Origin of the sequence: Georgenia sp. H159, from assembly GCF_035607575.1 — a bacterium.
Classification (GTDB): Bacteria; Actinomycetota; Actinomycetes; order Actinomycetales; family Actinomycetaceae; genus Oceanitalea.
On record NZ_JAYDZY010000002.1, the window covers coordinates 1 to 57,671 of the forward strand.

Here is a 57,671-nt window from a genome sequence, read left to right on the forward strand (position 1 = left end):
GTGCTGGGACGTATGAGTTCCAGGCCCAGGCCGATGACGGCGTGCGGGTCTACGTCGATGACGAGCTGGTGATCGACAAGTGGTCCAAGAGCTCATGGAGCACTGTCTACAACGGTCAGATCGATCTCACCGAGGGTGAGCACACGATCGTGGTGGAGTACTTCGAGGCCACCGGCGCTGCCCGCGTCAGCTTCGACTACTTCGAGGTCACCCCGGGTGAGCCGCAGGCATGTGCTCCGGGTGAGTGGGCTGCGGAGTACTTCGATGGGCGTGAGCTGGCGGGTGATGTGGTCTCCCGTGAGTGCCTGAGTGCGGTCGACAAGAACTGGTACAACACCGGTGGTCCGGCTGGGCTGGGCTACAGCAACTTCTCGGCTCGCTTCACCACGACGGTCAACGAGGGTGCTGGGACGTATGAGTTCCAGGCCCAGGCCGATGACGGCGTGCGGGTCTACGTCGATGACGAGCTGGTGATCGACAAGTGGTCCAAGAGCTCATGGAGCACTGTCTACAACGGTCAGATCGATCTCACCGAGGGTGAGCACACGATCGTGGTGGAGTACTTCGAGGCCACCGGCGCCGCACGAGTTCTCGTTGGCTACGAGCGTGTCGGTGACCCTGACGTCACCGCCCCGGAGGCGCCGACCGTTCTCACCGCGACGGCCACGGACACTGTCCAGCTGTCGTGGCAGGAAAGCGTCTCGATCGACACGGTCGGTTACCGCGTGTACCGGTCACTTGACGCGGACGTCGCCACTGACGGTGTGCCCTACTCGGGTGACACCCTCCTCGGTGACACCTCGTTCTTCGACCCGAACGTCGACCCGGGCCAGACGTACTACTACGTCGTCACCGCCGTCGACGCCGCGGGCAACGAGTCCGCTGCCTCCAACGAGGTCGAGGTCGGCATCGAGCAGATCCTGCCGGCCACCAACGTCGCCGCCTCCGCTGGCGCGGAGACCATCGGCGTCACCTGGACCGCCAGCGCCACCGAGTCGGTCGTCGGCTACTACGTCTACCGCGGTACCGCGGCGGGCGTGACCACTGACGGGGGTCCGATCTCCGGGGCCAACCCGGTCATGGGGACCAGCTTCGTCGACGACACCGCCGAGGTGGGGGTGACCTACTACTACGCGGTCACTGCCGTCGACGGCCTGGGTCGTCTGTCCGAGCTCTCGAACGAGGCGGTCGCCCAGATCTCTGAGGCGCCCGACACTGAGGCCCCCGCGGCCCCGGTCGAGCTGACCGCAGAGGCGGGCGACGGCGTCGTCAGCCTCGCGTGGTCGGCGAGCGAGTCCGAGGACACCGTCGGCTACAACGTCCGGCGCGACCTCGAGGTGGGCGGCGCAGCGGACGGGGAGCTGATCACCAGCACGCCGGTCAGCGCCCTCACGTTCGACGACACTGCGGTGACGAACGGGACGACGTACTTCTACGTCGTCACCGCCGTCGACGCGGCCGGCAACGAGTCCGCGACCTCTCCTGAGGCCTACGCCGTCCCGCGGCCGGTCAACGACGTCGACGTCAGCGTCGACTTCACGGCCGCCACCGCACCCGTCGCCTCCGGCTACCTCCGGGACTACGGGCAGGCGTACGGCGCCCGTACCGGCGCAGACCAGGGCTCCGGCCTCATCTACGGGTGGACGACGGCGGACGGCAACCCCGTCAGCCTCGTCGGCAACGCCCGTGACCGCGAGCGCGCCGGCATCGACGAGCGGCTCGACTCGATCATCCACATGCAGTACGGAGACGTCGAGGGCACCAACGGCGTCGACACCGAGGGCACCTGGGAGCTCGCCGTCCCCGACGGCCTCTACGAGGTCACCGTCGCGGTCGGCGACGAGCCGGGTGGCACTAACGGCTACGACTCCCTCCACGTGCTCAACGTCGAGGCCGCCGTCGGTATCGAGGCCTTCCAGGCCACGACGGCCGAGGAGTACCACGTCGCCACGACCACTGTCGGCGTCTGGGACGGTCGCCTGACCATCAGCCCCCAGGGCGGGACGAACACCAAGCTCGCCTACGTCGAGGTCGTCGGCCAGCCGATGGCCCCGCACGTGGACACCGTCCTCCCGGACAACCGGGAGACGGACCACGGCCTCGCTGCCGGTGTCTCCTCGACCATCCGCATCCCCTACGCGGGTGTCGGCGTCGACCCGACCACCCTCCAGGGCAACGTCCACCTCTACGAGCTGCCCGCGGGCACGCCCGTCGAGGTGACCGTCGGGACCTCCGGCGGCAACGACGTCATCTCCCTGGACCCGGTCGGTGGGCTCGAGGCGAACACCAGCTACCGGTTCGTCGTCACGAGCGGCGTCAAGGACAACTTCGGCGCCTCCTTCGTCCCCTTCACCTCGGTGTTCACCACCGGGGCCGGCGAGGTCGTCGGCGGCGGGGACGAGTTCACCCCGCTGACGAACATCGCCTTCGAGAAGGTGGAGCTCCCGATCGGGGCGAACAAGTACTGGTCGTCCTTCACCTTCGGGCCGGACGGCAAGCTCTACGGCACCACCATCGGCCAGGGCCTGTGGCGGTACACCGTGAACGAGGACGGCACGCTGTCCAACGCGGAGAGCCTCGGCCAGTTCGGGTACGCCATGATCGGCATCGTCTTCGACCGCGACTCGACGGCGGACGACCTCCGCCTGTGGGTCACGAAGACCAGCGCGAACGTGAGCAACGAGTCGAACAAGTGGATCAGCGGGATCAGCTACCTCAGCGGTCCGAACCTCGAGAACGAGGTGGAGATCTTCGACAACCTGCCCCGCTCGCAGTCCGACCACCTGACGAACTCCCTCGCCTACGGGCCCGACGGACGGCTCTACGTCCTGCAGGGCTCCAACCAGGCGGCCGGTGACCTCGACAACGCGTGGGGTCAGCGCGGCGAGACGCTCCTGACGGCGGCGACCCTGGTCTGGGACCAGGACGACCCGCAGATCCAGGCAGCCATGAACGGCGCGGGTCCGATCGACGTCAAGACGGCCGAGGGCGGTACCTACGACCCCTTCGACCCGAACGCGCCGCTGAAGATCTTCGCCAGCGGCATCCGCAACGCCTACGACCTCGTCTGGCACTCCAACGGCCACCTGTACGTGCCGACCAACGGCACGGCGGGCGGGGCGAACAGCCCCGGCGTCACGGTCAACGGCGACGGGACGTTCACCCGCGAGGCTGCGGCCGGCATCCCCGGCTTCTCCTCGGTGGACGGGCTCGACTACACCGCCGCCTGCCTCGACCGGCGCATCGACGGTGAGCCGTACACCGGCGGATCCGTGCCGCCGATCGCCAACCACCCGACTCAGCGCGACCACCTGTACCGGGTGGAGGAGGGCGGCTACTACGGCCACCCGAACCCCGAGCGGTGCGAGTGGGTGCTGCACGAGGGCAACGACCCGGCCAACCCGCCCACGGCGGCCGGCCAGGGTGGCTCGAAGTACGCCTCCGGTCAGCTTCCCGACCCGAACTACCGGGGCGTGGAGTGGGACCTCGGGTTCAACAAGTCCCCGAACGGTGCGCTCGAGTACAAGTCGGAGACCTTCGGCGGCCAGCTCAAGGGCCGGCTCGTCGTCACCCGGTTCTCCAACAACAACGACCTGCTGTTCCTCCAGGTCGACTCCACGACGGGTGAGGTGCTCGGCGAGCAGACCTCGACGGGTCTCACCGGCGTGCCGAACTCGACCATGACGGGCGTCGACGGGTTCAACGACCCGCTCGAGGTCGTCGAGGACCCGAGCACGGGCAACCTGTACGTCAACCAGTACAACCGCGGCGGGTCGGACCAGAAGCTGTTCCTGCTGCGCGTGCCGGCGGACCAGCAGGCCCCGAGCCTCACGGCCTCGGCCGACGAGCTCGTCTTCTCCAGCGTCATCAACACCACCTCGGCGGGCAAGTCGCTGACGGTGACGAACGAGTCCACGGACTCGGTCACGCTCGCTCGCACCGTCGTCGGTGCCAACCCGGGCGAGTTCACCGTCACCGGTGGCGCCACGACCCTCGCCGCCGGGGCGAGCACCACCTTCGCGGTGGCGTTCAAGCCGGGCTCGACCGTCGGGCAGCGCGAGGCGGTGCTCCGGGTCACCACCGGTGACCAGGTGATCGACGTCGGGCTGTACGGCCTGGCGATGGCGGGCATCGAGGGCAGCAAGGAGCCCACGTTCCAGGACGTGGTGGGCACCCTCGGGTACGACATCAACGTCGGCTGGACCAACCTCGCCGGCGGCATGGACCCCGCCGCCAAGGGCGACGAGGTGCTCGAGCCGCTGTTCGTCAAGGCGGGCTCCGGCTCGGTGACGATGCAGCCGGTCGCGCACTACGCACCGAAGGAGCACCTGCCCTTCGGGTGGTACACGGGTGACGGCTCGGAAGCCGAGCGCAGCGTCATCGCGCAGATCGACACCTCCGGGTACCAGTCGCTGCTGCCGCCCATCACGGCGGGTGGCACGACCACGTTCAACCCGGGGAGCGCCGAGTTCGGCTTCTTCTACCACTCCGGGGTGTTCGACCGGTACGGCTTCACGGAGGACCGGCTCAACTCGCCCGCCTCCGCGGCCCACCGGGCCCGGATCTACCCGGCGAGCGACCGCGACGGCACGCCCATCCGCAACGCCTACATCGTGGCGTTCGAGGACGCGAGCAACGGTGACTACCAGGACTACGTGTTCCTCGTCACCGGTGTCCGCCCCGCGGGGGACGAGCCGCCGCCGCCAGACCCCACCGGTGACCCGGTGCGGATCAACTTCTCCAACCAGGCTGCCGCACTTCCCACGGGTTACCTGCGGGACTTCGGCCAGCCGTTCGGAGCGCGGACCCGCGCCGACCAGGGCACGGGACTGACCTTCGGGTGGAAGAACCAGGTCAACGGTGAGGTCATCGACCTCTCGACCGGCGGGACGAGCGGACCCGGCAACGGCCGGGACCGCAACACCTCGCAGTCGGACCAGCGGCTCGACACGCTCATGCACATGCAGTCGCAGGACGTGACGGACAACGGGAACACCTTCAACGGCGTCTCGGCGCGTGCCTTCTGGGAGCTCGCGCTCCCGACCGGGACGTACCGCGTGACCGTGGCCGCCGGTGACCCGACGGTCAACTCCGACCCCGAGCAGCACGTCATCAACCTCGAGGGCGAGCAGGTGATCGCCCCCTTCACCCCGAGCGGTGCGGTGGGCACGAACACCCGGCACACGACCGCCACGGCGGACGTCGTCGTCGACGACGGATTCCTCACCGTCGACGCCCTCGGCGGGACCAACACGAAGATCAACTACATCGACGTGACCCCGCTCGAGGTCGACGAGGGCCCGGACGACCCGAGCGACGGCGCAGCCGTCAAGGTCAACTTCCAGACGGCGGCCGCGCCGACGCCCTCGGGCTGGTTCGCGGACACCGGTGCGGCCTTCGACGCCGAGGACGGCTACGGCTGGATCGTCGACGGCGCACCCGCCGACCGGAGCGCCGCCATGCGGTACCGCACGACTCCGACGTCGGGCATCACCTTCGTCAACGACCCGCTGCTCCAGACCTTCACGATCCTGGACAACACGCAGGTCACCTCGTTGACGAACGGCACCTGGGAGTACGAGCTGCCCAACGGCACCTACGAGGTCGCTGCGGCCGTGGGTGACTCCGGGTACGTCGACTCCACCCACACGGTCCTCGCCGAGGGGCAGCCGGTGATCAACGGGTTCGTGCCGACCAACACGAACCCCCACCAGACGGGTGTGCGGACGGTGGAGGTCACCGACGGTCGGCTGACCATCACCAGCGGCGGGACCAACACCAAGCTCGCCTGGGTGACCATCGACGGCGAGGGGCTCGGCGGGGAGGAGCCCGTACCCACGGAGAGCGTGCAGGTGGCGTTCGCCCCGGAGGCGGCTCCGACCACGGCGGGCTGGATCACCGAGACCGGCGGCGCCTACTCGGCGGTGCGCGGGCACGGCTGGCTCGATGCGTCCACCGGCAACCCGGTGAGCCGCATGGAGGCGACCAGGTACCGCTCCGCCCCCAGCGGGGGGATCGCGTACCCCACGGACGACATCCGCAAGTCCTTCGCGTTCCTGGACAACGCCACCCAGCCCACCTACACCAACGGGATCTGGGAGTACGCGCTGGGCAACGGCACGTACGGCGTCGAGGTCTCCGTCGGGGACGCCAACTACCTCGACTCGGTGCACGGCGTGACGGTCGAGGGCGTCCCGGTCATCAGCGGCTTCGACCCGACCGCTGCCACCCCGTTCACCACCGGAAGCGGCACGGTGACGGTGACCGACGGCAAGCTCACCATGACGAACTCGGGTGAGAACACCAAGGTCAACTGGATCCGGATCACCGGCGAGGCGCTCCTCGAGCCCACCGTCGGCGTCACCGCCAACGGGTTCGCGATCGACGACTCCTACGCCGGCGGTCCGGCCGAGATCGTGGTCTCGGCCGACGCCCCCGGGGACGCGACGATCGCGTCGCTGACGTACACGCTCAACGGTGGTGCGCCGACCAGCTACACCGGGCCGTTCACGCTCGGCGTCGGTCAGCACGTCCTGGCGATCACGGCGACCGACAGCGAGGACCGCACCACGGTCCGCGAGGTCACGCTGGACATCTTCGACGTCGGCGGCGTCATGGACGTCCGCAACGAGCAGGTCACCCGGCTCGGCGGGGAGCCCATCCCCGGCATGTCCGAGGACTGGGTCACCCTGCACCGCATCAACAGCGGCGTCACGACCCACGAGGTCATCGACACCGCCACCCTCACGGTGACCAACGACGGTGCGGAGGACCTGCGGGTGGCCGACGTGTCGCTCTCCGGCCCGAACGCCGCCGACTTCACGGTCACCGGCGCGCCGGAGACACCGTTCGTCGTCGAGCCGGGCGCCTCCGTCCCGCTGGAGGTCACGTTCACGGCGATCGCCGGGGGCAAGGGCATCCGGGCCGCTCAGCTGGACCTCACCTCGAGCGACCCGACGTCACCCGTCACCACCATCCAGGTGCGCGGTGGGTACATGACCGCACCCGAGGGAGGCAACGAGCTCTCGCTCAACCAGCTGTCGGCGCTCTTCGGCTGGACGACCAACATCGGTAACCTGCAGAACGGCGACGAGATGCGGACGTCCGCGCTCAACGGGGACGAGGTGCGCTCCCTGCTGTGGAAGCGGGCCGACACCTCCAAGCCCGTCGTCGTGCGTCAGATCGGCGCCTTCCACGGCTGCTGTGGGCAGCAGGAGACGATCAACATCTCCGGCACCTCCGCCACGCACAGCGCGCCGTACGGACAGTCGATCCTGCCGCTGAACAACCAGGGCAACCCGACGCAGCTGTCCACCAGCCCGACGGGTGAGTTCGGCATCGTGATCAGCGGTCAGACGACCAACAACCCGAACTACATGGCCGCCAAGACCTGGCCGGTCATCGACCAGGACGGCGAGCACGTGCCCGGGTCGTGGATCGTCGGCCACGACTACATCTCCTCGCCGAACCAGTGCGGCATCGGAGCGACGAACTGCGACTACCAGGACAACGTCTACCTCGTCACCAACGTCTTCCCCGTGACGCCCCACTCCGGGACGGCACCCGCCGCGCCGGCGGGGCTCAGCGCGGAGGTCGTCGACGAGACGGTCGAGCTGTCCTGGACCGCGACCACGGAGGACGACGTCATCGGCTACCACGTCGAGCGCGCCACCTCCGCGTCCGGCCCGTGGAGCCGGGTGACCAACACCAGCCCGGTGACCGGGACGTCGTTCACGGACACGAACCTGCCGTCCGCGGAGACCGCGTACTACCGGGTCCTCGCGGTCGACTTCTCGGGCACGGTGTCCGCGGCCTCGGCCGCGGTGGAGGCCCAGCTCCCCGAGCTCAGCGAGGCGCCGGTCCGGATCAACGCCGGCGGTGGAGCGGTGAGCACCGGTGGGCACCAGTGGCTCGCCGACTCGATGTTCGCCGGCGGCAAGATGTACTCGAACAGCTCGGTGACCTCGATCGCCGGGACCACCGACGACGTCCTCTACCTCACTGAGCGCAGTGCGGAGACGAACCTCGGGACGTTCGGGTACAACGTCGGCGTCAACGGCGGCGAGTACCTCGTGCGGCTGCACTTCGCCGAGATCTACCACGGCGCGACCGGTGGTGGGGCCGGCGGGACCGGGAAGCGCGTGTTCAGCGTGAACCTCGAGGGCGGACCGGTCGAGGTCGCCAACCTCGACCTGAACGCCGTGGTGGCGCCGATGACGGCCCACGTCGTGGAGGTGCCCGTCACGGTCACCGACGGGAACCTCGACATCGACTTCTCGGCCACGGTGAACCAGCCGAAGGTCAGCGCGATCGAGGTCATCCCGGCGGGCTGACCGCCACCTTCCCGCGGCGTGCTCGCCGAGCGAGCACGCCGCGGGACTCAGACCCCCGGCCCGTTCGAATCTACCGCCCGAGATTCGAACGGGTCGGGGCCTTTTCCTGTGTTCCCGCCGACGCGACTGTGCGTCGGCTGCTTAGTCATGTGTGGCGAACGTCACAGCCCCTATCTCGCATCCTTCTAAAGTCGCAGCCGATGGGTAGTCACAAGTAGGAGAAACGTCTGCAGGCCGCCGGCCTGCGGACCCTCCGACTCGGGCACCGCGGCGATCTCGGGCCCGCAGCCACTTGGGGGCGATGTGGGCACTCACGAGCACTCCCTTCCGCCTCCGCGGAAGAAGCTGCAGGCCGCGCTGCTCGCGGCTCTCGCAGTGGTGGTCCTCGCCGGGGCCGGCGTCGTGAGCTCCAGCGCCCCGGCCGCACAGTCGCCCGGTGAGACGTTCAACCCCTTCGTGGCCAACCGCGGGTTCACCGTCGTGGCGCGTGGCAACGCCGTCCTCGGCAACGGCGAGCTCGCGGGGTCCGTCGCCGCCTTCGGCTCGCTGGCCTCGACCGTCCACAACTACCCCGTCCGGCACTACGCGGCCGGGCTGCGGGACTACGTGGTGCCCCTCATCGACGGGGAGCCCGTTCGCATCCTCGCGACGACGTTCACCGGCGTCGGCAACATCGACCTCACCAACGCCAACGCCACACCGGACTCGCCGGAGTCCCGCGCCATCGCCAAGTTCGTCGATACGCAGGGCCTGCGCGCCGTCCTCGCCGAGCCCGGTGCGTACACCCGCGTGGTCAACCCGGCGTCGACCGCCGACTACGAGGGCAACCTGGACGCGAAGGCCCTCCCGTACACGCAGGACGTCATCCAGCGCCGGGTGCAGGCGGACCTCGGCAGCGTCGGCGCGTACTTCGACGTGGACGCGCAACTGACGCAGGCAGACCAGTGCCTGTCGGCGATGTACGGCGCCCAGCCGGCCGTGGTGAACAACGTCGGCCTCACCGACACCGGCTCCGAGCTGGTCGTCACCAGCTTCGACGACACCCGCCCGAACGTGCTGTCCTACGCCGCCATCGCGGGCAGGACGATCAAGCGGGAGGGTGCAGCGGTCGGCTACGTCCCGAGCGCGCAGGCGCCCCTGGTCATCACCGTGCCCGCCGGCACCACGCGCATCGGGCGCATCAACATCGAGGGCTGGTCGGCCAACGCCGGCGAACAGCAGTCCTACGCCCGGCACATCCTGCTCGACCTCTCCGCCGTCACCGGCACCGTGACGATGGACGAGCTCGAGCTCGGGGCCATCTGGGCACCGCGCGCGAACCTGTCGTACAGCTCCGGTGTCACCGCGAACGGCCAGTGGTTCGCCAACAACGTCACCACCGCCGGCGGCGGCGCGATCAACCACCACAGCTTCCTCGGCGAGCTGCCCTGCCCCCGCACCGGCGACCTCTCGCTGACGAAGATCGTGTCCGGGGACGGCGCCGCGCTCGTCGGCGACGCGACGTTCACCTTCGACGTGACCATCGACGGCCAGAGCCACGCGGTGAGCCTGGCCGACGGCGAGTCCCGGCTGTTCGCCGACCTGCCGGCGGGCACCAGGGTCTCGGTCGCGGAGCGGCCGGTGACCGTGCCGGAGGGCGCCGTCTTCGCCGGGGTCGACTACCGGGCCGACGGCACCCTCATCGACCCTGTGGCCCTCACGATCGTGGCCGACACGCACCTCGCTGTCGTGGCCACCAACACCTTCGGCCTCGAGGCGGACACGCTCCTCACCCTGGTCAAGGACGTCGCACCGGGGAACCCGGCCGACTGGACGCTCACCGCCACGGCCGGTGACGGCCACCCCGTCGTCACCGGCGCGGGCACCGCCACCGGTCCGGTGACGGCAGGCGTGACGTACGCCCTCACCGAGAGCGGCGGCCCGGCCGAGTACGTCCAGGACGGCGCGTGGCGGTGCACCTACCCCCGGGACGACGGGACCCTCGCCGCTGTCGACGCAAGCACGGGCGCCGTCGTCGTCCCCCGTGCCACGCACGTCACCTGCACGGTCACCAACGTCGCCGCCACCCTCACCGTGCTCAAGGTCGTCACCGGGGAGTCCGGCCTCGGGCCGGCCGACTGGGCGCTGACCGCCACCCCGGGCGCGGGAGTCGACGGTCTCGGCGCGACCACCGTGGCGGGCGCGACGACCCCCACGAGCGGCAACACCTTCCCCCTCCGCCCCGAGCACCAGTACGCGCTCACCGAGCAGCCCGTCGGCACGCACCTCAGCCCCTCGCTGCAGGTGGCCGTCGAGCGCTACGTCGGACCCGCGCCGCACGCGCCGGACCACACGACCCGGTCCCACTGGGAGCCGGTGGACCCGTCGGCCATCACGGTGGACCGCGGCATGCACGAGGTCTACCGGTTCGTCACCTTCGTCCCGACCCCGCTCGCGCTCCCGGCGCTCGGCGGCATCGGCACGTCCTCACTCGTCATGACCGGAGGCGCTGTCACGGCCGCCGGTCTCACCGTCGGCGTCGTCCTCCACCGGCGCCGCACCCGGGGCCTCACGTGACCACGCCCCGCCCCACACACGCGCCGAGTGCTCATGACGAGCCGCTCGGACCCACCCCGCTGGCCGGGAGAACAGGAGCTCGACCCATGACCATCCTCCGCACGAGACTGGGGGCGGCGCTCGCCGTCGCCGCCCTCGCCGTCGTCGGGCTTCCCGGCACGGGCGCGGCGGCCGCCGTCGCGCCGTCCACCGCGAACATCGACCCGACCGCGAGCGGGTCGCTCACCATCACCAGCCTCGCCCGCACCGGCGACGACGCCGTCACACCGGCCCCCGTCGAGGGCGTCACCTTCACCGTCCAGCAGGTCACGTCCTACAACGGCGAGCCGGTCGACCTCACCACGCCAGAGGGCTGGCAGACCATCGACGGCATCACCGTCGACGACGTCCCGAACGCCGTCCTCGCGGCCGGTACCGCACGGACGACGGCCGCGGACGGGACGGCCACGTTCGGCCCGCTGCCGCTCGGCCTGTACTACGTCACCGAGACGGGCAGCCCCGCTCACGTCGCGGCCCGTACCGTGCCGTTCCTCGTGACGCTCCCGCACCCGGACACGACAGCCGGCACCTGGACCTACGACGTGTCCGTCTCCCCGAAGAGCTCGGTCGCCTCGGCGGGCAAGCAGGTGGACGACGACGGCGCCCTCGCCCTGGGCAGCACCGTCACGTGGACGCTCAGCGGCTCGGTCCCGCCGCCGCCGGACGGCGGGACGCTCGAGCAGTACGTCGTCACCGACCGGTTGGACGAGCGCCTCAGCTACCTGGGGGACACGGTCACCGTCACGACGACGCCGAGCGCCGCGCTGGGGGCGGGGGACTACGCGGTGACCTACGCCGACCGCCTGCTGACCGTCGAGCTCACCCCGGCCGGCCTGAGCAAGCTCGCAGGCATTGGCTCCGTCACGTCCGAGCTCGCCGTCACCTTCGACACCGAGGTCCTCGCCATCGGCGACGGCACCATCGAGAACCAGGCCGCGTTCACCATCGGGCAGGCCACCTTCAGCCCGCAGGCGGTGACCCAGTGGGGCGCCGTCGAGATCTACAAGCACGTCGAGGGCGACACGGGCGCGCCGCTGTCCGGCGCCGTCTTCGAGGCCTACGCGACCGCGAGCGACGCGGCGGCACGCACGAACGCGCTTGAGATCTGGGTCGGTGACAAGGACGTCTCCCAGTTCATCACCGGTGAGGACGGCCTGGTGCTCCTGCCCGGCTTCTCGGCCGGGGAGACCGTCTACCTGGCCGAGGTGCAGGCACCCGCGGGCTACACGGCGTCCGACGAGGTCTACCAGGTGGTCGTCACGGCCGGCTCGGTCCCGCAGCGCGTCTCGGTGGCCAACAGCCAGCGGACCGGCGTGGACCTGCCCGTCCTGGGTGCCCAGGGCATGGCGCTGGCCGGGCTTGTCGGCCTGGGCCTCATCGGCGGGGGCGTGGGGCTGGGCGTCGCGAGCAGGCGCCGCAGGTCCGTCGGCTAGGTCCCGGCGCCTCTGGAGTCCCGCGGTGACGACGCTGAGCAGGAGGATGCGCCTGGCCATCGCCCTGCTCGTGTGGGGCGGCGTGATGGTCATGCTCTACGCACCGACGGCGATGTGGCTGGAGCAGGCGGAACAGAGCCGGGCCAACGACGCGCTCGCGAACACGACGCGCGCGACGAGCCCCGCGGAGCGCTCCCGCATGGCCGAGCGGGCACGGGAGTACAACGAGGCGCTGCTCTACGGCATCGGCGTGGACTCCTTCGACTACGGGTCGACGCTCACGGTGGGCCGGACCGACATCATGGCCCGGCTGCGGATCCCCTCGATCGGCCTGGACCAGCCGGTCCGCCACGGGATGAGCGAGGAGGTGCTCAGCCGGGCGCTCGGGCACGTCGAGGGGACCAGCCTGCCGGTCGGCGGGCCGAGCACCAACGCCGTCATCGGCGGGCACCGGGGACTGCCCACCGCGACCGCGTTCACCTACCTCAACCAGGTGCAGGTGGGCGACGAGGTGGTCGTCGAGGTCGCGGGCGAGGTGCTCACCTACGCGGCCGTCAGCTACGAGGTCCTGCCGCCCGGGGACGCCGAGCACCAGCCGGTCCAGCTGGGCCGCGACCTCCTGACGATGATCACCTGCACGCCGCTGGGCATGAACACCGAGCGCATCGTCGTCGTCGCGGAGCGGGTGGAGACGCCGGCCGACGCGGTCGCGGGAGCCCCGTCCGACCTGCCCCGGTTCCCGTGGTGGGCCGTCGCGGCCGGCACGGTGACGCTCGGCGGCGTCGTGTTCGTCGCCCGGCCGACGAGAGGTGCACCCGCGGACGGCTCAGCGCCGTGCCAGCGGGATCTCGGCGTCGATCCGGGAGAGCTTGTGAGGGTTGCGGACGTAGTAGATCCCGGCGATCTGCCCGTCGAGGACCTGGGCGACGAAGATGCCGTCCAGCTCACCGTCCAGGGTGACGAGGAGGGCGGGGTGCCCGTTGACCGCGGTGTGCTGCGCGGCGAGGGTGCCGCCGGCCTTGCGCATGCCGCCGACGAACAGGCGGGCGACCTTGTCGGCGCCTCGGACGGGGTTGGGGACGGCCTGCTTGATCCCGCCGCCGTCGGCGAGGACGACGACGTCGGGGGCCAGCACGTCCATCAGCGTCTGGACGTCACCGGTCTCGACCGAGACCTTGAAGGCCTCCAGCGCGGTCCGCGTCTCCGCGGGTGAGGCGGGCCGGCGGGGGCGGCGGGCCCGGACGTGGCCGCGGGCGCGGTGGGCGATCTGCCGGACCGCCTCGGGGGACTTCTCCACGGCGTCGGCGATCTCGTCGTAGGGGAAGCCGAAGGACTCGTGCAGGACGAACACGGCCCGCTCGGTGGGGGAGAGCGCCTCGAGGACGACCATGAGGGCCATCGAGACGCTCTCGGCGAGCAGCACGTCCTCGGCGACGTCGGGCGAGGTGAGCAGCGGCTCGGGCAGCCACTGCCCGACGTAGTCCTCCTTGCGCCGCTGCAGCGTGCGCACCCGGTTCAGTGCCTGCCGGGTGGCGATCCGCACCAGGTAGGCGCGCCGGTCACGGACCTCGGTGAGGTCCACGTCGACCCACCGCAGCCAGGTCTCCTGCAGCACGTCCTCGGCGTCGGTGGCGGAGCCGAGGATCTCGTAGGCCACGGTGAAGAGCAGGTTGCGGTGAGCGACGAAGGCGTCGGTCGCCTCGACGACGGACTCGTCTGTCATGGTCGGCCTCCTCGACGTGCCGCTCAGTCTGCCCGCGCCTCGTCGAGGACGACAGGGGCCGCGGACCGGAGACGTCGCGCGCGGCGCGGGTCCTGCACCGCCGTGAGCGTGGCGATCAGCGCCGGGTGGCGGGCGACCAGGCTCAGCGAGGCGCGGTTGCCCGCGGTGACGGACTCCTTGAACCACGCGCCGGCACGGCCGCCCACGTGGAGGGCGATCGCGGTGTCGTCACGCCGGGCGACCTGCAGCACGCCCGCGCTACGCCCGATGCTGAGGCACTGGCCGGGCACCGACACCGCGACGGGCTTGGGCGCGTGCCCCGCGACGCGGCGCAGCACCGTGGCGGCCGCGTGCGCACCGAGGGGCAGCGCGGCCGCGCAGCACATCCGGTAGGGCACTCCCGAGGGGACCGCCGAGTCCCCGGCGGCGACGATGCGATCGTCGTCGACGCTGGTGAGGGTCTCGTCGGTGAGCAGCCGCCCGACGGCGTCGGTGCTCAGCCCGCTGCGGCTCGCGAGGTCCGGGACGCCGAACCCGGCGGTCCACACAGTGACGTCGCTGGGCAGCTCGCGACCGTCGGCGAGCTGCACGGCGTGGGGCCGCACGGCGGAGACCGGAGCGTTGTCCAGCACGGTGACCCCGAGGCGGTCCAGCTGCCTGGCGACCTCCCGCCGGGCCGACGGGTGCAGGTAGGGGCCGAGCTCCTCGGCGGTGACGAGCGTGACGGAGCGGCCGAACTCGGCGAGCTCCGACGCCACCTCGATGCCGGTGGCGCCGCCACCGACGACCGTGACCGGCGCGGCCGGGCCGGCGGCCTCCAGGGCGTGCTGCAGGGCTTCCGCCTGCTCCAGGGTGCTCAGCGGGTGGGCGTGCTCGCTCGCGCCCGGCACGGTCGGTGCCGCGCCGTGGCTCCCGACGGCGTAGACCACGTAGTCGTACCCGACCGTGCCGCCTGCAGCGAGCTCGAGAGTGCGGGACGCGGCGTCGATCCGCGTCACCGAGTCGACGGTGAGCCGGACGGTGGGGGCGAGGATCTCGGTGAAGTCGACGACCGCCTCGTGCGTGCCGACCGTCCGCTGGTGCAGCCGGATGCGCTCGACGAACGAGCTCCGCGGGTTGACGAGGGTGATCCTCAGGTCCGGGTTGGTCGTGAGCCGGTTCGCGGCGATGACGCCGGCGTACCCGCCGCCGACGACCACCACGTCTGTCACGTCTGCCATGGTCTTCCACTCCTTCGGTGTCCGGTCGTGTCACTGGGGTTGTGGTCACAAGACACCGCTGGGGCGGAGAACGTGACAGGGGAGTGGCGCAGGTGAGTTGACTCACGGGGGCGGGAGACTGTTAACTGTTAACAGTCAACGAAGCCGGACATGCGTAAGGAAGCGCGTTGCTGATCGAGCCCATCAAGCAGGACTCCCTGGGGATGCAGGTTGCCGCCGAGCTGCGGCGGCTCATCGCCACGCGCCGGATCGCGCCGGACACGGTCGTCGGCGAGGAGTCGCTCGCGGCGCAGTTCGGGCTGAGCCGAGGCCCGATCCGTGAGGCGATCCGCATCCTCGCTGCGGAAGGACTCATCGAGAGCAGCGGTCGCCGGTCCGTCATCCGGGGGCTCGCGGCGGACGACATCGACGAGCTCTTCTCGTTGCGCTACGTGCTGGAGTCGGCCGCGGTGGAGTGGGCGATGGAACGCGACCCCGACCACCTCGTCCGGCTGCTCGACGACTCGCTCCGCGAGATGGAGCGCGCAGTCGAGAGCGGGAGCGCGGAGGCCTTCGCGGACGCGGACCTCCACTTCCACTCCAGCCTGTACGTCGTCGCGGGGCATCGCAGGCTCCAGGGCATCTGGGACCAGTACCGGCCCGGCATCCACCTGGTGCTGCTCGCCTCACGATCCACGTACAGCGACCTCCGCCCGTCGATCGAAAGTCACTACCGCCTGCGCGACCTCATCTCGAGCGGGGGGCTCGAGGCCGTGCGCGCGGACCTGGCGGAGCACCTGGACAACGCCCGCGGGCGTGTCCGGGAGTTCTACGAGACGGACCTCGAGTCCGAATCTCGCACTCAGTAGCACACCCCCAACCCGCAAGGAGCGGAAACTATGAAGTTTCGCAACCGTCCTGCTGCACTCCTCGTCGCGGGATTCGCCGTGACCGCGCTGGTCGCGTGCTCGTCCGACGACGGCGACGCCGCCGCCGCCAGCTACCCGGACGGCGATCTGCGGATCATCGTCCCCTACGACGCCGGAGGCGCCTCCGACCTGTCCGCGCGCACCCTCGCCAGTGAGATGGAGGAGTCCCTCGGCGTCTCGATCATCGTCGAGAACCGCTCCGGCGGTGCGGGTTCCGTCGGTCTCGCCGCACTGGCTGAGGCCGAGCCGGACGGCTACACCCTCGGCTACATGCCGGTGGAGGTCGTCATGCTCGGCCAGCAGGGCTACGACACCGACCACACGGACTACGACTACCTCGGTCAGATCGTCTCCGTGCCGGCGACCATCGCCGTCCCGGCGGACAGCCCCTACGAGACGCTGCAGGACCTCGTCGACGCTGCGACGGAGAACCCGGACACCATCACCGTGTCCAACTCCGGTGCCGGGTCCATCTGGCACGCAGCCACCACGCTGCTGAACGAGGAGACCGGCGCACAGTTCCGCCCCGTGCCCTTCGACGGCGGCGCGCCCGCGGTCAGCGCCGCCATCGGTGGCCAGGTCGACGCCGTCGTCGCCGGTGTCTCCGAGACCTCTCAGGCACACGCCGACGGACAGCTGCGCGTCCTTGCCATCCTCGCCGAAGAGCCCGCCGACGCGCTGCCCGAGGTGGAGACGGCGACCGACCAGGGCATCGACGTCGCCATCGGCGGCTGGGGGATGCTCGGAGCGCCGGCCGGACTCCCGGACGAGGTCGTCGAGGTGCTCGGCGACGCCGTCGAGGAGGCCGTCGCCTCCGATGCCTACACCGAGGTCATCGAGAGCGCCGGCAACATCCCGCAGTGGCGCAACCCCGCCGACGCGACGGAGTTCGTCAACGCCGAGGCCGACATCTTCGCGACGCTCCTCGCCGAGTGACGTGACCGGTGCGGGGGCGGCGCCGCCGCCCCCGCACCACCCCCTTCGACCACCCACACCTGAGGAAGACCACCGTGCCCGAGAACGCCACCCCCGCCAGCCGACCCGAGCTCGTCACCGCGGTCCCGACCCCCTTCACCGCCGACGGCGCGCTGGACCTCGCCGGGACTCGCGTGCTCTTCGAGCGGCTGGCCGAGGAGCCCATCGACGGTGCCTTCGTCGCCGGCACCACGGGCGAGTTCACCACCCTGGACGACGGGGAGCGGATGGCGGTCATCGAGGCCGGCATCGCCGCCTTCGGCCCCGAGCGCGCCTACGTCCACGTCGGTGCCGCGTACCCGCGCCAGGCCGTGCAACTGACGACCGACGCCGTGGCGGCCGGGGCCCGGAAGGTCGCCGCCATCACCCCGTACTACTTCCCCGCTCCCGTCGAGGCGACGGTCGACTACTTCCGCCAGGTGGTGGAGGCGGCCGGCGATGCGGAGGTGTACGCCTACCTCTTCACCGCACGCACGACGACGGAGTTCCCCTGGGACAAGCTCCCGCTGCTGGCCGACGTCGGCGTCACGGGAGTGAAGATCAGCGGCGAGACCGACGAGTCGGTCGCCAGGTACCTCTCGTACGCGCCGCAGGACTTCGTCGTCCTGTCCGGCAACGACATCGCCTTCGCCGACTTCATCGACGACGGCGGGGCGGGCATCATCTCCGGAGTCTCCTCCGTGTTCCCCCAGCCCTTCGTCCGGCTGCGCGACGCGATCGCCGCCGGCGACGGCGAGACCGTGCAGAGCGCGCGCGAGGACATCGTGCGAGCCGTGCAGCTGGTCCGCGCCGGCAGCATCGCCCACCTCAAGGCCGGACTCGAGCTCCGTGGCCTGCCCGCCGGGCCGGTGCGCGCGAGCGTCGAGGACATCCCGGAGGCCGACCGCACGGCCATCGCTCGAGAGCTGGAACGATGGGCCAGCTAGACGCGACCCAGCAGGCGCCGGTCCCACCGGCCAGCTCCTCGCGCGCCTTCGAGGCGGTCGTCGCCGCGATCGCCGTGGTGGCGAGCGTCGTCGTCCTCCTGCTGTCACGCGGGATCGAGTCGAGGGTCGACTCCGGCGGGCTGTCCCCGGACTGGTGGCCCCTGGTGCTCGGCGGGACGGGCCTCGCCCTGTCGCTCGCCCTCCTCGTCGTCGCCCTCGTCCGGCCGACCCGCGAGCGGGACGGCGTGGACGCCGCGACGCGTGAGGGGTGGATCCGGGCAGGCCTCGCGATCATCCTCTCGGTCATCTTCATCGAGGTCTGGGCGGCCATCGGCTTCGTCATCCCGGCGGTGGTCTACCTCGCGGTCCTCGCGCTGCTCTTCGGCGTGCGGAGCGTCAAGCTCCTCGTGCTGTTCCCCCTCGGCGTCACGGCGCTGATCTACGTGATGTTCGACCTACTGTTGCGAGTGCCGCTGTGACCACCATCCTCGAAGGGCTCAGCGCCTTCACCGACATCGCCTTCTGGGGCTTCATGCTGCTCGGCATGGTCCTCGGCCTGCTCGTCGGGTTCTTCCCCGGCGTCACCATGACGATGGCCGTGGCGCTCGCGAGCGGCTTCACCCTCACGCTCCCCGCTGAGCAGGGCCTGGCCGTGCTGCTGACCATCTACGTCGCCGGACAGTTCGGGGACCGGATCCCGGCGATCCTCATCAACACCCCGGGCACCCCGGCCTCCATCGCGACGACGCTCGACGGCTACCCCATGGCCAAGAACGGGCAGGCGGGCCTCGCGCTCGTCGTGTCGGGCATCGGCACGGCCGTCGGCATCCTCGCGAGCATGGTGCTGTTCGTGCTCATCGCCCAGCCGATCGCCTCCTTCGCGCTGCGCTTCGGCCCGGCCGAGATGTTCGCCCTCGTGCTGTTCGGCCTCACGGTGATGATCAGCATCGCCTCCAAGTCGCTGCTCAAGGGCCTGCTGGCAGGAGTGCTGGGGCTGCTGCTCGCCGTCGTCGGCCGCGACCCCATCACCGGTGACCAGCGCTTCACCTTCGGGATCAACGAGCTCACCTCCGGCGTCGAGTTCATCGCCGTCATCATCGGCCTCTTCGGCATCGCCGAGGTCCTGGACCAGATCCTCACCCACCGCAAGAGCACCGTCCGGCCGATCTCGAGCCTCGGGCGCTGGTGGCCCACCAAGGGGGAGCTGCGCGAAGCGGGCCGGGGCGGGGCGATCGGTGGCGCCATCGGGCTGGGCGTGGGGATCGTGCCGGCCGCCGGCGGGGACATCGCCGGCCTCATCGGCTGGGACCGGGCGCGGTCGGCATCCAAGACCCCGGAGAAGTTCGGCACCGGCTACGTCGGCGGCGTGGCGGCGTCGGACACGGCGTCGAGCGCCACCCTCGGAGGTTCGCTGACGACGACCATGGCGCTGGGCATCCCCGGCGACTCGGTCATGGCCGTGATGATCGGGTCGATGATCGTCTGGGGCATCCAGCCGGGCCCGTCGCTCTTCACCGACCGTCCCGACATGGTGGTGCTCATCGCCGCCATCATGGTCGTGGCCACGCTCATCACGACCGCGGTCAGCCTCGTCCGCACCCGCGGGATGGTGCGCCTGCTCGACATGAAGCCCGAGTACCTCTGGGCCATCATCCTCATCTTCTGCATGGTGGGGACCTACGCGACGAGCAACAACGTGTTCACCGTGGTGACGATGATGGTGTCCGGAGTCGTGGGCCTGGGCCTCAAGCGCGCGGGCATCCCCGCCGGTCCGGTGGTCCTCGGGCTGCTGCTCGGGCCGCTGGCGGAGGCGAACCTGCGCCGCGCCCTGGTCATCGGCGGGTCCGGTGAGCTGGTGTCGAGCTGGATCTCCATCGTCCTGCTGGCCCTGACCGCACTCGTCCTCGGCGGCACGTTCCTGCGCCGGTTCCGCACGCCGAAGGCCGCGGTGGCGGCGACGTCACGAGACGAGGTTTCCCCGAACTGATGCACGCGAGACACGACAGAGCGAGACACGACAAAGGAGTGGTAGAGCCGTGAAGAAGATCATCAACGACCCGGCCGACTTCGTCGACGAGGTCGTCGACGGGCTGCTGTTGGCACATCCCGACGAGCTGCGTGCCGCTTCGGCGGACCGGCGCGCCCTCGTCCGCACCGACGCCGGCACCGGGGGGAAGGTCGGCATCGTCACCGGTGGCGGGTCGGGCCACATGCCGTTCTTCCTCGGGTACGTCGGGCGTGGCCTCGCCTCGGGCGTGGCCGTCGGGAACGTCTTCTCCTCGCCCTCGGCGGAGCAGATCCACGCCGCGACGGTGGCCAGCGACGACGGCGCGGGCGTGCTGTACCTCTACGGCAACTACGGGGGAGACGTCTACAACTTCGACGTCGCCGCCGACCTCGCCGCCGCCGACGGCATCCGCACGACGACGGTCCTCGGCACCGACGACATCCTCTCCGCACCGACCGAGCGCGCCGAGACCCGCCGCGGCGTCGCCGGCCTGATCTTCGCCTACAAGACCGCGGGAGCCGCCGCCGACCGCGGGGACGACCTCGCCACGGTCACCGAGATCGCCCAGCGGACGGTCGACCGCACCCGGACGATGGGCGTGGGCCTGTCGCCCACGATCCTCCCCGCGGCGGGTGAGCCGACCTTCACCCTCGCCGAGGGGGAGATGGAGATCGGGATCGGCATCCACGGGGAGCCCGGCTCCCACCGCGGGCCGCTGGAGACCGCCGACGAGATCACCGACCGGTTCATCGCGGAGCTCACCAAGGAGCTGGACCTCACCGAGGGCAGCAGGGTGGCCCTCCTCGTCAACGGCCTGGGCTCCACGCCGCTCGAGGAGCTCTACCTCATCTACCGCCGGACCCACCAGCTGCTCGCCGAGCGGGGCGTGACCATCCACCGCCGGTACATCGGCGAGTACGCGACGAGCCTGGAGATGGCCGGCGCCTCGCTGTCCGTCCTCGTCCTCGACGACGAGCTCACCGAGCTCATCGACGCCCCGGCCCGCTCGCCCTTCTTCACCCAGGGCGCCGTCGAGCCGCTCACCGAGATCCCCGCCAAGCAGGCACCCGTCGTGCGGTCCGCTGCGACCGAGACGGGCGAGGTACGCACCGTCGCCGAGCCCGGCCGGCTGCGCGAGATCGTCCTGGCAGTGACCGACCGCCTGCCCGCGCACGCCGACGAGCTGCGTGAGCTGGACGCCGCCCTCGGCGACGGCGACCTCGGGATCACCGTGAGCTCCGGGGCTCGCGCGGTCCGTGAGGCGGTCTCCACCCTGCCGCAGGACGCCCACCCGAGCGAGGTGCTCAAGTCCGCGGGGGTGGCCTTCGCGAGCGCGAACCCCTCGACCTACGCCGCCCTCGTCGGCGGTGGCCTGGTCGCCGCCGCGACGTCGGTGGCCGACGCCGAGCGGTTCACGGCGGACGAGCTGGCCACAGCGCTGGCCGCCTTCCAGCAGCGCATCATGGAGCGGGGCGGGGCCCAGGTCGGTGACAAGACTGTCGTCGACGTCATCGCGCCGGTCGCCGACCTGGTGAGCGAGCGTCGCGCCGAGCCCGCCGGTGACCTCGCGAGCGCCGCCGTCCAGACGGCCGACACCGCCGTCGCCGACGGCGCCGGGAAGCTCTCCCAGCGGGGTCGAGCGAGCTGGGTCGGGGAGCGCAGCGCCGGCCACAACGACCCCGGCTCGGTCGCCTTCCTCCGGCTCCTCGAGGAGATCGCCAAGGAGTTCTGACCACCTCCACGTCCACCCTGTCGCCGGGGTCCGCCTCGGCGACCGATCATCACCACCACACCGAAACGGGAGAAGCAATGACCGCTACCACCTCCAAGCGCCGCCTCACCGCCCTTGTCGCGACGGCCGCCCTTGCGCCCCTCGCGCTCGCCGCGTGCGGGTCCCTCGACGAGGACACCGGCGCGGACACCGCCACCGACGCCGCGACCGGCGGCGGCGAGGCCGGTGGCGACCACACCATCGTCACCGTCCCCAAGCTCACCGGCATCTCCTGGTTCACCCGCCTGGGCGAGGGCACCGACCGGTACGCCGAGGAGACCGGCGTGGACGCCTACATGCAGGGATCGGGGCAGGCCGACGCCAACGCTCAGGTCCGCGTCATCGAGGACCTCCTCGCCTCCGACGTCGACGCCCTCGCCGTCGTGCCCTTCCAGCCCGACGCCGTCGAGCAGGTCCTGGGCCGCGCGATGGACGAGGACGTCGTCGTCATCACCCACGAGGCACCCGAGATCGAGAACGCCGACTGGGACCTCGAGGCCTTCCGCAACGAGGACTACGGCGTCAACCTCATGGAGCAGCTCGCCACCCGCATGGACGGCGAGGGCCAGTACGCCGTCATGGTCGGCTCCCTGAGCTCCGCCACCCACATGGCGTGGGTCAACGCGGCGGTGGAGTACCAGGAGGAGAACTACCCCGACATGGAGATGGTCGGGGACTTCGTCGAGACCTCCGACGACTCCCAGATCGCCTACGAGCGCATGCAGGAGCTGCTCTCCGCCTACCCGGACCTCAAGGGGGTCCAGGGCTCCGCGTCCACCGATGTCGTCGGCGTGGGTCAGGCCGTCGAGGAGGCCGGGCTGGAGGACGAGATCGCCGTCGTCGGTACCAGCACCCCGAACGACGCCCGGGCCGGACTCGAGACCGGGGCGATCGACCTCATCACCTTCTGGGACCCCGCCGACGCCGCCTACGCGATGAACGTGCTGGCCAAGGCCATCCTCGATGGTGAGGAGGTCACCGACGGCATGAGCCTCGAGGCCCCCGGCTACGAGACCATCTCGATCGACGGCAAGGTCATCTACGGTGACGAGGCGTGGATCGAGGTCGACCTCGAGAACGCCGATGACTATGACTTCTGACGGACCGATCACCGGGGCGCCGCTTCGCGAGCGCGGCGCCCCGCCCGCCGTCGCCGTCCGCGACGTCCGCAAGGAGTACGGGAAGGTCGTCGCGCTCGACGGCGTCGAGCTCACCATCCGCAAGGGCACCGTGCACGCCCTCGTCGGCGAGAACGGCTCCGGCAAGTCGACGCTGACGAAGATCATCGCCGGCGTCGAGCAGCCGACCTCCGGGACGGTGTCGATCGACGGCGAGTCGCTGCCCACGATCGACCCCCGCGTCTCCATCGCGCACGGCGTCCGCGTGATCTACCAGGACCTCGCACTGTTCCCGAACATGACCGTGGCGGAGAACCTCTCCTTCTCCGGCGGCGACCCCCAGCTGCGGCTCATCCGTCGCCGCGAGGTCCGCGAGCACGCCGAGAAGGCGCTCGCCGGGCTCGGGCTCGACATCGACCCCAACACCCGGCTCGGTGACCTCTCCACGGCCGAGCGCCAGCTCGTCGCGATCGCCCGGACGGTCTCCTCCGACGGCCGGATCGTCCTCATGGACGAGCCGACCGCGGCGCTCACCCAGGACGAGATCGACAGCCTGCTGGAGACCATCCGGTCGCTCAGCGCGCAGGGGCTCACCTTCCTGTTCATCTCGCACAAGCTGCGTGAGGTGGTGTCGATCGCCGACGACGTCACGGTGATCCGCGACGGCCAGATCGTCGCCACCGGGCCGTCGGAGGACTACGACCAGGCGCGGATCACCGAGCTGATGACCGGGGGAGTGGTGGAGAACCTCCGCCGCGCCAAGCCACCGGCGAGCACCGACGAGCCCGTCGTCCAGGTCCGCGACCTCACCCTGAAGGCCAGCTTCCGCAACATCGACCTCGACCTCTACGCCGGACGGGTCGTGGGACTGGCCGGGCTGGTCGGGTCCGGGCGCATCGAGATCGGGCTGGCGGTCGCCGGACTGGTCACCCCGGAGAAGGGGGAGATCCGGTACCGGGGGGAGGTCGCGACGAACCTGCGCGACAACCCCCGCCTGCAGTACGTGCCGGACGACCGGCTCACCGAGGGCCTCTTCCTCGACTGGTCGATCGCCGACAACATCGCGGCCAACGACCTCGACGAGGTGCTCGGCACGGCCGGGACGGTCTCGACGGACAAGATCGTCGAGCTCGGGACCACGTGGCGGGACTCGCTGCGCATCAAGGCCCCCGACGTCCGCAACCCGGCGTCCTCCCTCTCCGGCGGGAACCAGCAGCGCGTCCTGCTCGCCCGGGCCCTGGCGCCCAGACCGGACGTCATCGTGCTGAACAACCCGACCGTCGGCGTGGACATCGGCTCGCGTGCCGAGATCCACGACGTCGTGCGGGACATCGCGGGTGAGGGGACCGCCGTGCTCGTCATCTCCGACGAGCCCGCCGAGCTGCTGAGCGTCTGCGACGAGATCGTCTTCGTCCACGACGGGCAGGTCACCGCCCGGCACGGCGCGGAGGAGCTCGACGAAGAGGCCCTGGTCGACATCATCAGTAGAGGAGGCGAGTCGTGATCCAACGGCTCCGTAGTAGCCGCGAGGCACTGCTCGCGGCTGTCGTCGTCGCGGTGGCAGTGGTGTTCGGGCTCATGGCGCCGGAGTTCTTCTCCCTGGCGCACATGTTCGGCATCGCCCGCAGCGCCGTGGTCATCGGGCTCATGGCGCTGGGCCTGCTCGTCGTGCTCATTACCGGGGGGATCGACATCTCGGTGTCGGCGACCGCCGTCGCCTCGATGTACATCAGCACGGTGGTCCTGCTCGAGCTGGACTACCAGGGCCCGTTCGTCGTGGCGGCCGTGCTCGCCTGCCTCCTCGGGGCGCTGTTCGGCATGGTCAACGCGGTGCTCGTGTCCAAGCTCAAGCTGCCCTCGCTCATCGTCACCCTCGGCACGCTGACGCTGTTCCGCGGGGGCCTGCTGGCCTTCGTGGGCACCGAGCGCGTCCGCGTGCTGCCGGCGCAGATGAGCGAGTTCTCGCAGAGCCAGCTCGTCACCGTGACCTCCGCGGGGCGCCAGGCGTCGCTGCACGTGGCCGTGCTCATCCTCGTGGTCCTCGCCGTGGCGCTGGCCTGGGCGCTGCGGTCGACGGGCTGGGGCCGCAACCTCTACGCCATCGGTGACAACGAGGAGGCAGCCACCCGGCTCGGTGTACCGGCGAGCCGGGTGCGCTTCAGCGCCTTCGTGCTGGCCGGGACCCTCGCCGGTCTCGCGGGCATCCTCAGCGGCTCACTCAACCGGGCGGCCGACCCGTTCACGCTCGTCGGCTTGGAGATGGAGGTGCTGGCCGCCGTCGTCCTCGGTGGTGCGGCGGTTACCGGTGGCCGGGGCTCGGTCCTGGGCACCATGCTCGGCGTCCTGCTCATCACCATGGTGGGCGCCAGCCTCGTGCTGGTCGGGATCCCCTCCGCCTGGAGGCAGGCCTTCGTCGGCCTGTTCCTGCTCCTCGGCGTCGGGATACCGGCGATTCGAGCGAGACGAACTGAACGCGCGCGCGGAGTGGTGGTGTCGGCCTGATGGATGCACGTCTCGGAAGCAGGGCGCACATCATCGCCCTCATCGGCCTCGTCGTCGGTCTGTTCATCGTCATGACGATGCTGGCCCCCAACACCTTCCCGACCGGCCGCAACATCGCCTCGATGGCCAACCAGATGGCCCCCATCGGGCTGCTCGCGCTGTGTATCGCGCTCACCTTCCTCGTCGGTGGGATCGACCTGTCGATCGTCGCCGTCGCCAACGCGGCGGCCATCGCGGCCGCGGCCACCATGGGGGCCCTCGAGCCGAACCTCGGGGCGGGCGGCGCCACGGTGGTCGGTGTGGTCGCGGCGCTCGCCGTCGGCCTCGTCGCCGGCCTCGTCAACGGGTCGCTCGTGGCCTACCTGCGGGTGCACCCGATCCCGATCACGCTGGGCACCCTCGCCCTGTTCACCGGGGTCGCGACCGGGATCACCGGCGGGAGCACGGTCTACGGCACGGAGAGCCTGAACTTCCTCGGGTCCGGCACGCTTGCCGGCATCCCCGTGTCGTTCCTCCTGTTCGCCCTGGTCGTCGCAGCCCTGGCGTTCATCACGTTGCGGACGCGGTTCGGGTTCCGGCTCTACTCGGTCGGCGCCTCGGAGAAGGTCAGCCGTTTCGCGCGGATCGACGTCGAGCGGGTGCAGATCACCACCTACGTCCTCAGCGGGCTGCTCGCCGCCACCGCCGGGCTGGTGATGTTCGCGAGCACCAACGCGGCGAACGTGTCCTTCGGTTCCTCCTACCTCATCCAGGCGATCCTCGTGGCGGTCCTCACCGGCATCGACACCAACGGTGGGCGCGGGCGGATCGTCCTCGTCCTGCTCTCGGTGGCCGCCATGCAGCAGGTCCAGACCGGCATCAACATGGCGCTGGGCCGCTGGGGCGGGGCGAACTTCGCCGCCGAGTTCGGGTGGGGCGTGCTGCTCATCGTCGTGCTCGGCCTGAGCCAGCGGCTCGGGGACGGCAGCCGGAGCAGCGGCTGGCGGTTCTGGCGGAAGGACACCCCGCAAGCAGAGGCGGAGCCCTCCGGCGTCGAACCGGAGCGGTCCACGACCGGGTAGCTGCGCGAGGTCGCGCCGGCCGGATGGGACCGCGGGCGGGCGCGACCGAGGCACGCACGCCGTCCCGGGTTTCATCGAGAACAACGGACGCCGACGCAGCCGGACGGCTGCGTGGCCGGAGGAAGGAAACGACGATGGCAGATGTGGCATTCATCGGTCTCGGGACCATGGGCAGCGGGATGGTGCGCAACCTCCTGAGAGCGGGCCATGCGGTCCGGGTCCACAACCGGGATGCGACCAAGGCGGAGCCGCTCGTGGCGGAGGGGGCCTCCGCGGCGTCATCGATCGCTGATGCGGTCGACGGTGCCGAGTTCGTCATGTACTGCCTCAGCGACGACGACGCCGTGACGGCCGTCGCGCTCGGACCGGGTGGGGTCGCGGAGTCCGTCGCCCCGGGAACGACCGTCCTCGACCTGTCGACGATCAGCCCGGAGCTCGGTCTGCGGGAGCGCGAGGCGTACGAGGCCCGAGGCATCGACTTCCTCGACGCGCCCGTGTTCGGGACACGCGGCGAAGCCGCTCACGGTGGGCTGTGGATCGTCGTCGGTGGGGACGAGGCGGTCTACGAGCGTGCCCTGACCGTCCTCGAGCCGATCGCGGAGACGACCCACTACATGGGCCCGGGCGGTTCCGGGCACCGCATGAAGCTCGTGGGCAACCTCCTGGTCGGGTCGCAGATCCGGGCGATCGGTGACGCGCTGGTCCTCGCCGCCAAGAGTGGACTGGACCCCGCGAAGGTCCTGGAGGTCGCCGCCGTCACCGACTTCCGCACGCCCATCTATGCCGGCGTGGGCGCCCGCAGCCTGGCCGGGGACCATGCTCCCGACTTCGCGCTCAAGCTCCTCCTCAAGGATCTCGGTCTGATCAAGGCCCAGGCCGACGCCACCGGCGTGCAGCCGGCCGGTCTGGACACGACCACGGCCCTCGTCCGCGAAGGTGTCGACCGCGGGTACGGGGACCTGAACGCGTCCGCTCTGGTGCAGGTCATCGCCGAGCGCGCCGGGGTGCAGCTGGCTCCCTGATTCCTGCGCGGGCGGGGTAGTGCGCGCCCGAGACGTCAGTCTGACTCACGAGATGAGTCAGACTGACGTCTCGCGAGACCACTCCCTCCTGCTCCGACGGCCCGACGCAGGGGCGTCCGGGACGCGTCAGACTGCACACCTCACCTCAGCATGGGACGCGGCGCGAGGAGCGTCTCCAGGACCTGGGCGACGCCGTCCTCCTGGACGGGCGGAGCGAGGTACTGCGCCGCGGCCAGCGCCTCGCCGTGCCCGCCGTGCATGGCGAAGCTGTGGCCCGCCCAGCGCAGCATCTCCACGTCGTTGGGCATGTCCCCGAAGGCGACGGCGTCGGCCCGGTCGATGTTCCGGGCGCGCGCGTACGCCGCGAGCGTCGAGGCCTTGGTGACACCGTGCGGGCCGAGCTCGAGGAGCGGTCGCCCGACGCCGGAGCGGGTCACGCTCACGACGTGCCCGGCCTCCCCCCGCCCTGTCTCCAGCATCTCGTCGGGGTCGGACGCCGGGCTGAGCACCATGATCTTGATGATGTCCTCGCCGTCAACGAGCTCCTCGGTCGACCGGACCAACGTCACCGGTGGTCCTGTCGGTGTGAGGCCTTCGCGGGGGGCGCTCGTCCGTGCCCGTTCGAAGCCGGGGCCGATGCGCAGGTCCCCGGGGGTCTCCACCGCGAACGCGGCGTCCGGCAGCGCCGCGGTGAACCGGTCGATGGCCTCCGACACGCGCTCCGGCGATATCGCGCTGATCTCGATCGGCTCCAGGCTCTGGGCGTCGACGACGATCGCGCCGTTGGCGGCGATGACGGGGCCGGTCAGTCCGGTCGCCTCGACGACGGGTGGGAGCCAGCGCGGTGGCCGCCCGGTGACCATCACCACGTCCACGCCGCGCTCGGTGTACTGCTGCAGCGCCGCGCGGGTGCGGGCGCTCACGGTGCCCCCGTGGGGCAGGATCGTGCCGTCGATGTCGGTGGCGACCAGACGGGGCACGAACTCAGGCCAGGGCTTCACGAAACTCCTTGCTCAACAAGAGTGGATGCTGCCTCCACGCTACGCGGCCCGGTCGAGGCCGTGCCGCGAGGTGACGGGGACAGCCGGGGAGGCGACCCCGACCGGCCGCCCGACAATGACGCTTGACCTTGACGCAAGGTCAACCCCTCACCCTGATGCCCAGCACCTTCCGCGACAGGCGCGGAGGCCACTGCACCAGGGAAGGGAGATCCACCATGACCGCCGAACAGACCCTCGGCACAGCGATCCGGGTGAGGGGGATCGAGAAGTCGTTCGGGGACGTGCACGTGCTGCGCGGCGTCGACTTCGACGTCGAGCGGGGCAGCGTGTTCGCGCTGCTCGGCTCGAACGGAGCCGGCAAGACCACGCTCGTGCGCATCCTGTCGACACTGCTCATCGCCGACGCGGGCACCGCGACGGTGCACGGGTACGACGTCGTCTCCGCGCCCGGGGACGTGCGTGAGTCGATCAGCCTGACCGGCCAGTTCACGGCCGTCGACGACGTGCTCACCGGCCGGGAGAACCTCGTGCTCGTCGCCAGGTTGCGGCACCTGCCGGCACCGGAGGCGATCGCCGACGACCTGCTCGCCCGGTTCTCGCTGACCGACGCCGGCGGCCGCAGGGCGGGGACGTACTCCGGTGGCATGCGCCGCCGGCTCGACATCGCCATGAGCCTCATCGGCGACCCGCCGGTGATCTTCCTCGACGAGCCGACCACCGGGCTGGACCCCCAGTCGCGGATCGAGGTGTGGCAGACGGTGAGGCAGCTCGCCCGAGGCGGCACAACCGTTCTGCTGACCACGCAGTACCTCGACGAGGCCGAGCAGCTCGCCGACCAGATCGCGATCCTCCACCGGGGCACGATCATCGTCGACGGCACCCTCGCCGAGCTCAAGCAGCTCCTCCCACCCGCCGAGGTCGAGTACGTCGAGAAGCAGCCCTCGCTGGAGGACGTCTTCCTCTCACTCGTCGGCAACGACGACGCAGCCCACAGCAACGACCGCGCCGACCGGCCGGTTTCAGGAAGGGAAGCACGATGACCGCGCACGTTCTCACCGACACCGCCACTCTGACCAACCGCTCGCTGCGCCACATCGTGCGCAGCCCCGACACGATCATCACCACCGCCGTCACGCCGATCGCACTGCTGCTCCTGTTCGTCTACGTGCTGGGCGGGGCGATCAACACCGGCTCCGGCGTCTCCTACGTCACCTACCTGCTGCCCGGCATCCTGCTCATCACGGTCGCCTCGGGCGTCGCGTACACCGCCTACCGGTTGTTCCTCGACCTGCAGGGCGGGATCTTCGAGCGCTTCCAGTCCATGCCGATCGCGAGGTCGAGCGTGCTGTGGGCGCACGTGCTCACCTCGCTCGTCGCGAACCTCATCTCCGTCGGCGTCGTCACGGGCGTCGCGTTCCTCATGGGGTTCCGCAGCGGTGCATCCTTAGCGGCGTGGCTCGCGGTGGTCGGCATCATCACGCTGTTCACACTCGCCCTGACCTGGATCGCGGTGGTCGTCGGCCTGTCGGCCCGGTCCGTCGACGGTGCGAGCGCCTTCAGCTACCCGCTGATCTTCCTGCCCTTCATCAGCTCGGCGTTCGTGCCCACCGAGACGATGCCCGGCGCCGTCGCGTGGTTCGCCGAGAACCAGCCCGTCACCGCCGTCGTCGACACCGTCCGCGGGCTGCTCGCCCAGGAACCCGTCGGTACCGACATCGTCGTCGCGCTCGCGTGGCTCGTCGGGATCGTCGTCGTCGCCCACGTCGGCGCGATCGCGGTCTACCGCCGCAGGACCTCCTGAGGCAGGCTGAGGTCATGCTCACCATCGGTCAGCTCGCCGCGCACGCGGGGGTGACGGTGCGGGCCGTGCGCCACTACCACCGGATCGGGCTGCTGCCGGAGCCCGACCGTGACCGCTCGGGCTACCGGACGTACAACGCCGACGCCGTCGTGCGACTGATCCGGATCCACGTCCTCGCGGGCGCCGGCGTGCCGCTGGCCCGGGTGCAGGAGCTCCTCGAGGCGAGCCCCGAGGAGTTCGCCGCCGCAGTTCAGGAGATCGACAAGAAGCTGCGCGCAGAGGTCCGGCGGCTGCAGGCCACGCGTGAGCGGCTGGCCCGGCTCTCCGCCGGCGAGCACCTGGCCCTGCCGGACAGCGTGCTGGGCTATCTCGACCGGCTGCGCGGCCTCGGTGTCGAGGAGCGGTACCTCGACCTGGAGCGCGACGCCTGGATCATCATCGCGGCCCAGGCACCCGACGACGTCGACCAGATCATCGCCAAGAAGCACGAGGAGCTCGACGACCCCGAGATGGTCCGGCTCTACGGGCTGGTGAGCCAGGCGATCGACTGGGACCCCGACGACCCGCGGATCGTCGAGGTCGTCGACATCTTCGAACGGCTCTTCATCCGCGCCGTGGAAGCGGGCGAGCTGGACAACGACCCCTTCGACGACCCGCTCGCCGAGCTGCTCGACGCGACCACGGCCAACTCCTCACCGGTCGCCAGGCGGATCATCGCGCTCCTCGAGGAGCGCGGATGGAAGGGCTGGACGCGCATCGAGCGGGTGCCCGCCGAGCGGCTCGGGAGGTAGCGGTCCGCCGCCCTATGCCGCGCGTCGCCTGACGACGGCCTCGCGCATCTGCTCGAGCGCCCGGCGCAGGATGGGCCTCGGCATGGCGAAGATGAGGCGGGCGAAGCCCTCGCCCGCCTCACCGCAGTGGGTGCCGTCGGTGAGCGCGACCCCGGCCTCGCGGCGGAAGAACTGCGCCGGCCCGCCGGGGAGGTCGAGCTCGCGGCAGTCGAGCCAGGCGATGTAGGTGCCTTCGACGGGGCTGAGCCCGAGGGCCGGGATGTCGGCGACCATCTCGGTGAGCAGGTCCCGGTTGCCGCGCAGGTAGTCGACGACGTCCCCGAGCCAGTCCTGGCTCTCGTCGTAGGCGGCGACGGCGGCCCGGCCGCCCAGGAGGCCGACCGTGTCCCCGGCGTCGGCCGCGTACGGGGCGAAGGCTGCGACGTCGTCGTCGTTGGACAGGACCATCTGCCCGCACTTGAGGCCGGGGATGTTCCAGCCCTTGGAGGCGGCGACCGCGGTGATCGTGTGGCCGGCGGTGCGGGCGTCGAGGGCGGCGTAGGGGAGGTGGGGGACGTCGTCGAGGACGAGCGGGGCGTGGATCTCGTCGGCGAAGACCCGGCCGCCGTGCCGGTCCACGACGTCGGCGACGGCGCTGAGCTCCTCGCGGCTGAGCACACGGCCGACGGGGTTCCACGGGTTGCACAGCACGAGGAGGCCGGCGCCCGCGGCGAAGGCGGCGTCGATGGCGTCGAGGTCCAGGTGGTAGCGGCCGTCGTCGTCCAGGAGCGAGGGCACCTCGACGACCTCGCGGTCGACGGCGGGCACGACCGTGAGGAAGGGCATGTAGGCCGGCGTGGGCACGATGACGGGGGAGCCGGGCGGGGTGAAGCGCTGGATCGCGATGCGCATCGCGGACAGCACGTCGGGCAGGAGGTGGACGTTGTCCTGCGGGACGTGCCAGTCGAAGCTGCGGCCCAGCCACTGCGCGGTCGCGCGCCTGGCCTCGGCGCGGTCGGCACCGGGGAGGTAGCCCATCGCCTGGGTGTCCGCGGCCCGGCGCACCACCTCCGCGACCGCCGGGGGGACGCCGAAGTCCATCTCGGCGATGAACGCGCCGATCGCGTCGGGGAACATCGTCCACTTGGTGCTGCCCGCGGCGCGGAGCTGGTCGACGGTGATCGCGTCGAGGTGGTGCACTGAAATCCTCCAGGCTCGGCAGTCCCTTGGTCGGGGTGATGTCCAGACGTTATCCCGGGATGTCGCCGGCGTCCGGCGTCGGCTCGGGGACGTCCGTGACGGCCAGAGATCCGGCCTGTCCCGGCGTGACGGTGACGGCGCGCAGGTCTGCCTCCCGGATGTCCTCAGGTGCTTGCAGCGGTGGCCGGGCGGGTGCCGCTGAGGTGGCGGGCGCTGTTGACGAGGCCCACGTGGCTGAACGCCTGCGGGGTGTTGCCGACCTGGCGGCGGTGGCGGGGGTCGTACTCCTCGCTGAGTAGGCCGACGTCGTTGCGCAGGGCGAGGAGGCGCTCGAAGTGTGACAGGGCCTCCTCGTACCGGCCGATTCCGCTGAGGGCGTCGACCAGCCAGAAGCTGCACGCGAGGAACGCTCCCTCGATCCCGGGCAGCCCGTCGACACCGCCGTCGGCATCTGGCCGGTAGCGCAGGACGAAGCCGTCCTCGACGAGCTCGCGCTGGACGGCATCGACCGTGCCGCTCACTCGAGGGTCGTCCCACGGCAGGAAGCCGACCTGAGGGATGAGGAGGAGTGCAGCGTCGAGGCCCTGCGAGCCGTAGAACTGCGTGAACGTCCGCCGGTCGGCGTCGTAGCCGTACTCGCAGACCTCGGCATGGATCTGCGACCGCAGCAGCCTCCAGCGGTCGACCGGGCCCTCGAGACCGAACCGTTCGACCGCCTGGACGGCGCGATCCATTCCGGCCCACGCCATCACCTTGGAGTGGACGAAGTCACGGCGCGGGCCGCGCACCTCCCACAGGCCGTTGTCCGGGTCCTGCCAGTGACCCTCGAGGTACTCCAGCAGGGCCAGCTGCAGGTCCCACGCGTCTCCGACCGTCGCCAGCCCGGCGCCGCGGGCGACATGGAGCCCGTCAAGGACTTCGCCCCACACGTCGAGCTGCAGCTGACCGGCCGCAGCGTTGCCGATCCGCACCGGCGACGCGCCCTCGTACCCGGGGAGCCAGTCGAGCTCGAGCTCGGAGAGTCGCCGGGTGCCGTCGATCGCGTACATGATCTGGAGGTCGGAAGGGTCCCCGGCGACGGCGCGCAGCAGCCAGTCCCGCCAGGCCGCAGCCTCGGCGACGAAACCGGTACCCAGCAGCGCCTGGAGGGTGAAGGTCGCATCACGCAGCCAGCAGTACCGGTAGTCCCAGTTGCGCACCCCACCCAGCGACTCGGGCAGGGACGTAGTGGCCGCCGCGACGATGCCACCGGTGGGCTGGTAGGTCAGCGCCTTGAGCGTGATGAGCGACCGGCGGACGGCCTCGTCCCACTCCCCGTCGTAGTGCAGCTGGGACATCCACGTCTTCCAGAAGGCGTCAGTGCTCTCGAGCACGTGCGTGCCGACCTTGCGTGACGGCGCTGGCTCGTGTGAAGGGTGGTGGGTGAGGACGAAGGGCACGCGCTCGCCGGCGCTCACCTCGAACTCCGCCACGGTGGTGAAGTCCTGCCCCTGGAGCCGAGCCGGGGTGTCGAGCCACACGGAGTCCGGCCCGGCGATTGCCGAGAGGCGACCGCCCTCTCGCTTGACCCACGGGACGATGTGGCCGTAGTCGAAGCGCAGGCGCAGCTCCATCTGCATCGGTACCCGACCGGACACGCCCTCCACGATCCGGACGACGTCCGCTGCGCCGTCCCGGGGCGGCATGGCGTCCGAGACCCGCACAGTGCCCTCCGGGGTGTCCCACTCCGTCTCCAGGACGAGGGAGCCCTCGCGGTACCGCCGACGTGTGCAGCTCCCGCCGCTACGCGGAGCGATCCGCCAGAAGCCGGCTCCTTCGTCACCAAGAAGCGCCGCGAAACACGCGGCGGAGTCGAACCGCGGCAGGCAGAGCCAGTCGATGGAACCGTTGCGGCCCACGAGAGCCATGGTGTGCAAGTCCCCGATGACGGCGTAGTCCTCGATGCGCTGCCCCACGACCTCTCCTACCCGCCGGTGGTGCGGATTGTGCCCGTTGTTGGTTTTCCGGCCAGCGGGTCGACGCCCGGAGCGCGTGCCGGTTGCTCGCGCGGAGCACGGTCAATCTCTATACCCGGCGGCGGTGGGGCGCGAGTGAGGAGACGGAGTCGCGCCCGGTGCGCTCTCGCGCCCCGACCGAAGCTGCGGCCCAGCCACCGGGCGGTCGCGCGCTCGTACATCCGCTGACCACCGAGCCCTGGGGCGTGACCCGGTTCTTCGTCCGCGCTCCTGACGGCACCGTCCGGAACATCGTCCAGCACTGGGAGTAGCACTGAGGCCGTGGGCCACGGGGAGGCCGCTCCGGCGAAGTACGGGACGAACCTCAGCATGGCGCCGAGTGCCAGCTCCGACGGCAGCCAATCACTCTTGACGGCGGCCCGATCAGTTCCGACGGCCGGCCGGGTCTGCCCCCGTATGACCCGGATCATCGCCGACATCTCGATGTCCCTCGACGGCTACGTCACCGGCCCCGACCCCGGCCCGAACAACGGCCTTGGCACCGGCGGCGACGCCCTGCACACGTGGGCGTTCTCCGACGATCCCGATGACCTACGGGTCCTGCGTGAGGGGACCGCCCGCTCGGGCGCCGTCGTGCTCGGACGCCGCCTCTTCGACGTCGTCGACGGACCCGGCGGCTGGGACGACACCGTGGGCTACGGGGCCGGGGAGGTCGGCGCCCCGCCCTTCGTCGTCGTGACGGGCTCGCCGCCGACGACGGTCCGCCTCACCGCCCTCGACTGGACGTTCGTCAGCACCGGCCTCGCCGACGCGGTCGCCGCGGCACGGGGGCGTGCCGAGGCGGCATCGCGGGAGAGGGGCGAGGACCTCGACGTCGTCCTCATGGGCGGCGGCGCGACCATCGGGTCGGCCCTCGCGGCGCGGCTGGTCGAGGTGCTGTCGCTCCACCTGGCGCCGGTGATCCTCGGTGCCGGGACGCCGCTGTTCACCGACGGGGCACCCCGGGCGCTGGTGCAACGGAGCGTCACGGCCACGACGACGGCCACCCACCTCGTGTACGACGTCGGCTGACAGGGGTGCGGGCCGGGCTCACGGGTGGTGGAACGGCTCCGGCTCGGGCGGCAGGACCGTGCTCATGACGCAGAACTCGTTCCCGTCGGGATCTGCCATGACCACCCAGCTCGCGCCGTCCGGGCTACCCACACGAACCGCCCCGAGGGCCTGGAGCCGCTCGACCTCCTCGTCACGCGTCGTGCCCACGGTCGGGCAGATGTCGAGGTGGAGCCGGTTCTTGTGGCGTTTGACGTCGGTGGACGCCAGGAAGAGGAGCGTGGGGGCCGACGGATGGCCCGCGACCGCCACTCCCGTCTCGTCGGCGTCGGTGATCCGGTAACCGAGCGCGGCGGCCCAGAAGGTCGCAGCCGCGCGCGGGTCGCGGGAGTCGACGACGATCTCGCCGATGCGGGCCACCATGGCTGGAGTATCCAGCCACCGGCGGCCACCGTCGAGACCGGCGACGCGCGCTTGCGCACCCTCCCGGCCACCCCGACGCCGGGACCACGGCCTCTCAGCTCAGCGTCGCCATCGCCTCGGCGACCTCGTCGGCAGCGGCCGCGGGCATCGCGGTGGCGGCGTCCTCGAGGACGAGCAGCCGCGCACCGGGGATCTCGCGGGCGATCGCCTCGCCGTTGCCGACGGGGAAGAACCGGTCCCGGCGACCGTGGACGACGAGCGTGGGGATGTCGATCTCGGGCAGCCGCTCGCGCCAGCGGGGCCTGCAGTCCAGGTTCGCGAACACCATGCCCAGCTGGTTGGCCATCTGGGTCTCGGGTTCGGTGCCGGGTGTGCGGTCCCAGATGCGAGCGGCCGACGCGCGGGCAGCGGCCGGGTCGTCGCCGAGGATCTCGGCGTTGGTGGCGGCGAACTCGGCCACCGCCCGCCGATCGGTCCAGTCGGGCATGGGACGGGAGAACAGGCGCTCCATCGTCGCGCCGTCGTGGTCCGGGAGGTCGGTGTCCGGCCTGCCGGGCGCGACAGCGCGAGTGCCGACCAGGGTGAGCGCGGAGAAGGCGCCGGGATGGTCGAGCGCCGCGACCTGGGCGACCATCCCGCCGACGCCGATCCCGCCGAGGTGAGCGGGCGCGCCGTCGAGCGCCTCGACGAGCGCAGCCGCGTCAACGGCAAGGTCCCGCAAGGTGTACCGAGGGTTCGCCGGGTCCGTCGTCGTCGACTCTCCGCTGTCCCGCAGGTCGTAGCGCACCACGCGTCGTCCGCTCGCAGCCAGGCGCTCGCAGAGCGCGTCCGGCCACGAGAGCATCGTCGTCCCGCCCGCGAGGAGCACCAGTGGAGCGCCGTCGTCGCCGAAGGACTCGATGCCGAGAGTGACCCCGTTGGCCTCGATGGTGACCACGGGTCAGCTCCCGAGGGCGGCGACGAGCGCCCGGTCGGAGCGGTCGACGACCTCGGCCGGTGTCCGCGTCATGACTGTGTCTCCATCGTCGTGTTCCCCTGCCGTCTCGGGTCCCTTGCGGTGTCGCCCATTCAGACCCGACGACGGCCCGGAACTCATCGGGCGTGCTCGGACCGCCCCTGGTTGCCGTCCCCCTCCCCTTCGCCGAGAGCGGAGTTATGTCGAGCGCGCCAGTGCGCACGATCGAGCCGGCGGCCTGACGGCGGTGTGATGCCAGGTGGCGGACGAGGGAACTGTCAAGAACGACCAGTGATGGTCGCCGGTAAAGGCGGGGCACGCGACGGGATGACGGCTCTTGCGTGGTGCACGACCCAGGGTTCCCTTTCCGGCGAAAGCTGGACTGCGTGCAGCTGACGACTGCAGACAACAATCCCGCTCTCGGCGGACGAGGGGCGGGGGTGCGGGGGCGGGGGACTGGACACACTCCCGCTCTCGCCGGGAGAGAGGCGGGGCGCGGGGGCGGTTTCGACACAATCCTGCTCTCGGCGGGAGAGAGGCGGGGCGCGGGGGCGGGGGTTTGCAACAAACCCGCTGTCGGCGAATGGGGAGCGGGACGGGGGGTTTGCAACAATCCCGCTGTCGGCGAAAAGGGTGGGGGCCGCGGAATTGGTCGGTGCGGAAACGTATGACATGCTTCGGGGGATCGGCATCGGGCGGTGCCGATCTTGGAGGGAGGGGCCCCATGGGCACCCAGCAGGAACTCAACGTTGAGATCACGACGACGTCGTCGCGCAAGAAGTCATGGCGCGACACCCTCGCCGCTGACTACGAGATCCAGCAGGCACGTCTGCGGATCCTCTTCGAGGACGCGAATGACCAGGAAGAGTTCCTCTAGGTCCGAGCCTTCGGCACCTCTTCAGCTCGCGCACGACCAGGACTACCGTGGCGGCACCCCGAGCGAGGAGGCCGCCATGCGGATCAAACACCAGATCGTCGTCTTCGACGCCGCCGACATCGACGCCGAGAGCGCGTTCTGGGCGGGGGTGCTCGACGGCACGGTCGATGCGCGCGAGGACTGGCACAACGTCGTCGTCGACGGGCTGCCGCGCGTCGCTGTCCAGCACGCGCCGAACCACGTGCCGCCCGACTGGCCGCACGGCAACCCCCAGCAGATCCACCTCGACCTGTGGGTCGAGGACTTTGGCGCCGCCCACGAGCACGTCATGTCGCTCGGCGCCCGCCTCCTCAAGGAGGCGGACGACCGCAGCGAGCCGGAGGGGTTCTGGGTCTACGCCGACCCTGCCGGGCACCCGTTCTGCCTGTGCTGGTGACGCTTCACGCGGCCACGGCCGCCGGGACCGCCGCCGGCAGCCGCCTCGCCACGTGGGCGCGGTAGACGGCGAGGAAGGCGAGGAACGCCGCAACGGCCGCCACCACGTTGAACCCCATGCGTGAGGCCCAGTGCCACGTCTCGAACTCCTGTGCCACCTGCACGAGGTACTCCGCGGAGTGCACCTCGAGGCCCTCGACGAACATGATGTCGTTACGCGGCCAGAAGTAGAGCATCGAGGCGACGCCCTCGCACACGATCATCACCACGCTGAGCAGCGTCCACCGTCGCGCGTCGCGCTGCCTCCAGCACAGCAGGACGGCGGCGGCGCCCAGCACCCACGAGGCGAAGCCCAGCGGCGGGAAGAAGTCGCTCGGGCCGGTGACGCTGAGGAACTCCATCGTCAGCCCGAGGGATCCCGGCGGGTCGGCGAAAACGTTGGGGTAGACCATGAGCGTCTCCAGGACGATGGCGCCGAGGAGCACCGTCATCACCCACAGGTAGGCGGTGAGGACGGGCAGCCGGAGGCGCTGCACCGTCGACGGGCGGGAGGCAGGGGTCGTCGTCATGCCAAGGACGTTATGGACCGCGCCCCACCCCTCGCGTCGGCCCTGTGTCGACCGCGGCGTTGCTCCTGGGCGACTGCACGTGTCGCCGCCCGCGGGCAGGTGTGTGGTCCCGCCGACGGCGTGAGACCACGCCGCTCCGCCGCCCGTGTCAGGAGCGCGTGCCGACGGTGAGCTCGACGGTGCCGACGAGCTGCCGCGCGTAGGCGTCGAGGTCGAAGGCCGGGTCGGTCGCGATGCGGCCGGAGGCGGTGTCGATCGCGCCGCGGATGATGATCGCCAGGGAACGGGCGTCGAAGTCGCTGAAGGCGCCCGCGGCCTGCCCGTCCCGCAGGATCTGCTCGAGCTGCGCCAGGACCGGGTCCTCTCCCTGAGGGGCGAAGCGGAGCGAGCCGTCGGGCTTGCGGACGTTGGCGGCGACCTCGACGACGGCGGCGATGTCGGCCGGGTGCTCGCCGACGAACTCGAGGTTCGCCTCGATGTACCCGCGGACGACGGCGGCCGGGTCCGCGGCCTGGGCGATGCGCTCACCGATGGCGCCGCCGGCCCGGGTGTAGACGTCGAGGAGGACGTGGCCGAGGAGGTCGTCCTTGCCCGCGAAGTAGTAGGAGACGACCCCCTTGCTCACGCCCGCCCGCTTGGCGATCTCCGCGAGCGACGCACCGCCGAAACCCACCTCGGCCAGCGCCTCGATCGCACACCGCAGAATCTGCGCGCGGCGTGCCCGCTCGGTGAACGTGGGCTCGGAGTCTGACCGCATGGTCAAAGGCTAGGGCGAGAGCGGGAGGGAGTCACAAGCGAGCCGTCTACGGGTGCCGCTCAGGACCAGCGGAAGGTCTTCGCTGCGAGCGGGTAGAGCAGCACGGTCCACCCGACGAGGACGGCGAGCTGGAGCGCGGGGAAGCCGCCGTCGAACCACGCGGTCGTCAGCGCCTGGCTCGTCGCACCCACCGGTGTGTACGTCGCCACCAGCCGGAGGGCCTCGGGCATGAGCGGCCCAGGGGTCCACAGGCCGGCGAGGAACAGGAGCGGGAAGTACAGGAGCATCCCGATCCCCGACGCCGAGGTGCCGGTGCGTGCCCGGGCGGCGACGAGCATGCCCAGACCGAAGAGCGACAGCGCCCCGAGGGCCAGCGCGAGCACCGCCGTCGGGACCTGACGGGGGAGCGGGGAGGCGAACACGGTGGCGGCGGTGAGGAGCGCGATGACGGCGGCGACGACGAACGCGGTGAGGTTGATGACCAGCTGCGCCCCGAGGACGGCGCTGGGCGGGGTCGGCGTCGTCGAGAGCCGGCGCAGGACGCCGTGCTCGCGGTAGCTCGCGACGATGACGGGCAACGTGGAGAGTGCCGGCGTCGCGAGGGCCATGGTGAGCACGGCCGGGGTGTAGACCTGGATCATCGTCAGCCCGTCCCACGCGCCGCCGCTGAGCGTCGCGCGCATGCCGGGGATGGCCAGGCCCGCACCGACGAGGACGACGGCGGGGACGAGGAGCGCGAAGACGGCCGAGGGCACGTCGCGCACGTACAGGCGCGTCTCGGCGCGCAGCAGGCGGAGCATCACGGGCGGGGCGTCGACGGCGGCGAGCCGGCGCCGGCGCCTCCGTCGCGGGATGCCGGGGTCGGGGTCCGTGCGGTCCTCGAAGACCCGGTAGGCGAGCAGCTGGAGCGGGGTGTCCACAGCGATTCCCTAACGTGAGGTGGTGACCAGCGAGGCGGCGCCGTCGCCGGCGAGGCCGAGGAAGACGTCCTCGAGCGTGCGTGTGCGGGTCTGGACGGCGACCGGCGTGATGCCGTGCTGCGCGAGGGCGACCAGCACATTGGTGAGGTCCTGCGGGCTGCCGGTCACCTCGAGCTCGCCCAGGACGAGGTCGAAGGAGCTCGACCCGGGAAGGGGGAGGGCCGCCGTCGTGAGCGAGTCCGTCCCGGCCCGGATCGTCAGGGTGTACGCGCTCTCCGCGGCGGTGAGGTCGCGGGGACTGCCGGTGGCGACGACAGTGCCGTGGTCGATGATCGCGAGCCGGTCGCACAGGTGCGCGGCCTCGTCCATATCGTGCGTGACGAGCACGACGGTGACCCCGCGGGCGCGGACCCGCTCGATGAGGTCCCACGTGGTGCGGCGTGCCTGTGGGTCGAGGCCGGTGGTGAGCTCGTCGAGGACGGTGATCTCCGGGTTGCCGACCAGCGCGAGGGCGATGGACAGGCGCTGCTGCTGGCCGCCGGAGAGGCTGGCGAAAGCGGTGCGCTGCTGACCGGTGAGCCCGAGGAGGTCGAGCAGCTCCGCGGGCTCGGCGGGGTTGCGGTAGAAGGAGGCGTAGAGCTCGAGCGCCTCGCCGACTCGCAGCTGCGCGGGCAGCCGCGCCTGCTGGAGCTGGACGCCCACGCGCTCGCGAAGCCGGCGCGGGTGGCGGTGTGGGTCGAGCCCGAGGACGCGGACCCGGCCGCCGTCGGTCGGGCGCAGGCCGAGCATCGTCTCGACGGTGGTGGTCTTGCCGGAGCCGTTGGGGCCGAGGATGCCGAAGATCTCACCGCGCTCGACCGCGAGGGAGACGTCGGCGACGGCGACCGTGCCGCCGTAGGTCTTGCGGAGGTGCTGGACGTCGATGACTGGACTGGCGTTCATGTCGCTCCTGGCCGGGACGTAGGGTTGACCGCGTGGTCAGAGATTAGAACGGGCGGTCAGGAGGTGGCAAGGGTATTTGCCGGCAGAAGTGACCGTCCGGGCGTCATGTCCTCACGTTCGTGTCGACGCGGCCGATAGGGAGGGCACGGCATGGCACACGCAGGTACCGGCAGCGGACGCTGGCGGTACCCGGACGGGAGGGGACCCCATGGGCCCGATCGCGGCACTCACGGTGGAGGACGCGCCCACTCGCACTCGATCCTGGCGGCACGACCTGACGGCGGACTACGAGCTGCAGCAGGCACGTCTGCGCTACGCGATCCAGGAGGCCGGCGACGGCGGGGAGTACCTGTAGTCCCCGTGCCACGAGGGTCCGGTCGCCGCTCGCGACCAGTGCGTTGACCGCGTGCCGGACACGGCTCTACGGTGAGCATCCGCGGGCGTGTCGGACGAGACCCGGGGAGCCGCATGCGCGATACCGGCAGCGTTGCCACTCCGGCGAGTACGTCGGAACCAGCACGGGCAGGACATCGTGCCGATGAGCTCACCATCCTGACTTCCGGCCCACGCGGCCGTACGTGGCAGGTGGCGTCATGGTGACCGACGACGCGAGCAAGATCCATGTCGTGGTCGGCGCCAGTGGCGCGACGGGGGGCGCACTGGTCCGCGAGCTCGTGCGCCGCGGTCGCCGCGTGAGGGCCGTGAACCGCAGCGGCAACGCGACGGTTCCGGACGGCGTCGAGGTCCTCGCCGGAGACGCGACCGACCCAGCACGCATGCGGGAGGTCTGTGCGGGTGCCGGGGTGGTCTACAACGCGGTGAACCCTCCGTTCGCCCGGTGGCGCGAGAGCTTCCCCGCGGCGGTGGACGGCGTGCTCGCCGGTGCGGAGGAGGTCGGCGCCCGCATGGTGTTCGTCGACGACACCTGGATGTACGGGCGGGTCAGCGGACCCATGACCGAGGACCTGCCCGTCCGTCCCGTCAGTGACCGGGGAGTGCTGCGGGCGTGGCTCGCCGAGAAGGTCCTCGCCGCGCACGCCGCGGGCCGGGTCCGCACGGTCATCGGCCGGGCGCCGGAGCTCTACGGCCCGGCCGTGGAGTCGCTGCTGGGGGCCACGGTTTTCGGCTCCGCCGTCTCCGGGCGACCTGCGGTGTGGGGCGGCGAGCTGGACCAGCCCATCACCCCGATGTTCGTCGACGACTTCGCTCACGGTCTGGCCACCCTGGGGGAGGCCGACGAGGCGCTCGGCCAGGTGTGGCACGTGCCCACCCCTGCACCGACCACCGCACGCGCGTTCTTCGCGCTGATCTCCGCGGCGACCGGCCGGCAGCTCCGCGTCGTCCGCGTCGGTGAGCGGGCCGTGCGAGCGGTCGGAACACTCTGGCCGATCGCCCGCGAGGGCGCCCAGATGCTCTACCAGTTCCGCCAGCCGCACGTCGTCGACGCCAGCCGGTATGCGGCCGTCCTCGGCCCCGGTCAGGTGACGTCGTACGAGGACGGTGTCGGCCGGACCGTGGACTGGTACCGCGCCCGCGAGGGCGGGTCGCTCGCGGGCTTCGGGCGGTGACACGGACCCGGTGGACCGGACGACATCGCTGCCTGCCGTCGTGCACGGCGGCCGTCATTGGTGTCGACTGACCCGATGACGTGGGCGATGTCGGTGCTCGGTGGTGTGCTCGTGGTGACGGCGCTGTGGGACGTGTTCCACACGCTGTGGCACCCGAGCGGCCAGGGGCCGGTCGGCAAGCTCGTCATGCGGTTGGTCTGGCGGCTGTCACGACACCTCGGCAAGCGCGGGCGGCGGCTCAGCGGTCCGTCCACCATGGTGCTCGTCATCGTGACGTGGGCGGGGATGATCATCGTCGGCTGGGCGCTGATCTACTGGCCCCACATGCCGGACGGCTTCTCCTTCAGCCCGGGGCTGGCCCCGGAGCAGCGGAACGACGCCCTCGATGCGCTGTACCTCTCCCTCGTCGCCATCGCCACCCTGGGACTTGGTGACATCGCCCCGACCGAGCCCGGGCTGCGGATCCTCGTCCCGCTGGAGGCGCTGCTCGGTTTCGCGCTGCTGACGGCCGCGGTGTCGTGGGTGCTCCAGGTGTATCCGGCCCTCACCCGGCGGCGTGCCCTCGCGCTGCGGCTCGACGGCCTGCGCCGCGTGGGAACCACCGACGTCCTGCTGGGCATGAGCCCGGCCACCGCGGCTCGCCTGCTCGACGGTGTCACGGACGCCGTCGGTGCCGTCTACGTCGACCTGCTCCAGTACAGCGAGAGCTACTACTTCCGCGACGCCAACGACCGGACGACGCTCGCCATGACGGCGCCCTACGCCCGGGAGCTCGCGGGCACCGCCGCGGGCAGCGACAGCGAGGACCTGCGCCACGCGGGCAGGGCGCTGTCAGCCGTCCTCGACGACCTCGCCACCGTCCTGGACGACCAGTTCCTCCACACCGGCGCCGACACCGAGGCCGTCCTCGACGCCTACCGCGAGGACCAGCGACTGCCGTAGCCGGTGCACCGCCAGGTCGCGTCGCGGTGCCGAGGCGCCGAGACTCGAGGGTGCCAAGACGCCCACCTGCGAGGAGGCCATCGTGCCCGACGACGACGAGACCAGGACCCAGCACCACGCCGAGGACCACCACGGCGCGAACCAGCACGACGCCAAGAACCAGCACGACGCCAAGAACCAGCACGACGAGGGCCACCAGCACGACGGGGGCCACCACGGCGGCTCGGGGAAGATGTACCTCCGGTTCGCCGCCATGCTCCTGACCGCGATGGTCGTCATGTACTGGGTGATGTTCGTCGGCTCGTGGGAGTGGGGCCACGTGCGCTTCAGCCAGAGCCGCATCTTCATGGCGGTGACCATGGGCGGCGCGATGGGGCTCGTCATGCTCGCCTGGATGCTCAACATGTACAAGAAGACCAAGGCGAACATCGTCGTCGTCGTGGTCAGTCTCGGGCTGCTGGCGGGCGGGACGGCGCTGGACCGCAGCCAGGCCACGGTGGACGACTCCGCCTTCATGCGCGCGATGATCCCGCACCACTCGCTGGCCATCACCCGGTCCGAACGCGCAGGGATCGAGGACGTCCGGGTGTGCGAGCTCGCCGTGGAGATCAGCGAGGCGCAACGCCGCGAGATCAAGGAGATGGACTGGCTGATCGAGGACATCGCGGAGAACGGGCTGGCGACGACGGCCGCCGAGGCGGACTCCCGCCCGGTACCGACCTTCGAGGAGTCCGCCGAGCGGCAGTGCGACTGAGCAGCCCGGGGCGGCTCAGAGCCTGATGCTCACGGTCCGGTGGCGGTGTCCATGAGCCCCGCCTCGTGCGCGAGGATCGCGGCCTGGACCCGGTTGCTGACGTCTAGCCGGTCGAAGAGCTCCCTCAGGTACTGCTTGACCGTGCCGTCGGTGAGGTGGAGACGGCGGGCGATCTCGGCGTTGGAGGCGCCGGTCCCCAGGATGGTGAGGATCTGGTGCTGCCTGGGGGTGAGCCCGCCGACGGCCTGGCGGGCCGTCCTGGTGCGGTCGAGCCGCGTGGTGGCCTCGGCCCGGAGGAGCCACTTGGCGACGCGCGGTGAGAAGGCGGCACCGCCCGCGGCGATCGCCCGTGCAGCGGTGATGAGCTCGCGCGGCGCGTCGGACTTCAGGAGGAAGCCCATCGCGCCGAGCCCTGCGGCTTCGGCGATGTAGTCCTCGTCGGAGAACGTGGTCAGCATGGCGACGGGCAGCGTGGGGTGCTCTCGACGCAGGTGCTCGAGGGTGCGCAGACCGTCGAGCCGCGGCATGCGGATGTCGAGCAGGACAAGGTCGAGGCGGTGCTCGCGGGCGGCGGCCAGGGCCTCGTGGCCGTCGCCCGCCTCGGCGACCACGTGCAGGGCGGGGTCCGTGCCGAGGATGGAGACGAGGCCGGCGCGGACGAGGGCGTCGTCGTCGACCAGGAGCAGGCGGGCCGGGCCGCCGGGCGGCTGGTCCGTGGGCTGGGAGCTCATGGTGTTCCCCCGGGGATGAGGTCGGTGCTGACGACGACGCCGTCGCTGAAGCAGATCCGGAAGACGTCCTCGCGGGCGAACAGGCTCACCGCCTCCTCGTGGTACCGGCACGTGGCACCGGCGGGCTCGGGCAGCTCGTGACGGGGCGCCTCGACCATCTCGACCGCTGGGAGCAGGCGCTCGGCCTCGTCCTGCGGCATGCCGACCTCGATCCGGGCGAACGTCTCCGGGTCGAGGACCGAGCTCACCGTGAGGTAGAGGAAGGAGGCCAGGGTGATGAGCACGGCTCCCGCGGCGAGCCCGGCGGGCACCGCCCAGGTCAGCCGCCGGACCTTGCGGGCGTGCTGCTCACCCGCGCGCCTCGCCGCCGTGACCTCCGCGACGGCGTCGGCGGTGGTCCGTTCCTCGCCGCGCGGGCTGGCGTCCATCGGAACGGTGGCGCGCACCACGTGCCGCGCGCCGCTCTCGACCTCGAGCTCCCCACCGAGCAGACCGAGCCGGTGACGCAGGGAGGGCAGTCCGTGGCCGGAGGAGGCGGCAGCGGCGCGGTCGGCCCTCGTGGCGTTCTCCACCGTGAGTGTCGCGGTGCCGTCGGTGACGTGACCCTCGATGCGGACGGTCTCGTCGGGGGCGTGCTTGGCGGCGTTGGCCAGTGCCTCGGACAGCACCCGTGCCAGCGCGGCGTGCGCGTGCGGGGAGAGGGCCTCGTCCAGGGCCACGGGCAGCTCCCCCTCGACCGGGAGGCCCGCCGACCGTGCGCCGTCGACGACGTCGGAGAGCGGACGGTCCGCGGGGGCCCGGGACTGCCCGCCCGCCTTGAGCAGCTGGACCGTCTCGCCGAGCTCGGCGGCGGCCTCGGCCACGCTGAGCCGCGCGTCCTCGACGGCCGCGCGGGCCCCGGCCGGCAGCTCCGGGTCGAGCGTGAGCCGCCCCAGCTGGACGGTGACGAGCGTGAGCCGGTGACCGAGGTGGTCGTGGATCTCCCCGGCCATCGCCGCCCGCTCCCGCGTCAGCGCGGACTCGGTCCGGGCCTGCTCCTCGCGGGCGAGTGAGCGGGCCAGCTCCCAGCCCTGCTGGCGGTGCCGACGGCGGCGCCGGGCCAGCTCGACCAGACCGATCGGCAGCGCGATGGCGGCGGCATGGACGAGCGCCGCCGAGGCGGACAGGGTGGCGGACTCGATGCGACGCTCCCCGGTGAGCGCCCCGACCGCCGTGGCGGTGACGATGAGGACGGTGAGGGCCGAGGTCCACACGGGCGCGCCGACCGGACGGAGGATGCCGAGCAGGACCACCGCGACCACCATGAGGCTGGGCAGCCAGCCGGGGGCGGCGGACCAGCCGATCGCGGTGCCGAGGACGCAGGCCAGCGCCACGTGGACGGCGCGCGTCTGTGTCGCTGTGCGGTCCGTGCCCATTCCCGGCAGCGTAGTTGGGGCCCAGGGCGGGGCACACTCACCAAAGTGAGGACCGGTCGCCCACTTTCTGGTCTGATCCGGGCACGCCGGCGATCCATAGCGTCGGCCACATGTTCACCCCGCTTCTCGGCCTCCTCGACCAGCTCGCGCAGCAGCCGGCCCTCGTGACGCTCGTGATGGGCGCCGCGGCACTGGCGGAGTCGGCGCTCGGCCTGGGGACGCTCACCCCGGGCGAGACGATGGTCTCCCTCGGCGCCGGTGTGCTCGCCGGGCAGCCGGTGCTGTCGCTCGCCTGGGCCGCGGTGGCGGTCGGTGCCTTCCTCGGCGACCACGTGGGCTACCTGGTCGGTCGTCGCTCCGGGCCCGCCCTGGCGACGGGCACCCTCGTGCGCAGGCTGGGCGCGCACCGGTGGCAGCGCGCGACGGCGCTGATCGAGCGGCACGGCGTGCCCACGCTGGTGCTGGGACGGCTCGTCCCGGGCGTGCGGACGGTGCTGGCGGCCGGCGCCGGAGCGCTCGGCATGAGCTACCGGCGCTACGTGCTCGCTGCGGCCCTGGCGGCGCTGCTCTGGTCCGCGCTGTGGGTGGGGGGCGGCGCCACGATGGTCACGCTGGTCCTCGGGCTGGGGCCGCTCCACGCCCTGGCCCTGGGCGCGGCGCTCGCGGGCGTCGTCACGGGCATCGCGGTGTACCGGCGCGCACGGCGAGCTGCGGCGCTCGCATGACGGGACCGGTCCGCAGGGGAGGCCATTCCTCGCCCCGGTCGACGGTCGACCGACGGGGGACGACGGACGGCGGCACGCGCTGGGCGACCCTGCCGAACGCGGTGACCATCGGGCGGCTGCTCCTCACGGTGCCGCTGTGCTGGTACCTCACCGCGGACGGCTCGTCGTCACGGGCACCGGTGGCGGTGCTCGTCATCGCCGTGGTGTGGGCCGGCAGCGACTGGCTCGACGGGGCACTCGCCCGACGCCTCGGCCAGCGCACCCGCGTCGGTGAGATCCTCGACCCGGTCGCGGACCGGCTCGGGATCCTCGCGATCTGTCTGTGTCTCGCCGCGGCGGGCCAGCTGCCCTGGTGGACGGTGGCCGCGATCGCGGTGACCGACGTGGGTGTCGCCCTGCTGGCCGGGCCTTCCGCGCGGCGTGGTCGCGTCTCCGTGAGCGTCCTCGGAAAGCTGCGGACGGCCGTGCTGCTGTGCGGCCTGTGCCTCGTGCTCGCCGGTGTGCTGCTCCTGCTGCCGGTCGCGGACCTCGGGCGGGCGGTGCTCGTCGCCGGGACGGTGCTCCACGTCGTCGCCGGAGCCGACTACGTGCGGCGGGCCCGGGTGGCCCGGTGAGCCGCGCGCGGTGAGCGCCGCCCGAGGCGGACGCCCCGGCGGGCACTCGGCGACGGTGGCAGGATCGAACGCATGCGCACCAACCGCTGGATCGACGTCGCCCGCGCGACCGGGCTCCTGTCGCCGTCGGGCACCGTCGCCCCGACGATCTTCGCCGAGATGTCCGAGCTCGCGGCGCGCACCGGTGCCGTCAACCTCGGCCAGGGCTTCCCGGACGTCGACGGCCCCGACCACCTCAAGGCCGCCGCCGTCGCCGCGATCAACGCCGGCCACAACCAGTACCCGCCCGGTGCGGGGATCCCGCAGCTGCGGGAGGCGGTCGCCGCCCACCAGCAGCGGCACTACGGCCTCGCCGTCGACCCGGACACCGAGGTCCTCGTCACCGCCGGCGCCACCGAGGCGCTCGCCGCGACCATTCTCGCGCTGGCCGGGCCGGGCGACGAGGTCCTCACCCTTGAGCCGTACTACGACTCCTACGCCGCCTCCATCGCGCTGGCCGGCGCCACCCACCGCACCATCCCGCTGCGCCCCGGCCGAGACGGTTTCCACCTCGACCCCAGCGAGGTGCGCGCCGCCTTCACCGACCGCACGCGCCTCGTCCTGGTCAACACCCCGCACAACCCGACCGGCACCGTGCTCACCACCGAGGAGCTCACCCTCCTCGCCGAGCTCGCCGCCGCCCGCGACGCCGTCATCGTCACCGACGAGGTCTACGAGCACCTCACCTACGACGGCGTCCGTCACGTCCCGATCGCCACGCTGCCCGCCGCGGCCGGCCGCACCCTGACGATCTCCTCCGCGGGGAAGACGCTGTCCTTCACCGGCTGGAAGGTCGGCTGGATCCACGGCCCCGCCGAGCTCGTCACCGCCGTCCGCACGGTCAAGCAGTTCCTCACCTACGTCGCCTCCGGGCCGTTCCAGCACGCGGTCGCCGCCGCGCTCACCGACGACGACGGCGCCACGGGGGAGTACGTCAGCGGCCTGGCCGCCTCGCTCCAGTCCCGTCGCGACCTGCTCCTCGAGGCGCTCACGTCTGCCGGCTTCGCCGCGGTGCGCCCGGCCGGGACCTACTTCGTCGTCGCCGACGCCGCCCCGCTCGGCTTCACCGACGCTGTCGACCTGTGCCGGCGGCTGCCCGAGCTGGCCGGCGTCGTCGGGATCCCCGTGACGGCGTTCTGCGCGGCCGGCTCGACCACCACCGAAGCACTCGGCTCGTGGGTGCGCTTCACCTACGTCAAGCAGGAGGGCGTGCTGGAGCAGGCCGCCGCCGGGCTGGCGCGGCTGCGCGGCTGACGGCGCCCCACTCGGCAGTCGGATGTCACAGATAGGTGAGGAGCAGCTCGGTCACGAGATCGGCGTAACCCTCGACGTCGATCCCTAGAAGCACCTCGGTGTTCGGTTCCCTCTTCAGGTAGCCGGGGAAGTCCGCGATCGTCGCCCCGCGCGAGTAGCGCCCCTCCGTCTCCACGACGACCGGCAGGTGCTCGGTCCGGAACAGCTCCGGGCGCAGGAAGAAGGCCATGCACGGGGCATCGTTGAAGCGGATCACCGAGTCCTCGGTCAGTCCGCCCGCCCGCTGGACCATGAAGTGGTTGTTGAGCAGCGTCCAGATGAGCTGCCCGGCGGGCGTTGTGCTGTCCCGGAACCCCAGTAGGCGCTTGACGGGGATCTCGGCCGGCCGGCACACGTCCAGCCCGACCTGGACGATGGGCACGCCGGAGTCGTAGACGAACGCCGCCGCCGTCGGATCGTTGGCGGCGTTGAAGCTGGCCGCAGGCGTCTCGTTGCCGTAGGTCAGCACCGCACCGCCCATGAAGATGATCCGCTCGATCTTCTCGACGAGCTCGGGTGCCGCGGCGAGGACGGCACCGACGTTCGTCAGGGGACCCAGCGCGATGATCGTCACGGGGTCTGCGGCACTGCGGATGAGCGAGCCGTAGTCTACTCGCGGCAGCTCGGGCAGCTCGGGCAGCTCGGGCAGGTCGGTGCGCGGCTGCGCGAACGCACCGCTCATCCCGTCCTCGCCGTGAATGTGCTTGGCAGCGACCGGGTCCCCGAGCAGTGGACCCACCGCCCCCCGGTAGCGGGCGGCGTCGTGCTCACCGACGATGTCCAGGAGTCGCTGGAGGTTGGCGGTGGTGCGACGCTCGGCGACGTTGCCGTAGACGCTCACGAAGGCGTCGACCTTCGTCCCTGAGGCGAGTAGCGTCATGATGGCAGCGGCGTCGTCGGTGCCTGGGTCGGTGTCCACGATCAGCATGAGGTCTCCATTCGGTCGGATCCACGGTGGTGTCCGGTCTCGGGGTGGCGCGCGGCAATGGGAGCGCCGCAGCTGGCTATGTCAGGTACTTACCATCCTTTCGGTCCCGGTGAGCCGGGAGTGGAGCAGTGCCCGGAAGGCGTCGGCATCGATGCCCGTGGCGACCGAGACGGCCGTCTCCCGGCCCAGGCGTCCCCTTGTGTCGACAATGAGCGTTCCCCTGGTGAACTCACCGCCGCACTCGACCGTGACCGCCGCCCGCTGCCAGGTGATGAGTTCCGGGTCCAGCAGTGCGGCGACCGCGAGGGCGTCGTGGACCGCGCAGGCCTCGATCCCGTGGCTCGCGAAGAACCCGCGAGCCAGGTAGGCGAGCATGTCGCCGGCAACCCGAGCGAGCCCGCCGTGCGCCCGGAGGCGGTCGATGTCCGCTCGTGTGACCAGCGCCGCGCGCGTGACGTCGAGCGGCACGATGCGCAGCGGCACCCCTGACTCGGCCACGTACCGTGCCGCCTCCGGGTCGGCGTGAATGTTGAACTCTGCGGTCACCGTGACGTTGCCGGGGACATACGCGGCGCCGCCCATGGCGACCACCTCAGCGATCAGTGGCGCCACGTCGGGATGGCTGTGGAGGAGCCCCGCGATGTTGGTCAACGGACCGATCGCGATGATCGTGACCTCACCCGGCCGTTCTCGCACGGTTCTCGCGAGCCAGTCGACCGCGTGGCCCGGCTCCGGCGGACGCGGTGCCGGCAGGTCGACATCGCCCATTCCTCCGGGTCCGTGGATCGGCTCGTCCGGGTGACGCTCGTACCGACCGAGCGGCCCGGTGTAGCCGGCGTGGAAGGCAAGACCAGCAGGCAGGCCGAGCAGCTCGAGCACGCTGCCCGCGTTCGCGGTGGTGCGGGCCAGCGAGACGTTGCCGGCGACGGTGGTCACGCCGAGGAGGTCCAGCTCTGGTGCAGCGGCCACGAGCGCGAGGGCAACGGCATCGTCGAGGCCCGGGTCACAGTCGACGACGACCGGGATCGCGTCAGTCATCGCGCGTCCCGGCGCCCGCGAACAACTCGGCCTCGAGATCGTCGAGTTCCGCTGAGAAGCGGCGGTGCAGCGCCGCCCTCCCGTCGTCCGGGAGCCAGCTCGCGTCCACCCCGTTCAGGCAGAGCCGGCGCATCGTCGCGCGGTCGAACCCCAGTTCCTCGGCGGCGATCCGGTACTCCTGAGCCAGCGTGGTCGGGAACATGCCCGGGTCGTCCGACGCCAGCGTCACCTTCAGGCCACGGCCCACCATCTCGCGGATGCTCGCGCGCCGCCAGGGCCGCCAAGCGCGCCGCGACGTGGTGAAGATGCACGTGAAAGGCACCTGGTCCGCCAGGCAGCGCTCGACGACCGCCTCGTCCTGGAGGATGAAGTACCCGTGGTCGATGCGGTCACAGGCCAGGTCGTCGAGGCAGACGATCGTGTTCTGAGCGGACGGCGCGTGTTCGGAGGAGTGGGCGGTCCGCCGCAGCCCATGGGCGCGTGCGAGCTGGTAGGCGTCGACGAACCGCTCCGGCGGGCCCGCGGTCTCGAGGTTGTCCAGGCCGATACCGATGACGTACGCCCGCGGGTTATCGACGACGGTCCGGACCCGTTCTACGGCCGCCTCGCCGGACTGGCTGCGATCGATCCCCGCGACCAGGCGTGCCGTCATGCCGAAGTCCCGTTCGGCGGCCTGGATACCGGCGATGTAGGCGTCGACCGTCTCCGCGTAGCCGAACTCGGTGCCGGTGTCGGCGACCGGGTCGAAGAACAGCTCCAAATGGCGGGTGTTGGAGAGTGTCGCCGCGTTCTCGCATGCTTCGTAGGCGATTCGTTCGTAGTCGCCGAGGTTGGTCAGGCACTGCTTGACCCACTGCGACACCTGGAACAAGCCGTAGGAGGGCTCAGGTTCGTCGTGGCCCGGACCGGTGGGGACGGGCAGCACCGCGTCGCGGTAGATGCTGAGGTCCTTCGCCCGGGAGTTCACCTTGGCGTAGATGTCCAGGGCCGGTTCGGGCAGCTGCAGACCCTCCCGTTCGGCGAGTTCGGCGAACGTCTCGGCACGTACAGTCCCGGTCAGGTGGACGTGCAGATCGACCTTGGGCATGCGGCGCAGGTACTCGGCGTAGGCGGGCGAGAGCGTCATGGCTGCTCCTCCTCGTGGGCGGGGACGCCCGGTAGTTCGGATAGGAAAGTCGTCACCAGGCCGGTGAACTCCTCGGGTTCGTCGGCGACGGAGATGTGCCCCGCGCCGGGGATGATGGACAGGCGTGAGTGCGGGATCGCGTCGGCGAGCTCACCGTGCATCCGCGGTGAGAACACCCGGTCGTTCTCACCCGCGATGACCAGGGCCGGAGCCCGGATCTCGCGAAGCTCCTCGACGGTCACCGGCTCCCGACCGGCGCACGCGGTGATCGCATGCCGCAGGCCGTCGGCGTTCAGCCGGGTGAACCGCGCTCGCGCCGCAAGCTTGACGGGGTCGGCGGCCACCGCGGCCGGGCCCCCGTACCGGTTGTTCCACCACGCTGCTAGCGCGGCCGGTCCCTGATCCGATCCGGGTAGGGAGTGGGCCATCTCGGTGTCCGACAGGATGGGGGTGGTCCAAGTGTCGGCGAGGACGATCGCTCGCACTGCGTCCGGGTGGTCGATCGCGTACCGCATGGTGAGGAAACCGCCCAGGGAGAGCCCGAGGAGGACCGGTCGGTCGGTCAGCAGGGTGTCGAGGACGGCTTCAAGGTCGCGGCACAGCTGCGTGAACGGATACGGCCCCGACGCGGGTGAGCGTCCGTGTCCCCGTAGGTCGATCCGCACGACGCGCCAGTGGTCCTCGACGAGGCGGGCGGCGAGGGCGTCCCACAGGTGCAGGTCGTAGGACCAGCCGTGCAGCATGACGATCGTCGGGCCGTGGCCTTCGTCGGCGACGTTCAGCGTGACGTCACCGAAGTTGCGGAGAAACTCAGTCATCGCCTGCTCCGGTCGGGGTGAGCACGAGCCGGCCAGTCACCTCGCCGCGCTCGAGGCGCCTCAGGCCGGCGGCGACTTCGCTCAGCGGGATGGGCTCGACGTCCCAGCGGATCTTGCCGGCGCGGGCGAGGTCGACGACGGCGGAGACGTCACTGATCGATCCGCCGCGCGCCGACGTCAGTGTGACCTCGGGGGGCAGGACTCCGCGCCCGAACGGCAGTGAGCCGTTGCCCGAGCCGATGCGCATGATCATCCCGCCCGGTGGCACGAGCCCAGCTGCCAGTGCGAGCGTGTCGTGCTCGACGACGAGGTCGAGCACGACCTCCGCCCGTCGACCGGCGAGCTCGTCGCCGGTGCGTGCCTCGTGTGCTCCGAGTGTGAGGGCCTCGGCCCGCTTCGCCGCGGAGACGTCCACGGCGATGACCCGGGCGGGTGTGAGCAGCCGAAGGAATTGGATGGCGAACTTCCCCAGTGCCCCGGCGCCGATGACCACCACCCGATCATGGTCGGTACGGAGCCACGGGGAAGCGCGACGGACCGCGCGGTAGCTGGTGGCGGCTGCGTCGGTGAGCGGTGCGGCACGCACTGGGTCGAGGCCACCGAGGGGCAGCAGGTAGCGCGGATGGGGGACGAGGATTTTCGCGGCGTATCCTCCGGGTCGCTCGAAACCGGCCTCGGTGACGTCGGGACACAACTGTTCCTCGCCCCGCAGACAGATCCTGCACCGGCCGCATCCCCAGGACTGGTGGACGAGGACGGGGCCGAGTCCCTCGGCGTAGCCGGCCACCTCGTGGCCCATAACCAGCGGTAGCGGTCGGTTGCGCCAGTGGAGCAGGTGCAGGTCGGTGTGGCAGATCCCCGCCCCGAGGACCTCGACGACGACGGCGTCCCCGGTGGGTACCGGGTCGGGTATCTCCTCGAGCCGGACTCCGACGTCGTAGTTGCGGACCACCGCTGCGAGCATCCCTCAGCCCTCTTGAATCGTCAGGTCGGCCCCCGCGAGTTCGGGGAAGAGGCGTGCGTTCACCGAGTGGGCAAGGTCCTGGAAGTGGGTGTGGTGCAGCTCGGTGACACGATCGACGTCGCCGGTGCGCATCGCCTTGACCATCTGTTGGTGCTCGACGTGGATGAACTCCCTGCGGTTGGGGACGTCGAGGACTCCGCCGCAGGCGATGAGGATCAGACCTCGCAGGTTGTCGGCGAACTGGATGAGGCGAGGATTGCCCGTCTCGTCCCACAGGAGGCGGTGGAAGTCCATCTCCCATCGCCCAGGATGTGGTTGATCACTGAGCGCGTCGTCGACGTAGCGTTCAAGCCGATCGAGGGACGACGCCCGGTGACGGCTCTGGGCGATCTTCCGTGCGGCGAAAATGTCCATCAGCTGCAGCAGTTCGAAGGCATGGGCGACGTCGGCCGGCTCGGCACGCGGCACCGAGTAGCCACGATGGGCGGAGCTGACGATGAGCCCCTCGCGCTCGAGCCCCGCCAGTGCTGACTTGATCGGTGTGGGCGACAGCCCGAGGCGCTCGGCGAGGATCCGGACGGTCAGCTTCGTGCCTTGCGGGATCTCTCCGGCCAGGATCATCTGCCGGAGCGAGAGGTAGGCCTGCTGGGAGTAGGTGCGCAGTTTGATCTGAGGTGTCATGTCGAGGCCTCCAGATGCGGGTCGCGCCCGCGCGTGGCAGTCGCATCGTCGGCGACCGGGGCGAGCGCCCGGTCTCGCCCGGCAGCCGATCCCACTCCGACCTCGACCACGCACAGGGCGCACATGATCAGCAAGGGTGTCGTCCAACTGCCCGACACGTCGAAGAGTAGGCCCGCGAGGGGCGGGCCGGCTGCCGCGAGGATGTAGCCCACACTCTGGGACATTCCCGAGAGACTGCTCGCGGTTCTGGCATCCGGTGACCGCAACCCGATAAGCAGGAGCGCGCACACCAGTGCACCACCCTGACCGACCCCCAGGATGATCCCAAAGCTGAAGGGCGCCACCGTGGGGGCGGTGACGAAGCCGAGGAAGGCCACGAGGGTGAGCAGCGCGAATCCGCTCGATACCGCTCGGAGGTCACTGCGCCCCCTGAGCAGGATGGGGGTCGCGATGCAGCCGATCAGCTGGCCCACCTGGGCGACGGCGAGTACGGCGCCGGCGCCGGCGGCCGTCATTCCCGCATCGGTGTAGATCGTCGGGAGCCACGCCAGCACGACGTAGTAGAGCACGGATTGCAGCGCCATGAACGCCGTCACTTGCCAGGCCAGCGCACTGCGCCAGAGGCGTCCGCCGAGCGTCATCGGGCGGGGAGCCGCAGGACCTCGTCCCCTGCCGTGGTAACCCACCCAGACCACCAGTGCGACGAGGGCCGGGAGTCCGGTGATGAGTGCCGCGCCGCGCCAGCTGCCCAAACCTTCGGCCAGTGGTACCGCGCTCGAGGCCGCCGCCGCGGACCCGACATTCAACGCCGAGGTGTAGACCGCGGTCGCCACCGCCATCCGGTGAGGGTGGTCGCGTTTGATGATGGCCGGCAGGACGACATTCATGAGGCCGATGCCAGCCCCGATGAGCACCATGCCCGCGAAGGTCCACACGAACCGCATGCCTGTGCCAGCACAGATGGTTACCAACCCGGCCGCAAGCACGTGGTCGGGCCCGAACCGGGTGACGAGCACCGGCGTCACCGGCGCCATGACACCGAACATGATCACCGCCGCACCGGTGGCCAGCCCGAGGGTGGAACTCGACAGGCTGAGCTCCTCCTGAATGAACGGGACGAGTGGGGTGAAGCCCGCGAGCGACAGGCGCAGGTTCAGTCCGACGAGAAGCAGGAGCAGAAGCGATCCGAGGAGCTTCCTCGTCGTCAGGGGCTGGGTCACTCCGACGCCTGATCGTCAGCGGACCGGATGATGTCATCGAGCCATCGCACGGCAGGCTCAAGGCTTGCCTCATCGATGTCGAACAGTGGATGGTGGTGCGGGTAGCGGTTGGCACCGCCGACCATCACGTAGGTTGCGAGACCGCCCGCGCGCTGCACCTCTCGGGCGAAGATGGTGGCGTCGTCGCTGGCGGCCATGAGCGCGGTGCGCTGAGCTCCGGCCTCGCCGAAGAGTCGGCGAGCCGCGGACACGACCTCGTCGACGAGTTCATCGTCAGACTCCAGGGTGGTCGACTCCGCGGTGATCTCAAGGTCGGCGGCGACGCCCCACGTCTGGGCCGCTCCGGCCACGATGCTGCGGACACGCGCCAGGAGGTCCTCACAGGTGTCGCCGGAGTCGGATCGCACCTCTCCGGTGATGACGCAGCTCGCCGGCACGATGTTGGTGGCCGTTCCTCCGTGGACCGTACCAATGTTGGCGTTGGTGGTGGCCTTGCTGGACCTGGGCAGGGCCAGAACGTGCAGGATCGTCGTCGCAGCGGCGGCGAGGGCGTTGCGACCTTCCTGCGGAGCACCTGCGGCATGCGCCTCGACCCCGGCGAACGTCACCCGGTACTTGACCGTCGCCTGCACGCCTACGCCGGTCCCCACGGCCAGGCCCGCCGGCAGGGAGTGCCCCAGGTGCAGCGCCAGGAACCGGTCCACGCCGTCGAGTGCGCCCGCACGAATCATCGCGGCTGCGCCGCGCGCGCCCTCCTCCGCCGGCTGGAAGAGGATCCGCACGTTGCCGGGGAAGTTGCCGTCGCTCAGCAGTCGCGCGAGCACGATACCGATGGCTGTATGGCCGTCGTGTCCGCAGGCGTGCATCGCTGCGGTGCGCGAAGCGAAGCCCTCCCGGGCGGGGAGGTGGTCGTCGGAGTTCGACTCCTGGATCGGGAGTCCGTCCATGTCGAATCTCAGCGCCCACGTGGGGCCGGGGCGGTTGCCCGGTATGTCGACGATGACTGCCGTTCCGTCGGCGGCCGTGGCGGTCGCCGTGGCACTGTCGAACCCGGCGGCGATGGCGCGCTCAGCTGCCTCCTGCAACTGCGCGGCGGTGGGGTAGTCCACGACGCTCGTTCGGTCCATCGCGTCACGGCCGACGCGCGTTCGGACTGGCAGGTCGGCCAGCTCGCGCAGCACCAATGAAGCTGTGGCCACCTCCAGGAACGGCAGTTCCGCGTGCCGGTGGATCTCCCGACGCAACCGGACCAGTTCGTTCTTCACGGTGTGCTGCTCACTCCCTTGTCCGCGCGCGTGGTCTCGGCCGCGGTGGACGAGTCCCACGGTCCCAGCCCGGCCCGCACGTCCGTGGCGAAGTGGCAGGCGGAGCTCGATCCGTCGTCGAACTGCACGGCCGGAGGGACCGTCGTCGCGCACAGGTCGGTGGCCAGGGGGCACCGGGTGTGGAATCGACACCCCGACGGGGGATCGATCGGGGAGGGGATCTCGCCGGTCACGTGCGGTTTGATCAGGGTGCGGGCGGAGGGGTCCGGCCGGGGCGCTGCCGCGAGAAGGCTGCGGGTG

Annotated in this window: 49 protein-coding genes and 1 pseudogene (1 of these 50 running past the window's edge); 28 read left to right on the forward strand and 22 right to left on the reverse strand. The window is 71.1% G+C overall.

The features are described 5' to 3' along the window. The 4 genes and pseudogenes from VR894_RS04050 to VR894_RS04065 all read left to right on the forward strand — a co-directional run. The coding region (locus VR894_RS04050) for a PA14 domain-containing protein (protein WP_324650059.1) at window positions 1-8,333 on the forward strand (8,333 nt) is incomplete at its 5' end. A gap of 303 nt (window positions 8,334-8,636) precedes the next feature. Beyond that, window positions 8,637-10,889 (forward strand): collagen-binding domain-containing protein, encoded by a 2,253-nt coding sequence (locus VR894_RS04055; protein ID WP_324650060.1) that lies wholly within the window; start codon window positions 8,637-8,639, stop codon window positions 10,887-10,889. 86 nt (window positions 10,890-10,975) lie between these two features. Further along, the gene (locus VR894_RS04060) at window positions 10,976-12,361 is read left to right on the forward strand and encodes a SpaH/EbpB family LPXTG-anchored major pilin (RefSeq protein ID WP_324650061.1); all 1,386 of its coding nucleotides are present in this window, start codon (window positions 10,976-10,978) and stop codon (window positions 12,359-12,361) included. A gap of 46 nt (window positions 12,362-12,407) precedes the next feature. Further along, window positions 12,408-13,043, forward strand: a pseudogene (locus tag VR894_RS04065) (class C sortase); the annotation flags it as partial. Between the two features lie 144 nt (window positions 13,044-13,187). On the opposite strand, the gene VR894_RS04070 reads toward VR894_RS04065, so the two are convergent. Beyond that, complete coding sequence (locus VR894_RS04070; protein ID WP_324650062.1) at window positions 13,188-14,084, reverse strand: RNA polymerase sigma-70 factor; 897 nt, start codon at window positions 14,082-14,084, stop codon at window positions 13,188-13,190. Between the two features lie 23 nt (window positions 14,085-14,107). Next, the gene (locus tag VR894_RS04075; RefSeq protein ID WP_324650063.1) at window positions 14,108-15,304 is read right to left on the reverse strand and encodes an NAD(P)/FAD-dependent oxidoreductase; all 1,197 of its coding nucleotides are present in this window, start codon (window positions 15,302-15,304) and stop codon (window positions 14,108-14,110) included. A 167-nt stretch (window positions 15,305-15,471) separates the two neighbouring features. Between VR894_RS04075 and VR894_RS04080 the strand changes: the two genes are divergently transcribed. The 11 genes from VR894_RS04080 to VR894_RS04130 all read left to right on the forward strand — a co-directional run bounded on the left by VR894_RS04080 (window position 15,472) and on the right by VR894_RS04130 (window position 27,595). Next, window positions 15,472-16,152 (forward strand): GntR family transcriptional regulator, encoded by a 681-nt coding sequence (locus VR894_RS04080; RefSeq protein WP_324650064.1) that lies wholly within the window; start codon window positions 15,472-15,474, stop codon window positions 16,150-16,152. 30 nt (window positions 16,153-16,182) lie between these two features. After that, window positions 16,183-17,148, forward strand: a complete 966-nt coding sequence (locus tag VR894_RS04085) for a tripartite tricarboxylate transporter substrate binding protein (RefSeq protein WP_324650065.1) — start codon at window positions 16,183-16,185, stop codon at window positions 17,146-17,148. Between the two features lie 74 nt (window positions 17,149-17,222). After that, window positions 17,223-18,113, forward strand: a complete 891-nt coding sequence (locus tag VR894_RS04090) for a dihydrodipicolinate synthase family protein (RefSeq protein WP_324650066.1) — start codon at window positions 17,223-17,225, stop codon at window positions 18,111-18,113. After that, window positions 18,101-18,592: a tripartite tricarboxylate transporter TctB family protein gene (locus VR894_RS04095; protein WP_324650067.1), complete on the forward strand. Its 492-nt coding sequence runs from the start codon at window positions 18,101-18,103 to the stop codon at window positions 18,590-18,592. The genes VR894_RS04090 and VR894_RS04095 overlap by 13 nt, the downstream gene beginning before the upstream one ends. Next, a complete protein-coding gene (locus VR894_RS04100; protein ID WP_324650068.1) occupies window positions 18,589-20,100 on the forward strand; it encodes a tripartite tricarboxylate transporter permease in 1,512 nt (503 codons plus the stop codon). Before VR894_RS04095 ends, VR894_RS04100 begins: the two co-directional genes overlap by 4 nt. Before the next feature lie 49 nt (window positions 20,101-20,149). Further along, on the forward strand, window positions 20,150-21,853 hold the full coding sequence (locus VR894_RS04105) for a dihydroxyacetone kinase family protein (protein ID WP_324650069.1): 1,704 nt from the start codon (window positions 20,150-20,152) through the stop codon (window positions 21,851-21,853). A gap of 77 nt (window positions 21,854-21,930) precedes the next feature. Further along, on the forward strand, window positions 21,931-22,992 hold the full coding sequence (locus VR894_RS04110) for an autoinducer 2 ABC transporter substrate-binding protein (RefSeq protein ID WP_324650070.1): 1,062 nt from the start codon (window positions 21,931-21,933) through the stop codon (window positions 22,990-22,992). Further along, the gene (locus VR894_RS04115) at window positions 22,982-24,514 is read left to right on the forward strand and encodes a sugar ABC transporter ATP-binding protein (RefSeq protein WP_324650071.1); all 1,533 of its coding nucleotides are present in this window, start codon (window positions 22,982-22,984) and stop codon (window positions 24,512-24,514) included. The genes VR894_RS04110 and VR894_RS04115 overlap by 11 nt, the downstream gene beginning before the upstream one ends. Beyond that, the gene (locus tag VR894_RS04120) at window positions 24,511-25,512 is read left to right on the forward strand and encodes an ABC transporter permease (RefSeq protein WP_324650072.1); all 1,002 of its coding nucleotides are present in this window, start codon (window positions 24,511-24,513) and stop codon (window positions 25,510-25,512) included. Before VR894_RS04115 ends, VR894_RS04120 begins: the two co-directional genes overlap by 4 nt. Then, window positions 25,512-26,573: an ABC transporter permease gene (locus VR894_RS04125; RefSeq protein ID WP_324650073.1), complete on the forward strand. Its 1,062-nt coding sequence runs from the start codon at window positions 25,512-25,514 to the stop codon at window positions 26,571-26,573. Before VR894_RS04120 ends, VR894_RS04125 begins: the two co-directional genes overlap by 1 nt. A 134-nt stretch (window positions 26,574-26,707) precedes the next feature. Further along, window positions 26,708-27,595: an NAD(P)-dependent oxidoreductase gene (locus tag VR894_RS04130; RefSeq protein ID WP_324650074.1), complete on the forward strand. Its 888-nt coding sequence runs from the start codon at window positions 26,708-26,710 to the stop codon at window positions 27,593-27,595. Window positions 27,596-27,735: 140 nt separating this feature from the next. On the opposite strand, the gene VR894_RS04135 is transcribed toward VR894_RS04130, so the two are convergent. Then, on the reverse strand, window positions 27,736-28,596 hold the full coding sequence (locus VR894_RS04135) for an HAD family hydrolase (protein ID WP_324650075.1): 861 nt from the start codon (window positions 28,594-28,596) through the stop codon (window positions 27,736-27,738). Window positions 28,597-28,811: 215 nt separating this feature from the next. Between VR894_RS04135 and VR894_RS04140 the strand changes: the two genes are divergently transcribed. The 3 genes from VR894_RS04140 to VR894_RS04150 are packed head-to-tail and all read left to right on the forward strand — an operon-like array spanning window position 28,812 to window position 31,188. After that, window positions 28,812-29,636 (forward strand): ABC transporter ATP-binding protein, encoded by an 825-nt coding sequence (locus tag VR894_RS04140; RefSeq protein ID WP_324650076.1) that lies wholly within the window; start codon window positions 28,812-28,814, stop codon window positions 29,634-29,636. Beyond that, window positions 29,633-30,397: an ABC transporter permease gene (locus VR894_RS04145; protein WP_324650077.1), complete on the forward strand. Its 765-nt coding sequence runs from the start codon at window positions 29,633-29,635 to the stop codon at window positions 30,395-30,397. The genes VR894_RS04140 and VR894_RS04145 overlap by 4 nt, the downstream gene beginning before the upstream one ends. A 14-nt stretch (window positions 30,398-30,411) precedes the next feature. Beyond that, window positions 30,412-31,188 (forward strand): MerR family transcriptional regulator, encoded by a 777-nt coding sequence (locus VR894_RS04150; RefSeq protein WP_324650078.1) that lies wholly within the window; start codon window positions 30,412-30,414, stop codon window positions 31,186-31,188. Between the two features lie 12 nt (window positions 31,189-31,200). Here the strand turns inward: VR894_RS04150 and VR894_RS04155 are convergent, their stop codons facing one another. Both VR894_RS04155 and VR894_RS04160 read right to left on the reverse strand, forming a co-directional pair. Then, a complete protein-coding gene (locus VR894_RS04155; protein ID WP_324650079.1) occupies window positions 31,201-32,367 on the reverse strand; it encodes a MalY/PatB family protein in 1,167 nt (388 codons plus the stop codon). A gap of 164 nt (window positions 32,368-32,531) precedes the next feature. After that, complete coding sequence (locus tag VR894_RS04160) at window positions 32,532-34,274, reverse strand: glycoside hydrolase family 15 protein (protein WP_416380811.1); 1,743 nt, start codon at window positions 34,272-34,274, stop codon at window positions 32,532-32,534. A gap of 504 nt (window positions 34,275-34,778) precedes the next feature. On the opposite strand from VR894_RS04160, the gene VR894_RS04165 reads away from it, so the two are divergent. Next, a complete protein-coding gene (locus VR894_RS04165) occupies window positions 34,779-35,393 on the forward strand; it encodes a dihydrofolate reductase family protein (protein WP_324650081.1) in 615 nt (204 codons plus the stop codon). Window positions 35,394-35,411: 18 nt separating this feature from the next. Here the strand turns inward: VR894_RS04165 and VR894_RS04170 are convergent, their stop codons facing one another. Both VR894_RS04170 and VR894_RS04175 read right to left on the reverse strand, forming a co-directional pair. Then, on the reverse strand, window positions 35,412-35,795 hold the full coding sequence (locus tag VR894_RS04170; RefSeq protein WP_324650082.1) for a VOC family protein: 384 nt from the start codon (window positions 35,793-35,795) through the stop codon (window positions 35,412-35,414). Window positions 35,796-35,889: 94 nt separating this feature from the next. Then, window positions 35,890-36,732: an alpha/beta hydrolase gene (locus tag VR894_RS04175; protein WP_324650083.1), complete on the reverse strand. Its 843-nt coding sequence runs from the start codon at window positions 36,730-36,732 to the stop codon at window positions 35,890-35,892. A gap of 742 nt (window positions 36,733-37,474) precedes the next feature. Here VR894_RS04175 and VR894_RS04180 point away from each other — a divergent pair. Both VR894_RS04180 and VR894_RS04185 read left to right on the forward strand, forming a co-directional pair. Beyond that, the gene (locus VR894_RS04180) at window positions 37,475-37,627 is read left to right on the forward strand and encodes a hypothetical protein (protein ID WP_324650084.1); all 153 of its coding nucleotides are present in this window, start codon (window positions 37,475-37,477) and stop codon (window positions 37,625-37,627) included. Between the two features lie 76 nt (window positions 37,628-37,703). After that, window positions 37,704-38,063, forward strand: a complete 360-nt coding sequence (locus VR894_RS04185; protein WP_324650085.1) for a VOC family protein — start codon at window positions 37,704-37,706, stop codon at window positions 38,061-38,063. Window positions 38,064-38,067: 4 nt separating this feature from the next. Here VR894_RS04185 and VR894_RS04190 read toward each other — a convergent pair whose 3' ends face one another. The 4 genes from VR894_RS04190 to VR894_RS04205 all read right to left on the reverse strand — a co-directional run bounded on the left by VR894_RS04190 (window position 38,068) and on the right by VR894_RS04205 (window position 41,250). Continuing rightward, the gene (locus tag VR894_RS04190; protein ID WP_324650086.1) at window positions 38,068-38,631 is read right to left on the reverse strand and encodes a hypothetical protein; all 564 of its coding nucleotides are present in this window, start codon (window positions 38,629-38,631) and stop codon (window positions 38,068-38,070) included. Window positions 38,632-38,779: 148 nt separating this feature from the next. After that, window positions 38,780-39,388, reverse strand: a complete 609-nt coding sequence (locus VR894_RS04195; RefSeq protein WP_324650087.1) for a TetR/AcrR family transcriptional regulator — start codon at window positions 39,386-39,388, stop codon at window positions 38,780-38,782. 59 nt (window positions 39,389-39,447) lie between these two features. After that, entirely contained in the window at window positions 39,448-40,308 is an 861-nt protein-coding gene (locus VR894_RS04200) for an ABC transporter permease (protein ID WP_324650088.1), read from the reverse strand. 9 nt (window positions 40,309-40,317) lie between these two features. After that, window positions 40,318-41,250: an ABC transporter ATP-binding protein gene (locus VR894_RS04205; protein WP_324650089.1), complete on the reverse strand. Its 933-nt coding sequence runs from the start codon at window positions 41,248-41,250 to the stop codon at window positions 40,318-40,320. Window positions 41,251-41,458: 208 nt separating this feature from the next. Between VR894_RS04205 and VR894_RS04210 the strand changes: the two genes are divergently transcribed. The 4 genes from VR894_RS04210 (at window position 41,459) to VR894_RS04225 (ending at window position 44,514) form a co-directional block, all read left to right on the forward strand. Next, a complete protein-coding gene (locus VR894_RS04210; RefSeq protein WP_324650090.1) occupies window positions 41,459-41,605 on the forward strand; it encodes a hypothetical protein in 147 nt (48 codons plus the stop codon). Window positions 41,606-41,843: 238 nt separating this feature from the next. Further along, window positions 41,844-42,818, forward strand: coding sequence for an NAD-dependent epimerase/dehydratase family protein (locus VR894_RS04215; protein ID WP_324650091.1), 975 nt, complete (start codon window positions 41,844-41,846; stop codon window positions 42,816-42,818). 75 nt (window positions 42,819-42,893) lie between these two features. Continuing rightward, window positions 42,894-43,760 carry a potassium channel family protein gene (locus VR894_RS04220; protein WP_324650092.1) on the forward strand — a complete coding sequence of 289 codons (867 nt, stop codon included), beginning with the start codon at window positions 42,894-42,896 and terminating at the stop codon, window positions 43,758-43,760. An 82-nt stretch (window positions 43,761-43,842) separates the two neighbouring features. After that, window positions 43,843-44,514, forward strand: a complete 672-nt coding sequence (locus tag VR894_RS04225) for a DUF305 domain-containing protein (RefSeq protein WP_324650093.1) — start codon at window positions 43,843-43,845, stop codon at window positions 44,512-44,514. 29 nt (window positions 44,515-44,543) lie between these two features. Here the strand turns inward: VR894_RS04225 and VR894_RS04230 are convergent, their stop codons facing one another. Both VR894_RS04230 and VR894_RS04235 read right to left on the reverse strand, forming a co-directional pair. Further along, complete coding sequence (locus VR894_RS04230; RefSeq protein ID WP_324650094.1) at window positions 44,544-45,245, reverse strand: response regulator transcription factor; 702 nt, start codon at window positions 45,243-45,245, stop codon at window positions 44,544-44,546. Further along, window positions 45,242-46,660 carry a histidine kinase gene (locus VR894_RS04235; RefSeq protein WP_324650095.1) on the reverse strand — a complete coding sequence of 473 codons (1,419 nt, stop codon included), beginning with the start codon at window positions 46,658-46,660 and terminating at the stop codon, window positions 45,242-45,244. The genes VR894_RS04230 and VR894_RS04235 overlap by 4 nt, the downstream gene beginning before the upstream one ends. 110 nt (window positions 46,661-46,770) lie before the next feature. Here VR894_RS04235 and VR894_RS04240 point away from each other — a divergent pair, with 110 nt between their 5' ends. The 3 genes from VR894_RS04240 to VR894_RS04250 all read left to right on the forward strand — a co-directional run bounded on the left by VR894_RS04240 (window position 46,771) and on the right by VR894_RS04250 (window position 49,292). Further along, a complete protein-coding gene (locus VR894_RS04240; RefSeq protein ID WP_324650097.1) occupies window positions 46,771-47,385 on the forward strand; it encodes a DedA family protein in 615 nt (204 codons plus the stop codon). Continuing rightward, entirely contained in the window at window positions 47,382-47,999 is a 618-nt protein-coding gene (locus tag VR894_RS04245; protein ID WP_324650098.1) for a CDP-alcohol phosphatidyltransferase family protein, read from the forward strand. Before VR894_RS04240 ends, VR894_RS04245 begins: the two co-directional genes overlap by 4 nt. A gap of 72 nt (window positions 48,000-48,071) precedes the next feature. Continuing rightward, complete coding sequence (locus tag VR894_RS04250; protein ID WP_324650099.1) at window positions 48,072-49,292, forward strand: aminotransferase class I/II-fold pyridoxal phosphate-dependent enzyme; 1,221 nt, start codon at window positions 48,072-48,074, stop codon at window positions 49,290-49,292. Window positions 49,293-49,317: 25 nt separating this feature from the next. Here the strand turns inward: VR894_RS04250 and VR894_RS04255 are convergent, their stop codons facing one another. From VR894_RS04255 to VR894_RS04295, 9 genes are all read right to left on the reverse strand, one after another. Continuing rightward, entirely contained in the window at window positions 49,318-50,259 is a 942-nt protein-coding gene (locus tag VR894_RS04255; RefSeq protein ID WP_324650100.1) for a nucleoside hydrolase, read from the reverse strand. 81 nt (window positions 50,260-50,340) lie between these two features. Further along, the gene (locus VR894_RS04260; RefSeq protein WP_324650101.1) at window positions 50,341-51,297 is read right to left on the reverse strand and encodes a nucleoside hydrolase; all 957 of its coding nucleotides are present in this window, start codon (window positions 51,295-51,297) and stop codon (window positions 50,341-50,343) included. Beyond that, window positions 51,290-52,423, reverse strand: a complete 1,134-nt coding sequence (locus tag VR894_RS04265; protein ID WP_324650102.1) for a hypothetical protein — start codon at window positions 52,421-52,423, stop codon at window positions 51,290-51,292. The genes VR894_RS04260 and VR894_RS04265 overlap by 8 nt, the downstream gene beginning before the upstream one ends. After that, window positions 52,420-53,241 carry an alpha/beta hydrolase gene (locus VR894_RS04270; RefSeq protein WP_324650103.1) on the reverse strand — a complete coding sequence of 274 codons (822 nt, stop codon included), beginning with the start codon at window positions 53,239-53,241 and terminating at the stop codon, window positions 52,420-52,422. The genes VR894_RS04265 and VR894_RS04270 overlap by 4 nt, the downstream gene beginning before the upstream one ends. Continuing rightward, entirely contained in the window at window positions 53,234-54,205 is a 972-nt protein-coding gene (locus tag VR894_RS04275) for an alcohol dehydrogenase catalytic domain-containing protein (RefSeq protein WP_324650104.1), read from the reverse strand. Before VR894_RS04275 ends, VR894_RS04270 begins: the two co-directional genes overlap by 8 nt. A gap of 3 nt (window positions 54,206-54,208) precedes the next feature. Continuing rightward, on the reverse strand, window positions 54,209-54,886 hold the full coding sequence (locus VR894_RS04280; RefSeq protein ID WP_324650105.1) for a GntR family transcriptional regulator: 678 nt from the start codon (window positions 54,884-54,886) through the stop codon (window positions 54,209-54,211). Further along, entirely contained in the window at window positions 54,883-56,106 is a 1,224-nt protein-coding gene (locus VR894_RS04285; RefSeq protein WP_324650106.1) for an MFS transporter, read from the reverse strand. The genes VR894_RS04280 and VR894_RS04285 overlap by 4 nt, the downstream gene beginning before the upstream one ends. Further along, on the reverse strand, window positions 56,103-57,371 hold the full coding sequence (locus VR894_RS04290; RefSeq protein WP_324650107.1) for an amidohydrolase: 1,269 nt from the start codon (window positions 57,369-57,371) through the stop codon (window positions 56,103-56,105). The genes VR894_RS04285 and VR894_RS04290 overlap by 4 nt, the downstream gene beginning before the upstream one ends. After that, window positions 57,368-57,671, reverse strand: partial view of an ABC transporter ATP-binding protein gene (locus VR894_RS04295; protein WP_324650108.1) — the end only. The gene runs 761 nt beyond the window's last position; the window shows 304 of its 1,065 coding nt (coding positions 762-1,065); its start codon lies off the right edge, out of view; its stop codon occupies window positions 57,368-57,370. Before VR894_RS04295 ends, VR894_RS04290 begins: the two co-directional genes overlap by 4 nt.

Coding starts and splice junctions, on each gene's coding strand:
- VR894_RS04165 (WP_324650081.1), top strand. CDS start 34,779: ATGACCCGGATCATCGCCGACATCTCGATGTCCCTCGACGGCTACGTC.
- VR894_RS04280 (WP_324650105.1), bottom strand. CDS start 54,886: ATGACACCTCAGATCAAACTGCGCACCTACTCCCAGCAGGCCTACCTC.
- VR894_RS04140 (WP_324650076.1), top strand. CDS start 28,812: ATGACCGCCGAACAGACCCTCGGCACAGCGATCCGGGTGAGGGGGATC.
- VR894_RS04160 (WP_416380811.1), bottom strand. CDS start 34,274: ATGGCTCTCGTGGGCCGCAACGGTTCCATCGACTGGCTCTGCCTGCCG.
- VR894_RS04185 (WP_324650085.1), top strand. CDS start 37,704: ATGCGGATCAAACACCAGATCGTCGTCTTCGACGCCGCCGACATCGAC.
- VR894_RS04275 (WP_324650104.1), bottom strand. CDS start 54,205: ATGCTCGCAGCGGTGGTCCGCAACTACGACGTCGGAGTCCGGCTCGAG.
- VR894_RS04215 (WP_324650091.1), top strand. CDS start 41,844: ATGGTGACCGACGACGCGAGCAAGATCCATGTCGTGGTCGGCGCCAGT.
- VR894_RS04270 (WP_324650103.1), bottom strand. CDS start 53,241: ATGACTGAGTTTCTCCGCAACTTCGGTGACGTCACGCTGAACGTCGCC.
- VR894_RS04170 (WP_324650082.1), bottom strand. CDS start 35,795: ATGGTGGCCCGCATCGGCGAGATCGTCGTCGACTCCCGCGACCCGCGC.
- VR894_RS04075 (WP_324650063.1), bottom strand. CDS start 15,304: ATGGCAGACGTGACAGACGTGGTGGTCGTCGGCGGCGGGTACGCCGGC.
- VR894_RS04255 (WP_324650100.1), bottom strand. CDS start 50,259: ATGCTGATCGTGGACACCGACCCAGGCACCGACGACGCCGCTGCCATC.
- VR894_RS04195 (WP_324650087.1), bottom strand. CDS start 39,388: ATGCGGTCAGACTCCGAGCCCACGTTCACCGAGCGGGCACGCCGCGCG.
- VR894_RS04190 (WP_324650086.1), bottom strand. CDS start 38,631: ATGACGACGACCCCTGCCTCCCGCCCGTCGACGGTGCAGCGCCTCCGG.
- VR894_RS04060 (WP_324650061.1), top strand. CDS start 10,976: ATGACCATCCTCCGCACGAGACTGGGGGCGGCGCTCGCCGTCGCCGCC.
- VR894_RS04205 (WP_324650089.1), bottom strand. CDS start 41,250: ATGAACGCCAGTCCAGTCATCGACGTCCAGCACCTCCGCAAGACCTAC.
- VR894_RS04095 (WP_324650067.1), top strand. CDS start 18,101: ATGGGCCAGCTAGACGCGACCCAGCAGGCGCCGGTCCCACCGGCCAGC.
- VR894_RS04110 (WP_324650070.1), top strand. CDS start 21,931: ATGACCGCTACCACCTCCAAGCGCCGCCTCACCGCCCTTGTCGCGACG.
- VR894_RS04130 (WP_324650074.1), top strand. CDS start 26,708: ATGGCAGATGTGGCATTCATCGGTCTCGGGACCATGGGCAGCGGGATG.
- VR894_RS04070 (WP_324650062.1), bottom strand. CDS start 14,084: ATGACAGACGAGTCCGTCGTCGAGGCGACCGACGCCTTCGTCGCTCAC.
- VR894_RS04150 (WP_324650078.1), top strand. CDS start 30,412: ATGCTCACCATCGGTCAGCTCGCCGCGCACGCGGGGGTGACGGTGCGG.
- VR894_RS04240 (WP_324650097.1), top strand. CDS start 46,771: ATGTTCACCCCGCTTCTCGGCCTCCTCGACCAGCTCGCGCAGCAGCCG.
- VR894_RS04235 (WP_324650095.1), bottom strand. CDS start 46,660: ATGGGCACGGACCGCACAGCGACACAGACGCGCGCCGTCCACGTGGCG.
- VR894_RS04245 (WP_324650098.1), top strand. CDS start 47,382: ATGACGGGACCGGTCCGCAGGGGAGGCCATTCCTCGCCCCGGTCGACG.
- VR894_RS04260 (WP_324650101.1), bottom strand. CDS start 51,297: ATGACTGACGCGATCCCGGTCGTCGTCGACTGTGACCCGGGCCTCGAC.
- VR894_RS04265 (WP_324650102.1), bottom strand. CDS start 52,423: ATGACGCTCTCGCCCGCCTACGCCGAGTACCTGCGCCGCATGCCCAAG.
- VR894_RS04250 (WP_324650099.1), top strand. CDS start 48,072: ATGCGCACCAACCGCTGGATCGACGTCGCCCGCGCGACCGGGCTCCTG.
- VR894_RS04125 (WP_324650073.1), top strand. CDS start 25,512: ATGGATGCACGTCTCGGAAGCAGGGCGCACATCATCGCCCTCATCGGC.
- VR894_RS04145 (WP_324650077.1), top strand. CDS start 29,633: ATGACCGCGCACGTTCTCACCGACACCGCCACTCTGACCAACCGCTCG.
- VR894_RS04210 (WP_324650090.1), top strand. CDS start 41,459: ATGGGCCCGATCGCGGCACTCACGGTGGAGGACGCGCCCACTCGCACT.
- VR894_RS04085 (WP_324650065.1), top strand. CDS start 16,183: ATGAAGTTTCGCAACCGTCCTGCTGCACTCCTCGTCGCGGGATTCGCC.
- VR894_RS04115 (WP_324650071.1), top strand. CDS start 22,982: ATGACTTCTGACGGACCGATCACCGGGGCGCCGCTTCGCGAGCGCGGC.
- VR894_RS04220 (WP_324650092.1), top strand. CDS start 42,894: ATGACGTGGGCGATGTCGGTGCTCGGTGGTGTGCTCGTGGTGACGGCG.
- VR894_RS04180 (WP_324650084.1), top strand. CDS start 37,475: ATGGGCACCCAGCAGGAACTCAACGTTGAGATCACGACGACGTCGTCG.
- VR894_RS04230 (WP_324650094.1), bottom strand. CDS start 45,245: ATGAGCTCCCAGCCCACGGACCAGCCGCCCGGCGGCCCGGCCCGCCTG.